Origin of the sequence: Sphingopyxis chilensis (assembly GCF_035930445.1) — a bacterium.
GTDB classification, from domain to species: domain Bacteria; phylum Pseudomonadota; class Alphaproteobacteria; order Sphingomonadales; family Sphingomonadaceae; genus Sphingopyxis; species Sphingopyxis chilensis.
In genome coordinates this window covers 3337590-3393934 of sequence record NZ_CP142394.1, presented here as the reverse complement: position 1 = coordinate 3393934, position 56345 = coordinate 3337590, and the positions used below count along the sequence as shown (strand labels likewise).

Sequence of the window (56345 nt, the reverse complement as noted above, 5' to 3'; positions counted from 1 at the left end):
CCGCGATGGTCAATATGGCGCAGACGAATTGCTATACGCTGCGGCGCGCGCCGGGGGCGGAGAGCTTTCGGCGGGCGTGGGAGGCGGCGCTCGATTTCGGGATCGCGCGGCTGAAGGATGTCGCGTTCGAACGCGCGATCGACGGCTATCTGGAGCCCGTCTTTGTCGCGGGCAAGCTGATGGGGTTCCGGCGGCGGCACAATGACGCGCTGCTGATGTTCTGCCTGCGGCACTATGGGCAGGACGCGGGGGGCAGGCGCACGACGATCAACTATTTCTCGACGCGCGCCAGTGCAGGGGCGGGCGCCGCGGTTGCGGGGAGCGGTGAGGGCGGCGCGGCTGCGGAGGCGTCGACGACGACGGTGCGGACGGTGATCCACGGCGACGGTTCGGGAGCGCCGGGCGCGGCGGGAACGCAGGATGCGGCGGCGGGGCTGATCGAGGGGTTCGAAGGGGTGGCGCTCGACGAACAGGCGAAGGCCGAGATCGACGCGGCGTTGCTCGCGCTCGCCGAGCGGCAGCGCGCGCTGATCGCCGCCGCCGACACGGGCGGGCCCGACGCGATCGACGCGCAGCTCGACGATCCGGGGATCGGGCTGGTGACGGTGCATGGCAAGGGGGTTCCCTTTCGCGGGCCGCTGCAGGCCTTTGAGGGGCCGGCCGATGCCGAGCCGGCGCGGCGTTTCGCGGGCGAGGCCGACTGGGTGGAGGCGGGGGGCGATATTCCCGAGGGTTACCGCGACTGGATCGAGGCGGCCGAGGCGCGCGGCGAGCGGACGTCCGCGGTGCCGCTGACTGCGGCGGCGCAGGACGGCGTGGCGACGGTGAGGAAGCGGCCTTCGTGGCGGCAGGCGCGCAAGGCGAAGGCGGCGGGGGGCGAGACGGGTTGATCCTCCCCACGGCTTTGCCGCGGGGAGGACCGGGCGCGCGTCAGAACTTCAGGCGCGCGCCGACATAGAAGATGCGGCCATTGTCATAGATGGCGCGCGGGCGGTCGCGGGTGCCCGAATATTGCTCGATCTTCTCGTTCGTCAGGTTCACCGCGTCGGCGGTGAGCGCGATATTGTCGGTGACATTGACGCTGACCGAGGCGTCGAGCGACGCGAGCGACGCCTGGTTGAGCGGCGCCGCGCGGTCGATGTCGATGAAGAATTTCGAGCGGTAATTGTACGAGAGGCGCGCGCTGACGAGGTCGTTCTCATAATAGCCCGTGAGGTTCAGCGAATGTTTCGAATTGCCGGGGATGGGGTCGCCATTGTTCGCCTTGGCGTCCGAGTAGGTATAGTTGACCACCGCGCCGAAGCCGCCCCAGATCGGGCGCGACACCTGAAATTCAAAGCCCTGGTTGCGCCCGCCGTCGCCGTTGCTGCGGCGGTTGATCTGATAGGGGCAGTCGAAGAGGTTGGGATTGGTTCCGGGTGCCGCGACGCAGCCCGCGGGCTCCGACCCCGGCACGAAGACGCTCGGCAGGATTTCGGTCGAGGTCGTGTTGACGATATACGACTGGATATCCTTGTAGAAGGCGGCGAGCGCGACGATCGTCTCGCGGTCGGGATAGAATTCGATCGAGAGATCATATTGGTTGGCGCGATAGGGATCGAGGTTCGGATCGCCGCCGCGCCCCGTCAGCAAGGTGCCGTTGAGGTCGACGCCGGGGGTGATGTCGACGAAGTCGGGGCGCGTCACCGTCTTGCCCGCGGCGAAACGCAGCACGACCTGGTCGGAGAGGTCGACCGACAGGTTCGCGCTCGGCAATATGTCGGTGTAGGAGCGTTTCGCGCGCGACGGGGTGAAGCCGCCGAAGGGGTTGGTGAATTCGGGGTTCGCGCCGCCGATGATGAAGCCGTCGGAGGTCTGCTTCGTCTCGATCACGCGCACGCCGACATTGCCGCGCCAGCCCTCGCCGCCGAATTTGGCGAGGCCGTAGCCGCCCCACGCCTTTTCGTTGATCGAATAGGCGTTGCCGGGGACGAGGAAGCGGTCGTTTGCGGGCGAGGTCGATGCGCCATAGATGGCGCGCAGCTTGGCGGAATCGACGCGCCAGTAATCCGTGAGCGTGCCCGGCGCCGCGATATTGTCGAGGAAATCGCCGGGCATCCCGCCGCCGGTCGCGAAATCGGCCGAGGTGCAGGGGGCGCCGTCGCAGGTGAGGCCGGGGGTGAAGACGCCGCCGTTGGTCGCGAAGCGTTCGGCGACGCGGTCGTGATCGGTATATTTCAGCCCGAATTTGAGCGCGGTGAGCGGCCCCCATTCGACCTGTTTTTCGAGGTCGAGATAGACATATTTCTCTTCGTCATCGTTGGTGACCGACTGGATGCGCCCGAAATCGGGGCGGATCCCGGCGGGATTGAGCGGATCGGGGTTCGCAAAGCTGACCTCGGGCCGGCCGCTGGTGAGGTCGTAGCTGAAGGCGCCGGGGCCGGCGAATTCGATGAAATTCTCGTTGCTCGTGTCGCCGTTCGCCTTGGTCCAGCCCGCCTTGAAATGGACCGAGAGGCTGTCGGTGGGGCGGTAGGTGAGGTCGAAATCGGCCGAGACCGTCTTGGCGACCGCCTGCCGGTCGATCGCGTCATAGACGACGCCGAAGCCCGTCGTGCCGCCGTTCGCCGAGGCGATGTCGCCCGAGACCGCGACGCCGTCGCGCACCACCGCATTGCTGATCGTGCCGCCGCCGCCGAGCGCCTGTTCGCCCCACGCGATATAATTCTGGTTGAAATTGTCGGCGTTGAAGCGCGAGTAAAGCCCGGTGATGTTGATCTCGAGCGCGTCCGACGGGCGGAACTGGATGCCGATATTGGCGCCGTAGCGTTCGCGGTCCTGCTCGAACAAGGTCGAGCCGATCAAGGTCGGGACGAGCGCGCTCTGCCCGCCGCCAACGGGGAAGGAGCGGTAGCCGAAGATTTCGAGCCCGTCGCGGCGCGTGCGGCGCTTCTGGTAGATGGCGCCGACGAGGAGGCCGAAGGTCTCGTCGTCATTCTTCCAGCTGACGAGCCCCGACACCTGCGGATCGACCTTGCCCGACAGGTCCGAATAGGCCGCCTGCACCGACGCCGAGAGGGTGAGCGGGTCGAGGTCGAGCGGATTGCGCGTGATGACGTTGATCGTGCCGCCGACCCCGCCTTCCTCGACGTCGGCCTGCGGGCTCTTGTAGACTTCGAGGCGGCCGATGATCTCGGCGGGCAGGGTGAGGTAGTTGAAGCTGCGCGTCGAGGCGACCTGGTCGAGGATGAACCAGTCGGCGGTCGCGACGCTGTGGCCGTTGAGGAGGGTCTTGGTGAGGTTCGGCGCGGTGCCGCGCAGCGAGACGCGCTCGCCCTCGCCGAACTCGCGGTTGACGACGATGCCGGGGACGCGCTGGAGCGCCTCGGCGACATTCTTGTCGGGGAATTTGCCGACATCCTCGGCGGTGACGACGTCGGCGATCACCGACAGGTCGCGCTTCGCGTCGATCGCCTCGCGCAGCGAGCCGCGGATGCCGGTGACGACGATTTCGCTTTCGGCGGCGGCGTCGGCGGCGGGCGCGGCGGTCTGGGCCTGCGCGGCCGAAGCGGCGAAAAGCAGCGTACCAATGCTCACCGAGGCAAGCCAATATCTTGCATTGGTCATATCTAAATCCCTCCTTTTGGATGCCAATCGATTATATCTGTCGATTTGCAGGGGAATTTATACAGACCAATTTATCCGTCAACCTCATTTCATCGCGGTTTCACACCCGTTCACTGGCATATGTGCGGTAAAATGGTATTTTATTGGTATTATTAGAAATCTAACCAAAACCGGCTGTCGGCCCGGCCGGCTCGCGGGACGAAGGGGTCAGAAATCGGGGAGCGACTGGTGCGCGAAGCCCCAGCCCTTGAGGTCGGCGCCGGCCGCGCGTTCGAGCAGTTTGCTGGCGTCCTTGATCGTCCATTGCCCCGCCGTTCGGGCGTCGGCGAGCGCGTCCCAGCCGATCGGGACCGCGACGGGGGCGTTTTCGCGCGCGCGGACAGAGTAAGGCATCACCGCGGTGCTGCCGCGCTGGTTGCGCAGATAATCGATGAAAATCTTGCCCTTGCGTTTCGCCTTGCTCATCGTCGCGACATAGCGGTTGGGCTCGGCGAGGCTCAGCGCCTCGGCGAAGCGTTTGGAGAAATCCTTGTGCGCGTCCCAGCTGTGTCCCGGATCGAGCGGGACGACGACATGCACACCCTTGCCGCCCGACAGCATCGCGAAGCTGACGAGCCCGATGTCGGCAAGCTGGCGGCGGATATCGAGGGCGGCTTTCTTGACGTCGGCGAAGTCGAGCCCCTCGTCGGGGTCGAGGTCGAAGACCATGCGGTCGGGTTTTTCGAGCGTTTCGACATGGCTGCCCCAGCCGTGGAATTCGATCGTTCCCATCTGGACGCAGGCGAGGATGCCGCCCGAGTCCTCGACATACAGATAATCCTCATGGCCGCCGTCCTTCTCCCTGATCGGGACGTGGTGGACATGGTCGCCGAACGAACCCGAATCATGTTTCTGGAAAAAGCATTTCTTGCCGCGCCCCTGCGGACAACGGACGAGGCTGATCGGGCGCCGCGCCATGTGCGGGAGCATCAGCGGGGCGATGGCCTCATAATAGTCGGCCAGGTCGCCCTTGGTCGCCTTGGCTTCGGGGAAGATGACGCGCTCGCGGCTGCTGATCTTGACGTCGCTGGCCGGTTCGGGGGCGGGTTGCTTGACTTCCGGTGCCACGTCCTTTGCCTCCTTGTCTTGGCGCAGGCCGAGAAAGCTCGCGTGGCGCACCGATCCGCTGGCGGTGAATTCGGCGAAGGCGATTTCGGCGACGAGATCGGGCTTCAGCCAATGGACCTTGCGCGCGGAGGCGGCATCGACGTCGAGCGGTGCCGTCTTGCGTTCGAGCCGCGCGAACCGCTTCGCGAGATCGGCCATCGTGTCGGCGTCGAAGCCGGTGCCGACATTGCCCTTATAGACGAGTTCGCCCTTCTCGCGCTGCGCGAGGAGGAGCGAGGCAAAGGGGCGGCCCTTCGCCGATGACGGGTTCCAGCCGACGAGGATGAATTCCTGCCGCCGGGTGCATTTGACCTTCAGCCAATTCTTCGAGCGGCGACCTGAATAGGAGGCGTCGACGCGTTTCGAGATGATGCCTTCCTGCCCCGCGCCGCACATCGCGGCATAGAGCGTCTCGCCCGCCCCGATGACATGGTCGGCGACCGCGATCGGGGGCGCCGCGTCGCGGAGCAAGGCTTCGAGGCGCTCCTTGCGTTCGAGATTGCCGAGCTTCGCCAGCGATTTTCCGTCCAGTTCGATAAGGTCGAAGGCGAAGAAGTGGAGGTCCGTCGCCTCGTCCTGCGCGCCGTGGCCGCGCTTGAGCACGGCCTGGAGCGAAGAGAAGTCGGGATTGCCGTGCTTGCCATAAGCGACGATCTCGCCGTCGATCAGGCAGGGCGGAAGCGCCAGTGCGGCGACGTGGCGGACGAGCGGGGCGAATTTGTCGGTCCAGTCGAGGCCATTGCGGGTGTAGACGCGCACGTCGCTGCCCGTCGCGGCGATCTGGGCGCGGTAGCCGTCGTACTTGATCTCGTGGAACCAGCCGTTGCCCGACGGGACGGCGTCGACGAGCGTCGCGAGCTGGAGCGGGCGGAATGCGGGTGGCTTGCGCTTCGGCCTTGCTTTCGCAACCTTGCGATTATGTTCGGCGGCATCGGCCATCTTCTTCGAGAAGGCCGCGCTCTTGGCGCCCTTCAGCGATTGTTCGCCGCCCGCGTCGCCCGCGATTTCGGCCATCGTGCGGCCGGTGAGCACGCTCGTCAGCTGCCGCCCGACAAGGTCGTCGGTGCCGCCGGCATAGGCATCGTCGACTTTCCGCAGCAGCCAGTTTTCGCGTTTCTCGCCGGGGCGCGGCTTCATGCGGACGAGCAGCCATTCCCCCTTCATCCGCTCGCCGTCGAGGATGAAGTGGAGATGGCCTTCGTCGATGTCCTTCGCGCTCTTGCCCTCGATCGGCGCCCATGTGCCCTTGTCCCACAGCATCACGCTGCCGCCGCCATATTCGCCCTTGGGGATCACGCCCTCGAAATCGGCATAGCTCATCGGATGGTCTTCGGTGCGCACCGCGAGGCGCTTGTCGGCGGGGTCGGCGCTCGGCCCCTTGGTTACCGCCCAGCTTTTGAGCACGCCGTCCGCTTCGAGGCGAAAGTCGTAATGGAGCCGCGTCGCATCGTGTTTCTGGACGATGAAGCGGTTGCCTCCCTTGTCTTTTTTGGCGCCTTTTTCGACCTTGCCCGCGGGCTCGGGGGTCAGTTTGAAGTCGCGCTTGGCGTTATACTGGGCGAGGGGGTCAGTCCGGGCCATCCTGCTTCTCCACGGGCCCGCTCTCGACCTCGGGCAGGCGGCGCTCGACGACGCGGAGCAGGACGAGCAGCACGAGCGCAAGGCCCGCCGCGATGATCACGACGGCGAAATAGCCGGCGCCGCTGGCGATACCGATGGCGGCGGTCAGCCATATATGCGCCGCGGTGGTGAGGTTGCGCACCTCGCCGCCTTTGACGATGATGAGGCCCGCCGCGATGATGCCGATCGCCGCCGCCATGCCCTCGATGACGCGGAGCGGGTCGATCGACGATTCGGCGCCGCCGAGCTGGTGGAACAGTGCAATCGAAACGACGGTCATCAAGGACGAGCTGAGCGCGACGAGGCCATGCGTGCGCAGCCCCGCGTCATAGCCCTTGAGCTCGCGGTCGAGCCCGAGGAGGAGGCCGACGAGGGTCGCGATACCGAGCCGCAGCAGCACCTCGGTATCGATCGTTTCCCACCAGAGGGCGTCATTGAGTTCCATCAGGCGCGCTTGCGTTGGGCGGTCTTTTTGGCCGGCGTCTTTTTCGTCGCGCTTGCCTTCGTTCCGGTGGTCGCGGCCTTCTTCTTGCCCTCGACCGATGCTTTCAAGGCCGCCATCAGGTCGATGACGTTCGAGCCGCCGCCGACCGGACCAGGTTCCTCGACATCCTCGAGTAAGCGCTTGCCCTTGGTTTTCGCCTTCTTCGCGATCACGCGTTTCAAGGCGTCGACATAATGATTGTGATAGTCGCTCGCGTCGAACGCGCCGCTTTTCTTGTCGATCAGCGTTTCGGCAAGGTCGAGCAGGTCGGCGTCGGGTTTCGAATTGCCCACGTCGCGGAAATAATTCGCCGCCTTGTTCACCTCGTCGGCATAGCGCAGCACTTCGAGGACGAGGCCCTTGCCGCAGGGGCGCAGGGCCACGAGCTGTTCCTGCCCGCGCAGCGACAATTGGCCGAGCCCGACCTTCTTCGTGCGCTTCAGCGCCTCGCGCAGGACGATATAGGCTTCCTCGGCCAGCTCGTCGGCGGGCACGACATAATAGGGCTTGGTGTAATAGAGGACGTCGATCGCGTCGGTGTCGACGAACTGGACCAGTTCCAATGTGCGCTTGCTTTCGAGCTTGACCGCTTCGATCTCTTCCTCGTCGAGCAGGACATAATTGCCCTTCGACAGCTCGAAGCCCTTGACGATGTCGTCATGGTCGATCGCGCCGATGCCCGGAACGACCTTCTCATATTTGACCGGCTTGCCGCTTGGTTCGTGAATCTGGCGGAAGGTCACGGCGGCGCCCGATTTGGTTGCCGAATAGATTTCGACCGGGATCGACACCAGCGCGAGCCGGATCTGCCCCTTCCAATATGCGCGCGCGGCCATCGGTTTTTCCCTTCGCTGTTCCGACTCCAAATGATCGGGATGGCGAGCGGTTCCGTCCGGTTAGAGCATATGATCCTCCCTGCGGAGCAGCCGTGGGGAGGGGGAGCAGCGACGTCGCGCTATAGCCCCTCTGTCAGCGCTGCGCGCTGCCACCTCCCCATGGCTGCGCCACGGGGAGGATCGCGAGCATCAGAATTCGATCGAAGCCGATGCCTTGAACGTGCGCGGTCCGCCCTGGAGCAGCCGCGAGCCGAAGGCGCTGAACGCATTATAGGCCGTGGCCCAATAGCGCTTGTCGGCGACATTATCGACATTGAAGCGCAGCGTGAGCGGTGTGTCGCGGACCAGCGCGACATAGCGCGCGCCGAGGTCGAAGCGCGTCCAGCTGTCCAGTTCGAGCGTGTTGGCGGCGTCGACCGCCTGCTTGCCGGTGTAGACGACGCGGCCGACCAGCGTCAGCGCGGGCAGGAAGGGCAGATCCCATTCGAGGTTCGCGTTCGCGAGCACGTCGGGCACGCCGACGGCGTCATTGCCTTCGTTCACGCCGCCTTCGGTGCGGCGCAGCTTGGCGTCGTTGAAGGTCAGGCCCGAAATGATGCGGAGACCATCGACCGGCTCGCCGTCGAGCGTGATCTCGACGCCGCGGTTCCGCTGGGTGCCGTAATTGCCATAGACGAGCGTGAGCGGATCGACGAAGCTGTTGGGCTTGTCGATCTGGAACAGGGCGAGACCGGCGTTGAAGCGGTCGAAGTTCAGCTTGCCGCCGACTTCATATTGCGTCGACTTGACCGGCGGCAGCACCGCGCCGCGATTGACGACGGGGATATCGTTGCCGTTGCCGTCATCGATCGTCAACGGCGCGGTGGAGCCTGCCACCAGACCTTCGATGCGGTTGCCATAGAGCGACAGGCCGGACGCCGGCTTGATGACGAGGCCGAGAACCGGGGTCGCCGCCGATTCCTTGTAGCCGCCGGTGCGCGCGCCGTCGGTATAGGAATAAGAGGTCGTCTTGATCTCCTGCAGGCGCAGGCCGCCGGTGATCAGGATGCGGTCGCCCCACAGCCCGAGCGTGTCCGAGAAAAAGACGCTCGACACGCGGTTGCGGCCGATCGGGAACACATTGTCGAGGTCGCCGCCGACGAAGCCGCCCGGCGCCGGCGCGGGCACGACGATGGGGTCGTAGAGGTTGGCGGGATAGGCGGCCCCGAAGTCATAGGCGTTGCGATTGACCTGCCAGCTCACCGCGGCGCCGGCGTTGATCTCGTGGCTCATGCCGCCGCCTTCCAGCTTGATGCGGATGCCGGCGGTGGCCGATTCATTATTGTCTTCGCGCGGGACGTAGGAGCCGCTGCCCGTCGCGGCGCCGGTGACGGGATCGTTGACGGTTATGCCAGCAGTCGTCTGGTCCTCGCGGCCGTCGCGCGCGCCGACCCTGGCGTAGAGCATGGCCGCTTCGGACACATCATACTCAAGGCTGAAGGTGCCGAAATAATCCTTGGTCAGGATCTGGCTCCACGGCTGCGAATAATTGGTGTCGGCTTCGGGCACGCGCGGAATAACCCCGCCGATGCCGACCTGGCCGCGCCAGTATTTCTGGTTCAGGCGCTGGTAGTTGAGGTTGAGCGCGACTCGCAGCGGGCCATCGTTGTAATCTAGCGTGGCGCCGAGGACGTAACTCGAATGGAACTCGTCATCGATCGCGATGTCGCCGCGGCGGGCCGATCCGTTGATGCGAAGACCCCATTCGTCATTGGCGCCGAAACGGCGTGCCACATCGACCGCGCCCGAGATATGCGAAGCGGAGGTATAGCCCAGCGTCGCGCGGATCATGTCGCGCTCGGCCTTTTTGGGGAGGATGTTGACGCTGCCGCCGATGCCGCTGCCCCCGGGCGCCGCGCCGTTCAGGAAGGCGCTCGCGCCATTGATGACCTGAACCGAGGACACGAGTTCGGGCGCGACAATCTGGCGCGGGGTGATGCCGTAGAGGCCGTCGAAGCCGACGTCGTCCGACGACAGGTCGAAGCCGCGAATGACGAAGACTTCACCGGCGATGCCGAAGCCTAGCGCGGTGCGAACGGTCGGGTCATTTTCCAGCACTTCGCCCAGCGAATCGGGCTGCTGGTTGAGGATCAGCGCCTCGTTATAGCTGCGGATATTGAACGGGACATCCTCGGCCGCCTTGGTGCCGAAGATGCCGACATTGCCGCCCGCGATCACTTCGGTCTGGTTGCCCCGCTGCGCGGTGACGAGGATGTCCTCGCTCGCGGTCGCTTCCTGCGCGACGGCGGGTACGGCAGCCAGCACGGCGGACGCGGCGGAGAGGCCGAGCGCGGTGCGGATGGTCGATCTGGTCACTGATATTCCCCTTGTAAGCGCGGCATGGATCCGCGCGTGACGTGATTCAGGTGCGGCGGGCGCGCATCGCCCAGCCGACGGCTAAAACCGGTATGGCAAGCGCGGCCCACGACGCGGCATCGCGCACCCCGTCGCCGGTAAGTGCGACGACGAGGCCGGCGATGCTGACGAGCGCGAGCAACAGCGGGATGGCGAAGATTGCGCTGAGGCCTTGCTTGTTCATTCGGCAGGCACCAGTTCGCCGCCGCTTTCGACCTCGCGCACCAGCGCGTCGGTGCCGCTGCGGCGCTTGCCGAGCCAGAGATAGAGGCCCGAGCCGAGGACGATCATCGTGAAGAGGGTGAGGATCGCCCAAAGCAGCTTGAGCGGCAGCGCGCCATAGTCGCCGAAGTGCAAAGGTTGCGACAGCGCGAGCGCCTTCACATACCAGGGCATCGGGCGCGCGTCGGTGAACTCGCCCGTCTCGGCATCGATCAGCGCCGAGGTCAGCAGCCGCTCGGTGAGCGGGGTGTCGCCCTGGAAGAAGACCGCATAATGATGCTTGCTGCTGAACGCGCCGCCGGGGAAGGCGATGAACTGCGGATTGTTGCCGGGGATTTCGCGGCGCGCCGCCGCCATCGCCTTGTCGATCGAGCCGTAATCCGCGGGCGCCACCGCGCCCTTGCCGGCATAGGCGCGCGTCATCTCGGCGAGCTCGGTCATCTGCCAATATTGGAAGATCGGGGTCGCGAGCGCGTTGATCACCCCCGTCGCGCCGACGACGGTCATCCACGCGAGCGCGACGATGCCGAGCAGGTTGTGATAGTCGAGCCATTTGACGCGGCGGCTGCGCGAGGTGCGCAGCGTGCCGAAGTCGAGCTTTTTCATGAAGGGCGCGTAGAGCACGACGCCCGAGACGATCGCGACCACGAAAAGCAGCCCCATCAGCCCGAGGAAGAGCATGCCGGGCAGGCCGAGGAACATGTCCGTGTGGAGCTGGAGCAGAAAGTGCATCACGCCGCTTTCATCGACGGTCGCGGTCGCCTGTCCGGTCGAGCGGTCGAGGATCTGGATCGTCATATCCTCGGCGGGGGAGTCGGGCTGCGGCGCGGTGGTGACCGTCATCGACGGCTGTTCATTATCGAACGCCATGAAGACGGGCACCTCGCCGGGACGCGCCGCGAGCGCCTTCGCGAGCATCGCGTCGAGCGGTACGAGGCCCGGCGCCTCGCCCGACGATCCGACCCCGGGCATGCCATAGGCCGGCGCTTCCTCGGTCAGCTCGTCGATTTCATGGTGGAAGATCAGCGGCAGGCCGGTGACGCACAGCATCAGCAGGAACGCCGTACAGACGATGCTCGTCCATTTGTGGATCAGGAACCATGTGCGGATGGTCGCGCGTTGCATGGAGGAAAGCTGCCGCTATTGCGAGGAATAATCAATAGCGCCCTATGGCGTGCGCCCCGGATTGACAACCCGATTCGGGGGCCGGACCCCATCATTCGGGCCAGCTACTCCATCGTTCGGGCCACGCGGCCGGCCGGTCGACGGTGCGCGCGGCGGAAGTGGTTCGCGCCGCCGCCACCCGAAGCGCCACGATGATGAAATGCCAATTCACTTTCTTTTCACGATGCGCTGGCTATGATGGCGACCGAGGGACCGCTCGCACCGCTGGAGCAACTATGCCCTTGGGCCGCGAGATGCAGCGATTGCGCGCCGAACATGCGGCGCTGGTCACGCTGTCGCGCATCATCCTCGGCATGGCAGACCTGCCCGATCCCCCCGTCGCGGACGATCTGGCCAACGCGCGGACGCAGTTGCGCGAAGCACTGGTCCGGCACCTGAAATGCGAGGACTGGATCCTCTATCCGCGGCTGATGTCCACGGGCGATGCCGAGCTGATGCGGATCACGCGCGAATTCGAAATCGAGATGGGCAGCCTTGCGGCCGATTTCGTCGCCTATGACGAAAAATGGACGCGCGAGCGGGTCGCGGCCGATTGGCCCGGTTTCTGCCGCGAGACGAAGATCGTCTTCGACCTGCTCGCCATGCGCGTCGAGCGCGAGGAGCGCGAGCTGTATCCGCTCGCCGAAACGCTCTACGCATCGGGCGCCGCGATTGCTGCGCCGGTCATGGACGAATCGAGAGTTTCCAGCTGAGCGCGACGCGCCAGTCCTGGTCGAAACCCGGCACCGGCTGTTTCCAAGCATCCGCCACTTCCAGGCCGATCGTCGCGTTTTCGGCGTAGGACAGGCACACGCCGCCGCCCCGGCAGCCGAGCACGAACCCGGTGTGCGCGATCGCGGGGCGTTCGAGCAGCGTGACATCGGCATAATCGACGAAGCCCTAGATTTCGCTCTTCGCCCGCCGGGGCAGCTGGTCACCGCGACGGTTGGTTCCGCCTGCTTTGGCGGGCCCGTTGCCGCCGTTCCTTCTTGATTCGGTCATCGCCGCGTCACGCCTTTGCCCCCACGCCGCAATATCACCCGCCTAACCCCCGCGCGATCCGGTGTCATTTCGGCGCCGGGCAAAGGGGATTTCACCAGATGACCACCATGTTCGGGAACCGCCTGCGGGCCGGGGCCGCCTTGATTGCCGTGCTCGCAGCAACACCGGCCCTCGCGGAAGAAACGGTCGAAGCGGCGGCGGAAAGCGCCGACGTCGCCGAGATCGTCGTGCTCGGGCGCGGTGAAGCGCGCCAGGTGCAGGAACTGGGCGCGGCCGACATCGCGCTCGAGGTCGCGGGGGTCAGCCCGCTCAAGGCGATCGACAAGCTGCCGGGGGTCAATTTCACCTCAGCCGACCCGTTCGGCGCCTATGAATGGTCGGCGCGCATCTCGATCCGTGGTTTCAGCCAGAATCAGCTCGGCTTCACGCTCGACGGCATTCCGCTGGGCGACATGAATTACGGCAACCATAACGGCCTCCACATCAGCCGCGCGATCATCGGCGAGAATGTCGGGCGGGTCGAGGTCGCGCAAGGCGCGGGGTCGCTCGGCGCGGCGTCGACGAGCAACCTTGGCGGCACGATCGAATTCTTCTCGCGCGAGCCCGGCGAGGCGTTCGGGGTCGAGGCGTCGGGCACCTATGGCAGCGACGACAACAAGCGGGCCTTTGTCCGGGTCGACAGCGGCGAGCTGTTCGCGGGGGGCACGCGCCTGTCGCTGAGCTATGCGTGGCAGGATGCCGACAAGTGGAAGGGCGAAGGCGTTCAGCGCCAGCATCAGGTCAATGCGCGCCTCGTCCAGCCGGTCGGCGACGGCCGCTTCTTTGGCTTCGTCAATTACTCGGACCGCCGCGAGAACGACTATCAGGATATGAGCGCCGACATGATCGGCCGCCTCGGTTACGACTGGGACAATTATGCGAAGGACTGGGATCTCGCCGTCCGGGTCGCGCAAATCTACCAGAACCAGGTCAGCCAGAGCGGCGCTGCGGGCACGCCCTTGCCCTATCCGGATGCCGGTCTCGTCTTTCCCGCGCCGATCGCGACGGTCGACGACGCCTATTATGACGCGGCGGGCTTGCGCAGGGACTGGCTCGCCGGTGCCGGGGTCGAGGCGCCGCTTGGCGAATATTGGACCTTCAAGGCGACCGGCTATTATCACGGCAACGAGGGGCGCGGCCTGTGGTTCACCCCCTATGTGACGACGCCGGGCGGCGCGCCGATCACGATCCGCACCACCGAATATGAGATCGAGCGGTACGGCATCCTCGCCTCCAGCCTGTTCGAGGTCGGCGCCAACAGCTTCGAAATCGGCATGTGGTACGAGGATAACGACTTCAACCAGGCGCGGCGCTTCTATGGTCTTGCCGACACGGCGGGAGCGCCGAGCCGCAGCAGCCTCGATTTCCCGGCCGACCCGCTCGCGACGCAGTGGGCGTTCGATTTCAACACCCAGACGCTGCAATATCATGTGCAGGACAGGCTCGACCTGGGCAGCTTCCGGCTCAACGCGGGCTGGAAGGGGCTGCGCGTCACCAATAATGCGACGCCGATCGTCAGTGGCGGGCTCGCGTCGGGGCGCACCGAGGCGAAGGACTGGTTCCTGCCGCAGGCGGGCCTGCTCTATCGCCTGAACGACGATAACGAGTTGTTCGCGAGCTACACCGAGAATATGCGCGCCTTTGAAAGCTCGGCGACGGGCGGTCCCTTTGCGACGACGCAGGCGGGGTTCGACGCGCTCGACCTGAAGCCCGAAACCTCGACGACGTGGGAGCTGGGCTTCCGCACCAAATCGCCCCGCTTCCAGGGCGTGATCGCGGGCTATTATGTCGATTTCAAGGACCGCATCATCGCCTTTGCCAACGGATCGGGCATTCAGGGCAATCCCGCGATCCTGCAGAATGTCGGCGATGTGCGATCGTGGGGGGTCGAGGCGGCGGGCACCTTTCGCGTCACGCCCGAACTCGCGCTCTTTGCGTCCTATGCGTATAATGATTCCGAATATCGCGATGACGTCGTGAACGCGGCCGGCGCCGTCGTTGCGGCGACGGCGGGCAAGACGGTGGTCAATTCGCCCAAACATCTCGCCAAGGGCGAAATCACCTGGGACAATGGCGACTTCTTCGCGCGCGTCGGTGCGAACTATACGTCGAAGCGCTATTATTCCTATGAGAATGACGCCGAGGTCGGCGGGTTCCTGATCGTCGATGCGAGCATCGGTTATCGTTTCACCGACCGCATATCGATCCAGGCGAATGCGACCAATCTGTTCGACAAGGCCTATGTGTCGACGATCGGCACCAACGGCTTTGCGAACAGCGGCGACGCCCAGACCTTGCTCGCGGGGGCGCCGCAGCAGTTCTTCGTGACGGTGAAGGCCGGGTTCTGACCGATGCAGGGCGCGCCGGTGCCGCCTCTCAGTGATTGACGATGATGGCGCGGTCCCGCTAGGGCCGCGCCATCATTTTCTGGGAAACATTCAAATGACCGATACGCCCCCCGACCGCCTGTCGACCAACCCCCGCTCGCCGCATTTCGACATGGAGGTGCTGCAGCGCGGCATCGGCATCCGCTTCAAGGGCGTCGAGCGCACCGACGTCGAGGAATATTCGATCTCCGAAGGCTGGATCCGCGTCGCGGCGGGCAAGTCGAAGGACCGGTTCGGCCAGCCGATGACGATCAAGCTGTCGGGCCCGGTCGAAGCCTGGTTCGAGGACGCGGCCGGCGAAGGCGACGCACCCGCCGCGGACTGAATCGAGCGGGCCCCCTGAAGCACCGCGCCCAAAGGAGAAACCACCCGGAGCGGCGGGCCGCCCCGAGTGGCTTCATCGCTCGCCGAGCCCAGGAAGGTGGGGGGGGGGAGGGCTCAGTTGCCGAGCGAGGCGGCGACGACCTCAAGGCCGTTGCCGGGTTTCCAGTCGTTCTGCACCCAGACGGGCGCCTTGAAGCTCGGCGCCTCTTCGCGGGTGCCGTCGGCGTAGATGAAGCCCTGCACCGGATTGGCGCGCAGGCCGAGATCGCCGATCGGGGCATACCAGACGCGCACCATGCTCCAGTCGCCGGCGTCGCTGACATCGACGACGCGAACGTCACGCTCGATCTGGCCGCGGCGGCCGTTGATCGGCGACCAGTTGGCATGGTCGATCAGGATCTCGCGGTCGCTGACGATCTTCTTGACCACCGCGACATGGCCCATCGGCATGCCGCGCGTGCCGGCGAAGGCCATGACGGCCCCCTTCCGCGGCTCTTCGCCGCGCGCATAGGTGCCGGCGGCCTGCGACCACCAGGTCTTGGCATTGCCGCGGATTTCGACGCCCGATTCGGCGCGGGCGAAGGGGACGCATTGCAGATAATCGCGGGCCGCGGCGGGAATGCTCGCGAACAGTCCGGTGACGGTCATCACGGACGCGATGGCGGCAGCCAGGTAACGACGATGGAGCATGGAATGCGACCCCCCAATGCTTGTCTTCAAGCGTTGCAGGATCTTTGCCACGCCCTGCGGCGTCCACCACCCGTCTAGCGACGAATCGCGCCACGGATGCGGTGGGCGGGGGAACCTTTTGTTAAGGCGTTCCATTCGTCGCGAAGGGACTTCGCTTGGTCGCCGTCACGCAGCGACGGTCGCCACGTCGCCCGGACGGCGGAACAGGGTCAGCACGTCGGCGGCGGGCATCGGACGTCCGTAATAATAGCCCTGGATATTGCTGCACCCGAAACTGCGCAGCGTTTCGACCTCGAGCTCGGTTTCGGCCCCCTCGGCGGTCGTCGACATGCCGAGGCTGTCGGCAAGCGCGACGACGGCGCGGATGATCGCGATCGATTCGATGCTCCCCTTGGCGGCGCCGACGACGAAACTGCGGTCGACCTTGATCGTCGAAAATTGCGTCTTGCGCAGATAGCCGAGCGACGAATAGCCGGTGCCGAAATCGTCGAGCGACAGGCGGATGCCGAGCCCGATCAGCTGGTCGAGCAATTGCGCCGCGCCGCCGCCGTCGCGCAGGAAGACGCTTTCGGTGACTTCGATTTCCAGCCGTTGCGGCGGAAGCCCGCTCTGCGCCAGCGCCGAGACGACGACCGAGGCGAAGCTGGGATCGGTGAGCTGGTCGGCGGACACGTTGATCGCGACCTTCAGGTTCGAAGGCCATTTCATCGCCTCGTGACACGCGGTGCGCAAAACCCATTCGCCGATCGGCGAAATCAGGCGCGCATCCTCGGCCAGCGGGATGAAGCGGCCGGGCGAGACGTTGCCGAGCTTCTTGTTGTGCCAGCGGATCAGCGCCTCGAAGCCGTTCAAGGTGCCGTCGGCGGCGGTGACGACGGGCTGGTAATAGAGCTCGAACTCGCCGCGTTCGAGCGCGCCGCGCAGTTCCTGCTCCATCACGCGCCGCTCCTCGGCCTGCGCGTGCAACGATGCGACATAGGCGGCGACGACATTGCCGCCCTTGTCCTTCGACTTGTAGAGCGCGAGGTCGGCGTTGCGGGTCAGCGTTTCGACCGTCGCGCCGTCGGTCGGGCCGATCGCGAAGCCGATGCTGGCGCCGACGAACAATTGATGATTGTCGACCACATAGGGGCGGCTGATCGCGGTGATGATCCGCTGCGCCAGCTCTTCGGCGGCGTCGGCCGAGGGGACATTGTGGAGCACGACGGCGAATTCGTCGCCGCCGAGCCGGCCGCAGGTCATCCCGCGCTCCATCAGCCCCTTGAGCCGCGCCGCGACCTGCGCGAGCAATTTGTCGCCGACGGGGTGGCCCAGCGTATCGTTGACCGCCTTGAAGCGGTCGAGGTCGATCATGAGCAGCGCGCAGCGCGATTTCGCCTCGACCGCGTGGGTCAGCGCGCGGGCGAGATCCTCGTTGAGGCTGAGGCGGTTGGGGAGGCCCGTGAGATTGTCGAATCGCGCCATCTTGGCAATCTGTTCGGCGGTCGCGCGCTTTTCGGTGACGTCCGAGCCGACGCCGCGGAAGCCGAGGAACTTGCCCGTTTCGTCGAGGCGCGGCGAAGCGGACAATTCCCACCAGCGCGGCGCGCCGCCGATCGTCACCGGGACGATCAGGTTCGAGAAACTTTCGCGCCGCTTCATCCGCTCGGCCATGTCGTGCAGGCTTTTCGGGAACAGGCCGGTTTCCCACGCATCACCCGAAAGCGCCTGCAGCAGCGGTATGCCCTCGAGCCCCTCGGTGCTGCTGCCGAGCGCATAGGCGAGGCGCGGCGACACATGGACGAGGCGGCGGCTGTTGTCGGTCTGCCACAGCCAGTCGGCAGAAGTTTCCTCGAATTCGCGCAGGAGCAGGCTGACCGTCTCGGTCTTTTCGTGCAGCGTCTCTTCGGCGCGGCGGAAGCGGATATGGCTCTGCGCGAAGCGGATGCAGAAAGCGGAGAGCAGGAAGCCCGCGACGAGCGCGACGGCGGCGAGCTGCGGCGCGCCGGCCCGCGTCTGCGCGGCGGCGGCCGACAGCGAAACAGGGATGATGAACAGCATACAGGCGAGCGGGACGCTGTGCGCGACGATCGACAGGGTGACCATCATCAGCACCGCGATCGTCCACATCGACAGGACATGGTCGAGCGTCGGAGCGAGCCCCTGCAACCAGAAGGGCGCGCCCCAGAGCAGCGCCGAATAGAGCGCGTGGCGATTGCACAGCCGATATTCGGCCATTCCCGACAATTTGGGATCGCCGAGCGGCAGGCGGTTGAACTTTCCAAACGACCAGAGTGCGAAGGCGAGGGCGCAGGCGAGCCATCCGGCCGCGATTGCAAAGGGCGTGCTGTGGACCATGGTGAAGGCGGCGACGAACGCCATGCCGATGCCCATCAACAGGCGCAGCGAACCGCGGCCGCGAAGCGGCGCGAGCTGGAGCTGGCGGAGGTTGCCGATGTCCTGATTTCGCGGGCCCAGCCCCAACAGGGCCCGCACAGGTATCTCTTCGGCAGCAATAGGGTCGGTCAGCAGGCTTTTCACGCCCGCGGTTCTAGCGCGCGGGTATTACCCGAAGGTAACCATCGCGCTGTTCGGGTGCGAATTTCTGTGCCGGCGAGGGACAGCGCAGGCGGCGGCTGCGAGCGTCGGTTTTGGGGTGGGAAGCGGACGTTGGTGCTTCGCCATGTATAGGGTATGCGTGCGGCAATCGGCGGAGGCGCGAGTGACGACTGAACAAGTGACAGAAGCGAAGAGGCCTGCGCGGCAGCGGGCCGACCAAATCAGGGACTTTCGCTGCAAGAACCTGATCGTGGTGATCGAGGAACCGGAGAACCCCCGTAACATCGGCACCATCATTCGCAACGTGAACGCCTTGGGGGCGGAGAAGGTCTACGTCGTGGACCCGCGTCACGTCTTGTCGGACGATTGGCAGGAATTGCGTTCCGAACCCAAGCTATCGAAGCTCTCAGTCTCTGCCGTTAAATGGACCTTCGTTAAGCGGTTCGACAGCACCGAGGAGTGCCTCGCTCACCTTGAGAAGAACCGTTTCGTCTCCATAGCCACATCGCCACACGTTAAGGGGAAAACGAACAAGTATCTCCATGAAGCTGATTTTGCAGAGCACGCGAAACTTGCAGTTTGGTTCGGTAACGAAGCAAGAGGGCTGAGCGATCTCGCAGTTGCGCGAAGTGATATGTGCGTTAGCATTCCGATGTTTGGAATGATCGAGAGCCTCAATCTCGCGACAAGCTCCGGGATCGTCTTGTATGAGGTAACGAAGCAAAGGCGCGAATATGCCAGCAAGCATCGGCTGCGCGACCACAGGGGCGAGCGCGCCACTCCATTACCAACGATAATGGCGGCCGATCGATAGGAGCTTATGTCCGCAATCGGTCGAAACCGGACGCGCCCGGCGTTATGCTGCCATCGCGAAGGGCTGGATTTCCCCGGCGAGATATTGCGCGCGCGCCTTCGAGCGGCTGAGCTTGCCCGAGCTGGTGCGCGGCAGGGTGCGCGGCGGGATCAGTTCGATCAGGCAGTTCATGCCGGTGATCGCGCGGACGCGGTCGCGGATCGTCTCGCGCAGCGCGAGCCGCTCGGCCTCGTCGCTGGTGCGGCACTGGACGAGCACCGCGGGGGTTTCCTCGCCGCCCGGCGTGGTGATCGCGAAGGCCGCGATATCGCCCGACTTGAAGCCCGGCAGCTGCTCGACCGCCCACTCGATATCCTGCGGCCAATGATTCTTGCCGTTGATGATGATCATGTCCTTGGCGCGGCCGACGATATAGATGTAACCGTCCGACAAATATCCCATATCGCCGGTGTCGAGCCAGCCGTCCTTCATGCAGGCGGCGGTCGATTCGGGGTCGCGATAATAGCCGGTCATCAGCGAGGGGCCGGTGCACCACACCTTGCCGACGGTCTGGTCGGGCAGCGCATTGCCCGCTTCGTCGCGGACCTCGATCACCATGTCGCGCGCGGCGCGGCCGCAGTTGACGATCGCACGGTAGCGCGTCGGACGGCCCGAATCATTCGCGGCGCCCGACAATTCGGTTTCCTCGACCAGTTCGACGACAATGCCTTCGCCCGGCGGCATGATGCTGACCGCGAGCGTCGCTTCGGCGAGGCCATAGCTCGGCAGGAAGGCGCTCGCCTTGAACCCGGCGTCGGCAAAGGCGTCGACGAAGCTCTGCATCACGTCGGGGCGGATCATGTCGGCGCCATTGCCCGCGACGCGCCAGCGCGACAGGTCGAAGCGGTCGGCGACATGCGTCTGGCTCGACACGCGGCGCGCGCAGATGTCGTAGCCGAAGGTCGGCGAGTAGCTGAGCGTCGTGCCGCTGTTGCGGCTGATCAGATCGAGCCAGGCGAGCGGACGGCGAGCGAAATCCTCGGTCTTCAGATAATCGACCGACACCTGGTTGGCGACCGGCGAGAGCAGGCAGCCGACGAGGCCCATGTCGTGATACCAGGGGAGCCACGAAATGCAGCGGTCGCTGTCCTGAAGCTCCATGCCGTGGCTGTGCGCGGCGAGATTGTTGAGCAGCGCGGCGTGGGTCACGGCGACGCCGTGCGGAAAGCGCGTCGAGCCACTGCTGTACTGGAGATAGCAGGTCTCGTCGGTCTTTTGCTCGGGCAGCGCCGCGACGGGGGCGGCGCGCTTTTCGAATTCGCTCCAGTCGACCGGCTGCACATTCTGCTGTTCGGCCGCCTCGATCGCCATCGCGGCGATTTCGGGCGGGAAAAACAGCAGCTTGGGGTCGCAGCTCGTGAGCTGGACGACGAGCTGGCCGACATAGGAATCGCGCCCGCCGAAGCTGGTCGGCAGCGGCAGCGGCACCGGCCACGCGCCGGCGTAGATGGTTCCGAAGAAGAGCGCGGCGAATTCGGCGCCGGTTTCGGCGATCAGCGCGATGCGGTCGTTCGGCTGCACGCCCGCCGCGATCAGGCGGTAAGCGGTGGCCAGCGCGTCGGCCTTGAGTTCGCTGTACGGATAGGGACGCACCAGCTTTCCGCGCGGATCGTGGAAATTGAGCCCGCGCGAACCGCGCGCGGCATAATCGAGTGCCTCGCCCACGGTCGCGAAGTCGGAAAAGCGGCGCGGCTGCGCGCATTCGGTTGGCGTCGGCACGAGCGCATCGGTCGAGTTCATGTCGGTATCGGTCATAGGAGCTGCGACATCCCGCGATACGGGCCGTGCGGCAACAAGCATGTCATCTTTCTGAGCCATGTTGAGGTGCGCGAACCCTGTGTTGTTTGAACAAATCGCCCATTTCCGGGCTTTATCGCCCGATATGGCGGTGTTGATCGTTCTCAATCGGGCCCGACTGTGGCACAAACATGGCATATGGCCAATCGCCGCGCTCCCCCCGACCGATCGAAAAGGCCTCTCGGCGCGGCGAAGCTCGACGAACTGGCGCTCGCCTATGTCGCGCGATTCGCGACGAGCCGCGCGAAACTGATGCGCTATCTTGCCAGAAAAGTCCGCGAATCCGAATGGATAGACGAAAATGACGCCATGACGGCGTGCGAGGCGATCGCCGACCGGATGGAGCGGCTCCATTATCTCGACGACCGCCAATATGCGGCGATGCGCGCCGGCGCGATGACGCGGCGCGGGCTCGGGGTGCGGCGGGTGAAGGCGCAGCTCTATGCCGACGGCATCGCCGAGCAGGACAGCGGCGAGGCGATCGAGGCGGCGGAGGGGGTCGCCCTCGCGGCCGCCGTCGGTTTCGCGCGGCGGCGGCGGTTCGGGCCGTTCGCGATGCGGACGAGCGACGATCCGAAGCAGCGCGAGCGGCAACTCGCCGCCTTCCTGCGCGCCGGGCACAGCCTGGCGATCGCGCGTCGCATCCTTGCCGTCGCGCCGGGGGACGACGCCGCGCTGGCGGCGCTGGACGAGGAAGCGGCGCTCGATTAGGGCGGGGCGGCCCGATAAAGGAACTGCCGATGCGTGCCATATTGACCGCCCTTGCCCTGTCGTTCGCGCTGCCGATGGCGGCGTGCACTCGCGATGCCAGCGAGGCCGAAAGCGCCGCGACGATCCCCGTGACGATCACGATGGCGGGCAAGGCGCACCGGTTCGATGTCGAAGTCGCGCGCACCGACGAGGAGCAGGATCGCGGCCTGATGTTCCGCACCAGCCTGCCCGAGGGCGGCGGGATGCTGTTCCCCTTCGCAAAACCGCGGATCGGCAGCTTCTGGATGAAGAATACGCTGATCCCGCTCGACATGATCTTCATCCGCGCCGACGGCAGCATCGACCGGATCGCCGAAAATACCATCCCCGAATCGCTCGAACCCGTGGTGAGCGGCGGCGAGGTTGGCGCCGTGCTCGAACTCGCGGGCGGGACCGCGGCCCGGCTCGGCATCGACGAGACGGCGACGGTGACGTGGAAAGACAAGAAATAGCGGCGCGCGGCGCGGTTTGACGCTTGCAGACCGCGCGCGCTTGCCTGTAAACGCCACCCCATGAGCATTTTGGGCAAGATTTTCACCTGGTGGGACGGCGCGACCGTCGGCACGCTGCTGAACAGCTGGAGCACGGGCGAGAAGGTCGGCGAGGACAGCCTCGGCAACCGCTATTTCCGCGCGAAGAAGGGCGGCCGCCGCTGGGTGATCTATAATGGGTCGAACGATGCGAGCCGGGTGCCGCCCGAATGGCACGGCTGGCTGCACGGCACGTTCGACGAGTTGCCGACCGATGTCCTTCCCGCGCCGCGCGCATGGGAAAAGGAAGCGAGCGCGAACCTGACCGGCAGCACGGGCGCCTATCGCCCCGCCGGCGCGCTCGAACGGGGTGGCCGCCGCGCCGCCGCGACGGGCGATTACGAGGCCTGGCGGCCCGGCGCCGAGTGACCCCGCGCCGGGTTTCGACCGCGCTGACCGCGCTGCTGGCCGCGACCGCGCTGACGGCGTGCGACCGGTCCCCGCAGGCGGGTGGCAGCGCGACGGTTCCGACAGTCGCGAAATCCGAACGCGTGCCGCAGGAAGTCGGCGGGATCGAGGGCGCGACGCCGATGGCCGAGCGCGTCGCCGTCGTCGGCTTGCTCAACAAGCGCAACGGCCTGGTCCGCGAGCTCGAGATGAAGCCCGGCGACTCGGCGCGCGTCGGCCGCGCGATCGTGCGGCTGCGCGCGTGCGAGATCACCGCGCCGTGGGAGGATCCGCCCGAAACCGGGGCCTTCGTCCAGCTGACGGTGCAGGACCAGCGCGACGATAAATGGTATCGTGTCTTTTCGGGCTGGATTTTCCGCGAGCGGCCCGACCGCAACGTGATCGAGCATCCGATCTACGACGTCTTCGTCAAAAGCTGCGCGATGACATATCCGGGCGGCGAACCCGTCGCGCGAGAGGCGCCCAAGGCCGGCGCCGCGCCCAAGGCATCGAGCGCGCGCCAGTCGCCCGCGACGAACGGCGGCGAAGGAACGGCGACACCGGCCGCACCCGCTGTGCCGGCCCCGGTCGCGCCGCCCAAGGTCGCCGCGCCGTCGCCCCCCGCCAACACCGAATAAAGCCGCGCGAGATAGTCGGCCTGGCGGATCTCGATCGCGCCGAGGCTGGCGAGGTGCGGCGTGAGGAACTGGCAGTCGAGCAGCTTCCACCCGCCCGCGATGAGCCGCGCGACGAGGTGCGCGAGCGCGACCTTTGACGCGTCGCGCGCGCGGCTGACCATCGATTCGCCGAAAAAGGCGCGGCCGAGCGTGACGCCGTAGAGGCCGCCGGCGAGTTCGCCGTCGAGCCAGCATTCGACGCTGTGCGCATGGCCGAGCTGGAACAACCGGTCGTAGCTCGCGCGGATGACGGGGTTGATCCACGTCGTCGGCCGGTCGTCGGCGGGTGCGGCGCAGAGCGCGACCATGTCGGCAAAGACGGTGTCGGTGGTGACGCGGAAGCGGTCCGACACGATGAGTTTTTTCAGGCTGTGCGACAGGTGGAAGCCACCCAGCGGCAGGATCGCGCGCAGGCGCGGTTCGACCCAATGGACCGACGGGTCGTCCGCCCCGTCGGCCATCGGGAAAATGCCCTGCGCATAGGCGCTGAGCAGCAGCGCCGGATCGATGGATTCGATGGGCTTCAGGACGCCGGCTTCACGAATTTCAGCGTCATGCGGTCCGATTCGCCGATCGCGACATATTTGGCGCGGTCGGTCTCGCCTTCGGTCAGGCTCGGCGGAAGGGTCCAGACGCCCTTGGCATAATCCTTGGTGTCCTTGGGGTTGGCGTTGATCTCGCTTTCCCCCGCCAGCTTGAAGCCCGCGGCCTCGGCAAAGGCGACGATCGAGCTTTTCTTCATATAGCCCGACTTTTCTTCCTTCGCGCTGTCGTCGCTTTCATCGAGGCGGTGCTCGACGACGCCGAGCGTGCCGCCGGGCTTGAGCATCGCGAAAATCTGCTTGAAGGCGTCGGTGGTCTTGTCGGCGCCGCCAAAGCGCCAGTTGTGGACGTTGCGGAAGGTCAGCACGACATCGGCGCTGCCGTCGGGAACCTTCGTCCCCGCGCCCGTGGCCGGGAACTCGGCGAGCTTCAGCGCGCCATAGGTGCCCGCATCGGCCGCCTGTTTTTCCTTGATCCGGTTAAGGCCGCGCTCCCACGGCGCCGCGACATAGAGGGTGCCGCCGCCGGACTTCGCCAGCGGGGCGAGGATTTCGGTGTACCAGCCGCCGCCGGGCCACAGCTCGACCACCGTGTCGCCGGGCTTCACGCCGAAGAAGGCGAGCGTTTCGGCGGGATGACGAAACGGGTCGCGCGCGGTGTTGGCGGGCGTGCGCGTGGGCGCGGCGACCGCTGCGGCGATCGCTTCACCGGCCTTTGGCGCAGCGTGGCCGGCATGGTCGTCGTGTTGCATCGCCGATGCGGGAACGGCGATTGCGATGGCGGCACTTGCAACTATCAATAGCGGACGCATATGGGGCACCTCTCTCCAGGGAAGGCTCCTGTTTGCGAAGGGTTGCGCGGTAATGCAAGTGTCGATGCTGTCGGTGGCGATCACGGCTGCGGCGCTGTTCGGCGTTGCCGAGATCGCGAGCTGGCGCCGCAACAACCGGCGCGACGTCGAACAGGTCGGTTTCATGCCATGGCGCGGGATCGCGCTGGCATCGGCCGCGGTCGCGCTGTTCGCGGCGGCGTTCGCGTTGAAGCCATAGGCGCCGTTCACTCTGCGTCATTGCGAGCGGAGCGAAGCAATCTCCAGCTATGGGTCTCGTGCAAGGCCGATAGCTGGAGATTGCTTCGTCGCTACGCTCCTCGCAATGACGTCGAGTTCAGAGGCACGCCTCGAGATAGGGCTGGTCGAAGCCGTATTGGCGGGCCTTTTCGAGCGTATAGGGGCGCAGGCCCATCGAGCGATATTCGCCGACGATCTTGCCGTCCTTGTCCTCGTCGAGATATTCGAACTTGAACAATTCCTGCGTGACGATGACGTCGCCTTCCATGCCGATCACCTCGGTGACGTTGGTGACGCGGCGCGAGCCGTCGCGCAGGCGCTTGATCTGGACGATCAGGTCGACCGAGTCGGCGATCTGCTTCGAGATCGCTTCCTTCGGGATCTTGATGTCGCCCATCAGCACCATGTTTTCCATACGGCCGAGGCATTCGCGCGGGCTGTTGCTGTGAAGCGTACACATCGAGCCGTCGTGACCCGTGTTCATCGCGGCGAGAAGGTCGAAACATTCGGCGCCGCGAACCTCGCCCATGATGATCCGGTCGGGGCGCATACGCAGCGCGTTCTTGACAAGGTCGCCCATGTGGATTGCGCCATTGCCCTCGAGGTTCGCGGGGCGCGTTTCGAGCGGCAGCCAGTGCGGCTGCTGCAGGCGAAGTTCGGCGGCGTCCTCGATGGTGAGCACGCGTTCGCCGGGGTCGATCATCTTCGACAGCGCGTTGAGCATGGTGGTTTTACCCGAGCCCGTGCCGCCCGAGATGACGATGTTGAAGCGGCTGGCGCCCGCGATCTTGAGCGCGGTGCACATCTTCTGGCTCATCGCGCCCCACTGGCAGAGCATGTCGAGCGTGATCGGCTTGGCCGAGAATTTACGAATCGAGATCGCGGTACCGCGCAAGGACAGCGGCGGGACGATCACGTTGACGCGGCTGCCGTCCTTGAGGCGGGCGTCGGCGAGCGGGGTGGTCTGGTCGACGCGGCGGCCTACGAGGTTGCAGATGCGCTGCGCGATCTGGAACAGATGCTGTTCGTCGCGGAACTGAATCGGCGCGATGACGAGCTGGCCCTTGCGCTCGATATAGGTCTGGTACGGACCGTTGACCATGATGTCGCTGATATCGGGATCGGCGAGAAGCTCCTCGAGCGGGCCAAAGCCGAGCAATTCGTCGACGAGCACCTTTTCGAGCGCGAATTGCTCGCGGCGGTTCAATGTGATGCGCAGTTCCGCAAGCACTTCGAGGATGATCGGACGGAATTCCTCGGTCAGCTCGTCCTTGTTGAGCGTTGCCGCCGCCTCCGGATCGACGCGTTCGAGCAGGCGTGGCAGCACCTGTTCCTTGATCTTGTGGACGCTGGCTTCGAAGCCCTGCGCCTTTTCGGGTTCCATCGCCTCGGCGGTCGAACGCTGGTTCAGCCGCTCCATCGCCTCTTCTTCGGGGGTCAGGTTCGACGGCATCGGCGGCGGGGCTTCGGCAGGCACGGTGTCGATCGCGGGGAATTGCGCGCCGCCGGGCACGCCGGGGCCAGTCTGCATCGGTTTCGCCACGCCAAAGGCGGGGCGGCCAGCTGTTCCGGGGCGGCGTCCGAATGCACTCATCCGTTTTATCCTGCTTTCCAAATCCCTTCGGGTATGGCCCGCAGCCGCGGACGCACCCCCATCGGACACGGTGAATAAATCGGAAACTTTGACATTGTCCTAATGCGGCCGAAGGAGAGATGCGGCGCGCATGAAAAAGCCCGCATCCGATGGGGGATGCGGGCTTTTGATCGCCGTGGACGGGCGAAAAATCAGCCGGCGATATGCTCGGCAAGGACGGTGAGGCCCGCTTCGCTCACCTCGGCAAAGCCGCCCTCGACCTCGATCACTTCGGGCTCGGCGCCGGCGGTGGCATAGATGGTCAGCGGGCCGTTGCGCAGCGTCGCCATGAAGGGCGCATGGCCTTCGAGCACCGAGAAATCGCCCTCGGTCCCCGGCACGGTGACCATATGGACGTCGGCGGTCCGCTCGAGGCGGGCGGGGGTGACGAGTTCGAACTTCAGGGCCATGTCTTCATCCTTAAGCCCCTCCCCTGAGGGGGAGGGGGTTAATTACGCGTCTTCGGCGAGCTTCGCGGCCTTGGCGACCGCTTCGTCGATGCCGCCGACCATGTAGAAGGCCGCTTCGGGCAGGTGGTCATATTCGCCGTCGACGACGGCCTTGAACGACTTCACCGTGTCCTCGATCGCGACGAACTTGCCGGGAATGCCGGTGAAGACTTCGGCGACGTGGAAGGGCTGCGACAGGAAGCGCTGGATCTTGCGCGCGCGGGCGACGACCAGCTTATCTTCTTCCGACAGCTCGTCCATGCCGAGGATCGCGATGATGTCCTGCAGCGACTTGTACTTCTGCAGCGTTTCCTGAACGCGGCGGGCGGTTTCATAATGCTCCTGGCCGACGATCGCGGCGGTCAGCACGCGGCTGGTCGAATCGAGCGGATCGACCGCCGGATAGATGCCGAGTTCCGAAATCGCGCGGTTGAGCGTGGTGGTCGCATCCAAGTGAGCGAACGACGTAGCAGGCGCCGGATCGGTCAAATCGTCCGCGGGAACGTAAATGGCCTGCACCGAGGTGATCGAGCCCTTGTTGGTCGAGGTGATGCGTTCCTGCAGCGCGCCCATGTCGGTCGACAGGGTCGGCTGGTAACCCACGGCCGAAGGAATACGGCCGAGCAGCGCCGACACTTCCGAACCCGCCTGCGTGAAGCGGAAGATGTTGTCGACGAAGAAGAGCACGTCCTGCCCTTCCTGGTCGCGGAAATATTCGGCCATGGTGAGGCCCGAGAGCGCGACGCGAGCGCGGGCGCCCGGCGGCTCGTTCATCTGGCCGAACACCAGCGCCACCTTCGACCCGTCGGGGGTCGGGTTGCCGTCGGCGTCCTTGGCGATAACACCGGCGTCGAGGAATTCGTGATAGAGGTCGTTGCCTTCGCGGGTGCGTTCACCGACGCCCGCGAACACCGACACGCCGCCGTGGCCCTTGGCGATGTTGTTGATCAGCTCCTGAATGAGAACGGTCTTGCCGACGCCCGCGCCGCCGAACAGGCCGATCTTGCCGCCCTTTGCGTAAGGCGCGATCAGGTCGATGACCTTGATGCCGGTGACGAGGATCGCGGCTTCGGTCGACTGGTCGACGAATTCGGGGGCCTTGGCGTGGATCGGCGCGCTCATGCCGGCGTTCACCGGGCCGCGCTCGTCGATCGGGTCGCCGATGACGTTGAGGATGCGGCCGAGCGTCTGCGGGCCGACGGGAACCGAGATCTGCGCGCCGGTGTCGGTGACGGGCTGGCCGCGGGTGAGGCCGTCGGTCGCGTCCATCGCGATCGTGCGGACGGTGTTTTCGCCGAGGTGCTGCGCGACTTCGAGGACGAGGCGGTTGCCATTGTTGTCGGTTTCGAGCGCGTTCAGAATCGCGGGCAGCGGGCCGGTGAACTGGACGTCGACGACGGCGCCGATAACCTGCGCGACGCGGCCGGTCGCGATGCCGGTGGCAGCAGCCTTGGGAGCAGCGGCCTTCTTCGGCGCAGCAGCCTTGGGCGCTGCGGCCTTCTTGGCGGGAGCCTTCTTCTCGGGAGCGGTAGCCATTACTTTCTTCCTTGCTTGGATAGCTTAGAGCGCTTCCGCGCCTGCAATGATTTCGATGAGTTCGGTCGTGATCGCCGCCTGACGCGTGCGGTTGTAAACGATGGTCAGCTTGTTGATCAGGTCGCCCGCGTTGCGCGTCGCATTGTCCATTGCGGTCATCGACGCGCCCTGCTCGGATGCGGCGTTTTCCAGCAGGCCCTTGAAGATCTGGATGGTGATGTTGCGCGGCAAGAGGTCGGCGAGGATCGCCTCCTCGTCGGGTTCATATTCGACCGCGGCGCCGCCGGGTGCCGGAACGTCGACCGGCGCGGGAACGGGGATCAGTTGCTGGCCGGTCGCTTCCTGGAGCAGCGCCGAGCGGAACTTCGAATAGAAGAGGTGCGCGACGTCGAAGGCGCCGGCCTCGTAAAGCTCCATCACCTTCGCCGAGATGTCGCTCGCCTGTTCGAAGCCGATGTCGCGGATGCCGGTCGTTTCATATTGTTCGATGATCTGGCCCGGGAACAGACGCGCGATCACCGGACGGCCCTTGCGGCCGACGAGGTAGAAGAGAACCTTCTTGCCTTGCGATTGCAGTTCGAGCGCCTTGTCGCGCGCGGCCTTGACGATGTTCGAGTTGAACGCGCCGGCGAGGCCGCGATCGCTGTTGAGCACGACGAGCAGGTGCGTGTCGCTCTTGCCCGTGCCCGAAAGCAGCTTCGGCGCCGAATCCGACGCGCCGACCTTCGACGCGAGGCTGGCGACGACGCCTTCGAGCCGCTCCGCGTAAGGACGCGCGGCTTCGGCGGCCGCCTGCGCCTTGCGGAGCTTGGCGGCGGCGACCATCTTCTTGGCCTTGGTGATCTTCTGGGTCGATTTGACCGAGACGATGCGCCCTTTGAGTTCCTTCAGACTGGCCATAAGTCCCGTCTTTACCCTTTGTTCGTCACCCCGGCGAAGGCCGGGGCCTCATCGTCGAGATCCCGGCTTTCGCCGGGACGACGACGTGAATGGTTACGCGAAAATCTTGGCGAAGGCGTCGAGCGCCGCGACCAGACCCTTTTTGGCGTCGTCGCCGAGGTCCTTGGTGTCGCGGATCGTCTTCAGCACATCGGCATGATCGCTGCGCAGATAGGCGAGCATCGCCGCTTCGTAACGCGACACGTCGGTCGTCGCGACATTGTCGAGATAGCCGTTGGTGCCGGCGAAGATCGACGCGGTCTGCTCCTCGAACGGCATCGGCTGGAACTGCGGCTGCTTCAAAAGCTGCGTCAGGCGCGCGCCGCGGTTGAGCAGCTTCTGCGTCGAGGCGTCGAGGTCCGAACCGAACTGCGCGAACGCTTCCATCTCGCGATACTGCGCGAGTTCGAGCTTGATCGAGCCCGACACCTTCTTCATCGCCTTGGTCTGCGCGGCCGAGCCGACGCGGCTCACCGACAGGCCGACGTTGATCGCGGGGCGGATACCGGCGTTGAACAGGTTGGTTTCGAGGAAGATCTGGCCGTCGGTGATCGAAATCACGTTGGTCGGGATATAGGCCGACACGTCGCCCGCCTGCGTTTCGATGATCGGCAGCGCGGTGAGCGAACCCGAACCATTGTCGCTGTTCATCTTCGCGGCGCGCTCGAGCAGGCGGCTGTGCAGATAGAAAACGTCGCCGGGATAGGCTTCGCGGCCCGGCGGGCGGCGCAGCAGCAGCGACATCTGGCGGTAAGCGACGGCCTGCTTCGAAAGGTCGTCATAGACGATCACGGCGTGCATGCCGTTATCGCGGAAGAACTCGCCCATCGTGCAGCCGGTGTAGGGCGCGAGGAACTGCAGCGGAGCGGGCTCCGACGCGGTCGCGGCGACGACGATCGAATATTCCATCGCGCCATTTTCTTCGAGCTGGCGGACGATCTGCGCGACGGTCGAGCGCTTCTGGCCGACCGCGACATAGATGCAATAGAGCTTCTTCGACTCATCGTCGCCGGCGTTGGCCTGCTTCTGGTTGATGAAGGTGTCGATCGCGACGGCGGTCTTGCCGGTCTGGCGGTCGCCGATGATCAGCTCGCGCTGGCCGCGGCCGACGGGGACGAGCGCGTCGAGCGCCTTGAGACCGGTCTGGACGGGTTCGTGAACCGAGGTGCGCGGGATGATGCCCGGCGCCTTGACTTCGACGCGCATGCGCTTGTCGGCCTTGATCGGGCCCTTGCCGTCGATCGGATTGCCGAGGCCATCGACGACGCGGCCGAGCAGGCCCTTGCCGACGGGGACGTCGACGATCGTGCCGGTGCGCTTGACCTGGTCGCCTTCCTTGATCTCGGCGTCGCTGCCGAAGATCACGATACCGACGTTATCGGCTTCGAGGTTGAGCGCCATGCCCTGCACGCCATTGGCGAATTCGACCATTTCACCGGCCTGGACGTTGTCGAGGCCGTGGACGCGGGCGATGCCGTCGCCGACCGAGAGCACCGAGCCGATTTCGCTGACCGTGGCGTCGGTCCCGAAATTGGCGATCTGGTCCTTGATGACCTTGCTGATTTCAGCGGCGCGGATTTCCATTATTCAGCCTTTCATCGCAGTCGCGAAGCTATTGAGACGGGTACGGATGCTGCCGTCGATCAGCTGGCTGCCCAGCTGGACGACGAGGCCGCCGAGGATGGCGGGATCGACGGTCGCCGCGACGGTGACGTCGCGCCCGACACGGGATTTGAGGTTCGCGGCCAGCTCTTTCAGCTGCGCCGCGCTGAGCGGGTGCGCGCTGGTGACCTTGGCGGTCACTTCGCCGCGATGGTCGGCGACGATCGCGTCGAAGGCGTCGATCATCCTGGGCAGGTCGGCGAGACGGCGGTTCTCGGCGAGCACGCCGAGGAACTTGGTGGTGAGCGAATCGAGCTTCATCGCCTTGGCGACCGCGGCGATGGCATTCGCGGCGTCGGCGCGGCCGACGACGGGGCTGGCGATCAGCGCCGACAGGTCGGCCGATTCGGCGATGCCTGCGCGCAGGTCGCCGAGGCTCTTGGCGACCGCGTCGATCGCGTTCGATTCGCGCGCCAGATCGAACAAAGCGACCGCATAGCGGCCCGCGAGGCCCGCCGTGATGTTGCCCTGAATGCCGCCGGAATTCTCCACGCGCGAAAGTCCTTTTCTTCGATCCCGAGGGGGATGGCTGCGCGGATTTGCCCGGCATCCGAAAATGCCCCCCGCTGCAAAGTCGGGGCGCGCGTAGCAACGATTTTGCCGCAATGCAAGGATGTGGGGCGATTGCTTTTGGCCCCTCGCGCGATAGGGACGGCAGAACGAAAATTTGTGGGTGAGGAGGAAGGGCGAGCGATGGGCGACATGATCCGGATGATGATGGACGATGGCGCTGAAATTGCCGTCTATCATGCCGAGGCGGAGGGCGAGCGGCGCGGCGGGCTGGTGCTCATCCAGGAGATTTTCGGCGTCACCGACCATATCCGCGAGCTGGCGGACGAATATGCCGCCGACGGCTATGAGGTGCTGAGCCCCGCGCTCTTCGACCGCGAGCATCCGGGGTTCGAGAGCGACTATTCGGGCCCGCAGTTCGAGCGCGCGGTGCAGCTCGCGCGCGAGCTGCACCCGTTCGAGCAGAGCCTCAAGGATGCGCAGACGTGCATCGACGCGCTCAAAGCGAAGGGCCCCGTCTTCATCACCGGCTATTGCTATGGCGGCTCGGTCGCGTGGCGGATGGCGCAGGTCAGCCCCGATCTTGCCGCGGCGTCGGCCTATTACGGCAGCCTTGTCCCCACCATGTTCAGGGACGAGGCGCCGCGCTGCGCGACCATCGCGCATTTCGGCCGCTATGACGCGGGCATCCCGATGGCGGGGGTCGAGGCGCTGATCGCGAAGGATCATCCGACCGCGCAGGTCTTCGTCTATGACGCGAACCACGGCTTCAACAGCGACCGGCGCAAGGATTATCACGAACCGTCGAGCGAATTGGCGCGCGAACGCACGCTGATGCTGTTCAGGGCGTGCGGGGGATGAGGCTGGTCTTCATCCACGGTCCCGCAGCATCGGGAAAGCTGACCGTCGCGCGCGAGCTTGCGGCGCGCACCGGCCTGTCGCTGTTCCACAATCATCTTGTCGTCGATGCGCTGCTCGCGGTGTTTCCGTTCGGCAGCCCAGCCTTTGTCGATCTGCGCGAGCGGATATGGCTCGACGTTTTCGCGGCGGCGGCGGCCGAGGACCGCTCGATGATCTTCACCTTCCACCCCGAAGCGAGCGTCGCGCCCGATTTTCCGGGCCGCGTCGCGGCGCTGGTCGAGGCGGCGGGCGGCCATGTCGATTTCGTCGCGCTCAGCTGCCCGCCCGACGTGATCGAGGCTCGGGTCGAGACCGCATCGCGGCAGGCAAGCGGCAAATTGTCGTCGCTGGCGCTTTACCGCGAACTCGATGCGCAGGGTGCCTTCGCCTATCCGCCGCTGCCCGAGGCGCGGGTCGCGATCGATACGGGCGCGGTGAGCGCCGCCGACGCAGCGGAGCAAATATGCGCCGCGCTCGACCTGGCATAGCGCGCGGGGACGGGGTCGTTGCGGAAGAGCGTCAGCTTTCCTTCGGCTTCGCCGCCGCTCCCGCCGCCGGCTGGCAGCGATAGACGAGCCGCTCGTTCGGGGTGGCGGGCAGCGCGCTGCGGATCGCGTCCTGTTGCGCGGCGAGCCCCGCGAGTTCGTCGGGGTCGGCTGTGCAGCTCTTGATGGTGACCGTCGCGCGCGTCTCGCGCGCCTTGGCCATCGTCTCGGCATCGAGCAGATAGCGGTCGACGCGATAGTCGCGGCCCGCCGAATCGATCGAGGCGACGGTGACGGTCGCTTCCTCGTTGGGAACGAGGATGCGTTGCCAGCGGTCGTCGGCGCCCCTTGTATATTGGGTGCGCCCGTTGACGCAGCCGCCCTTGCCGATCGTGATCGGCACGTCGGTCGTCGCCGATACGGTGATGCGGCTGCGGTCCGGACGGATCGTGCAGAGCAGGCTGCCCTGGGCCAGCTTGGGCGCCGCGGTTGCGGGCGCCTTCGCCGCGTCCGGGGCGAGTTCGGCATGCGCGTCGGGGCGGGTGGCGAACAACAGCGCCGCGCCGATGATCAGCACCGCGCCGGCGCCGCCCGCGATCTTGGCGTTACGCAGATTCTTCTGGCTGTAGAACATCAGCCCGGCACCCGCGGCGAGCGCGCCGATCACGAACAGCACGCCCGCGAGCGCGATGCGATTCTCGCGCGCGGCGAGCGCCTCCTCCCCGGCGCGCGCCAGCTTGAGCTCGCGGTCGAGTTTTGCGGCGGCATTTCTGGCGGCATTGGCCTCGATCTCGGCGCGCGTTTCGGCGTCGAGCGCGGCGCGGTCGCGGGCGTCGGCCTCGGCCATCGACAGGCAAGGGGTGCCGACGCTCGTATATTGCTGTCCCGCGTCGGCGAGGAAGCGCATCAGCTCACGCCCCGAAATGGCGAAGGCGAAGGGCGAATCGCCGTCGTCGGCGCGCGTGATCGCGGTGTTGATGCCGGCGATTCGCCCGCACTGGTCGACGAGGGGACCGCCCGAATTGCCGCGCGAGATTTTCGCGGTGTGGATCAGCATCGTGACGCCGTCGACCGACTGCAGGTTCGACATATTGCCCTCGCTGCGCGTCGGGGTGCGCGGGGTGATATAGTCGTTGGCGCTGCGCGCGGTCGCGAGGTCGACGTTGCCGGGATAGCCGAGGGCAACGACGTCGGCGCCCGATTCGAGCGGGCCGGTGTAGATGGCGGCGACGGGCAGCCGCCCTTCGGTGATTTCGACGAGCGCGAGGTCGCGCGCGGTGTCGATCGCGATCAGCTTGCCGGCATAGCTTTTCTGTCCTTCCGACGGGACGACGCCGAGCGCGACATTGCCGGGGTAGCGCGCCGCCGATTCGACGACATGCGCATTGGTGACGATACGCGTCGGCGAGATGGCGATGCCGCTGCCATGCCCGAAGCCGACGACCTCGCCGTCCATCATCGCGACGGTGACGACGCGCACGACGCTGCGCGAGGCGGCGCTGATGTCGTCGGCGGCGTGCGCCGGAAGGGCGAAAGTGACGAGAGCGAGGAGAAGCGCGATGAGACGGGTCATGCGAGGCACACTAGTCGCCCGAACTTTGAACGCAAGCATCGGGACGCGGTGCGAATCGCGCTGTGGCATTCATGCTCCAACAGCCGAGAAAGGATGTTTTCGATGACCTATCTGATCGAGGGGCTCAGCCCCGATCGCTTTGCGCCGCTCTTCGCGCTCGACGACGCGGGCCTCGCCGCGATCAACGCGCGCCGTGTGACCGCGACCGCCGACCGCGGCTTTCCCTGTCGGATCAGCCTCGAGGATGCGAAGGCCGGCGAGGAGCTGATCCTGATCCATCACACCAGCCACGATGTCGCGACTCCCTATCGCAGCGCCTATGCGATTTACGTCCGGCCTGGAGTGACCGCTGCGGCCTACCGCGACGACGTGCCGCCGGTGTTCGAGGGGCGCTCGCTCGCGCTGCGCGCCTTCGACGCCGAGGGCATGCTGCAAACCGCGCGGCTTGCGGGTCCGGGCGAGGTGGATAGCGCGATCCGCGACCTGTTCGCCGACGCGGCCATTGCCTATATCGATGCGCATAATGCCGCGCATGGCTGTTTCGCCGCGCGCATCGAAAGGGATGGAGCATGAGCGCCGACCTGATGACCGACGACGATCGCTGGGCGGCGGTGCTGCGCCGCGACCGCGCGCTCGACGGACGCTTCGTCACCGGTGTGCTCACCACCGGCATCTATTGCCGGCCGAGCTGCGCCGCGCGGCATCCGCTACGCGAAAATGTGCGTTTCTTCACCGACGGCGCGGCGGCGCGCGAAACCGGGCTGCGCCCGTGCAAGCGTTGCCTGCCCGACGATGTCGCGCGCGACGAGGGCGCGGTGCTCGCGGCGATCGAGGCGATCAAGCAAAGCGAGGAACCGCTCGCGCTCGCCGATCTCGCCGGTCGCACCGGCTATTCGCCGACGCATTTCCAGCGCGTCTTCACGCGTCACACCGGCCTGTCGCCCGCCGCATATGCCCGCGCGCTCCGCGAGGAACGCGCCCGGGCCGCGCTGAGCGAGGCGGGCCGGGTGACCGACGCGATTTACGACGCAGGCTTTTCGGGGCCGTCGCGTTTCTATGACAATATGGAGGGACGCATGGGTATGACGGCTTCGGCCTGGGCAAACGGCGGCAAGGGCGCGACGATCCACTGGGCGGTGGTGCCGACCAGCCTCGGCGACATGCTCGTCGCGGCGACTGGCAAAGGCGTGTGCCGCCTGAGCTTCGCCGAGGGGCGCGAGGCGCTCGAGGAGCGCTTTCCCGCAGCCGCCCTGATCGAGGGCGGCGAAGCGTTCGAAGCGCTGCTGAAGCAGGTCGTCGATGCCGTCGAAGCGCCGGTGAACGGATTCGACCATATCCCGATCGACGTGAAGGGCACCGCCTTTCAGGAAGCCGTGTGGCGCGAGCTGCGCAAGATCCCCGCAGGCGAAACGCGCAGCTATTCGGATATCGCCGCCGCTGTCGGCAAGCCCAATGCGGTGCGCGCGGCGGGGAGCGCCAACGGCGCGAACAATGTCGCGGTGCTGATCCCGTGCCACCGCGTCGTGCGCAGCGACGGGACGCTCGGCGGCTATGCCTATGGCCTGCCGATCAAGGACGAGCTGCTCAGGCGTGAGGGCGCGTCCGGGCAGCGGCGCCTCGACGATTTCTGAAGGCGATGATGACCAGCAAGGAAGCCGCGATAGCGGCCTGGCGCGCCTTCGCCACGCGCGACGCCGCGCAGATATGCGCGGTTCTGGCCGAGGATGCCGAATGGCGGGCACCACCCCGCAACGCCACCGCAATCGCGCTCGGCGTGACCGACCATATGATCGGCGCCGACGCGATTGCCCGTTTTCTCATCGACGATTATCCGCGGCTCTTCAGCAACGGGATGCGCGTCGAGCCGATTTCACTGACCGCCGAGGGGAACCGCGTCATATTCGAGCAGCGTCAGAGCGCGACCCTCGCCAACGGCTGCGACTATGCGCTCGACTATGTTTTCATCTTTGAAATGCATGGCGCGCGCGTTCGGTATATCCGCGAATATATGGACACGAAAAGCGGCTATGATCAGGTTTTCGGCTCGGCGCCCGCCGACCGGATCGCGTGAGCCGCCTGTGCTGGTATCGACAACAACGGAGTTCTTCCATGACCGACAAGATTGCCCGATTTCGCGCGCTGCACGTTCCCGGCGACCCGCTGATCCTCGTCAACATCTGGGACGCGGGGAGCGCGAAGGCGGTTGCCGGAGCGGGCGCGAAGGCGATCGCGACGGGCAGCTTCGGCGTCGCGGGCGCGCAGGGGCGCGCGGACGGCGAGGATTTCCCGCTCGAGGATGTGTTCGCCAACCTCGAACGCATCCTCGCGGTCACCGACCTGCCGGTGACGATCGACATGGAATCGGGCTATGGCGCCGATCCGGCGACGGTCGGCGCATCGGTCGGCCGCGCGAAGGCCGCGGGTGCGGCGGGGATCAACATGGAGGACCGGCTGCCCGGGGCGAGCGAGCTGCTCGCGATCCCCGAGGCGGTGGCGCGCTATCGCGCCGCCGCGGACACCGGGATTTTCGTCAACGCGCGCTGCGACACCTTCCGCGGGGCCGATGCGGCGAAGGATGGCGACGCGCTGGTCGCCGCGACGCTCGAACGCGCGCGCGCCTATGCCGATGCGGGGGCGGGGTCGCTGTTCGTGCCCTTCCTGCTCGACCCGGCGTGTATCGGCGCGATCTGCGACGCGTCGCCGCTGCCGGTGAATATCCTGCGCGGCAAGGGCGGGCCGACGCACAAGGAACTCGCCGCGCTCGGCGTCGCGCGGATCAGCCATGGGCATCAGCCCTGGGCGGCCGCGATGGCGTGGCTGGCGGCGCAGGCGAGCGATGTCATGGGCGGCGCCGAACCCGATTATTGAGGGATCAGTCTGTCCCGCCGCTATCGGCAGCGGCCTTCGTGTCGCCGCCGGTAGCGCCAGCGCGGCGTTCGCGTATGGCCTCCAGCCGTTCGAGCATGGCTTCGCCCCGCCCATTGTCGTGCGGATCGAAGGCGACGGTCTTCGCCAGCCGCACGGCGGGATCAAACTCGCCCTGATTGGCGAGCGCGAAGGCATAGGCGACCCGCATCTCGATATTCTCGGGCGTCAGGACAAAGGCGCGTTCGAGCGCCTTGATCGCCATTTCGCTCGGCCGCTTCCCTTCGGCCAGAAAGCTGTCGAAATAGGCATAGAGCGGCACCGCATCGTTGGGATCGGTGCGGTTGGCGAGCTGGATCGGCTTGCGAGCCTCGCGCCACGCGGCAGGGTCATCTTCGCCCTTTTCGCGCAATTGATCGAGGAGCAGCCGGCCGAGCAGGACATTGGCGCGAACATGGTCCGGCTTCGCCGCCAGCACCTTGTCGAGTGCGGAGCGCATCGCGGCGAGGTCGCGGACATCGCGGTCCATATCCCATTCGGCCGCCGCCAGTTCGAACTGCGCATCGGCGTTGGCGGGCTCGGCGGCGGCGAGTGCGCGCAGCGCGTCGCGCGCCTTGGTGAAGCGCGCCGCGTCGCCGCGTGCATTCAGTCGCTCCAGCCGCGCCATGATCACCGCATCCTCGTCGGACGGCACCGGCGCGATGCGGATGTTTGCTGACACCGGGACCGGCGCGCGGGTCGTCCGATAGCTCAGCTTGCCCTGAATATAGCGGTTGAGATCCTTGTCGAGCAGGGCCAGGTCGCCAAAAGCGTCGGATGCCGCCTGGCGGGCGTCGGTGCCGGCGTTGATGGCATTGGTGTACCGATTGACCTGATCGCCGCGCGTCGGGCTGTGCATCAGCATATGGGTCAAAATCCACGCGCGGCCGTAATAGACGTCGGTCTGCCCGCTGTTTCGCATTGCGCGGGGTTGTTCGAACAGGAGTTTTTCGGCCGGGATTTTCGGCATCTGCAACAGGCCATAAGCGCGGCGATAGACGGGTCGGCCGATCATCGCGTGGCCCTTCTTGTCGAAATCGACCGTCGAATAATATTCGGCGAACCCCTCGATCAGCCAGGCGGGGAAGGCGGCGCGCAAGTGGCGCTTCATGAAATGGTGGCTGTATTCGTGGAACAGCACCTGCTGGGCGGCCGACGTGTCGGCGATGCCGCCGCTGCCGCTATTCTGGCGAAAGGACAGCGCAAAGCTGCCGTCGCGGTCCTGGCGATAAAAGCCCGCGACCGGGGCGCTGCGCGATCCGGTCGCCAGTTCGGCGACATCGTTCGCCGCGGGGACGAGGTAGATGGGAAGCTTGCTTTCCTCGCCCGGCGTTTTGACGTTGAAGAGCAGGCGGAGCGTGGTGTCGAACCGCTGCAAATTTTCCGCGAAGTCGCGCAGCGATTTTTCGTTGCTCTCGCTATAGATGATGAAACTGTCGGTGTCGGCGCGAAGCCATTTCGCCTCGGCCGGCCCGGCAATTGCGACCATCGCGATCCCGGCCAGCAGGCCCAAGCCGATTTTCTTCATTCTGCGCCCCCGCATTCTAACCCCGCAGGGATGCTGCCAGCGCGCGCCGTTACAGTAAAGCCCTGTTACGCTTACACAAAGCTATAGGGGTCGATGTCGATCGCGAGCCGCGCCTTCGTGGACCATTCGACGCTGTTCACCCACGCGCGGATCGTCCCCTGCAGGTCGAAGCTGCGCGGGGCGTGGAGCAAGAGGCGGAAGCGGTGGCGGCCGCGCAGCATCGCGAGCGGGGCCGGCGCGGGGCCATAGACCGCGAGGCCGTCGGCGACGGGCGCCTTTTGCCCCAGCCGCTGCGCCTGCCCGCGCGCGACTTCGATATCCTCGGACGAAATGACGAGCGCGGCGAAGCGGCCATAGGGCGGCGCGCCGGCGAATTTGCGCGCCGCGGCTTCGGCCGAATAAAAACCGTCGCGGTCGTTGGCGACGAGCGCCGCCATGACGGGGGCGTCGGGCACGCGCGTCTGGATCAGCACCTCGCCGGGCTTGACCCCGCGCCCGGCGCGCCCCGCGACCTGCGCGATCTGCTGGAAGGTGCGCTCGGAAGCGCGGAGGTCGCCGCCGTCGAGTCCGAGGTCGGCATCGACGACGCCGACGAGGGTGAGATTCGGGAAATGATAGCCCTTGGTGACGAGCTGGGTGCCGATGATGATGTCGACCAGCCCGCCCTCGACATTGTCGACGAATTCGGCCGCCTTCGCGGGCGACCACAAGGTGTCGGACGTGACGATGGCCGTCCTTGCTTCGGGAAAGCGTAAGGCCACCTCGTCGGCGACGCGCTCGACCCCCGGCCCGCAGGCGACGAGGCTGTCCTCATCCTCGCATTCGGGGCAGAGGCGCGGCGGCGGCATGACATGGCCGCAATGGTGGCAGGCGAGGCGGTGGACGAGGCGGTGCTCGACCATCCACGCGGTGCAGTTCGGGCACTGGATGCGGTGGCCGCAGGTGCGGCAGAGCGTCAGCGGCGCGAAGCCGCGGCGGTTGAGGAAGAGGAGACTCTGCTCGCCCTTTTGCAATCGGTCGGCGAGCGCGTCGACGAGCGGCGGGGCGAGCCAGCGGCCGCGGTCGGGCGGGTCCTGCCGCATGTCGATCGCCGCAAGGTCGGGCAGGGTCGCGCCGCCGAAGCGCGCGGGCAGGACGATATGGCGATAGCGGCCCGCCTCGACCATCGCGAGGCTTTCGAGCGCGGGGGTGGCGCTGGCGAGGACGACGGGAAGGCCCTCGAAATGCCCGCGCATCACCGCGACGTCGCGCGCGTGATAATGGACGCCATCCTCCTGCTTGAAGCTGGTCTCATGCGCCTCGTCGACGACGATGACGCCGAGATTGCCATAGGGCAGGAACAGCGCCGAACGCGCGCCGACGACGATCTTTGCCTCGCCGCTCGCGATTGCATGCCAGGCACGGCGACGCTCGGTCGAACGGAGGCCGGAGTGCCACGCCACCGGCTCGCAGCCGAAGCGCGCGGCGAAGCGGGTGAGCATCGGTTCGGTCAGCGCGATTTCGGGGAGCAGCACCAGCGCCTGCTTGCCCGCATCGATCGCGGCGGCGATCGCCTCCATATAGACTTCGGTCTTGCCCGATCCGGTCACGCCGTCGAGAAGCAGCGTGTCGAACTTCGCTGCGGCGATCGCTTCGCGAAGCTGCGCGGCGGCGGCGGTCTGCTCGTCGGACAGGTCGGGCGGGGCGAAGGCCGGGTCGGGTTCGGGATAGGGCTGGTCGGCCGAGACGGTCACGGCTTCGAGCGCGCCGGTGTTCGCGAGTCCCCGGATTACGGCGTCGCTGACTTCGGCAATCGCGGCGAGTTCGCGCACGATCCCTTGCCGCGCGCCGATCTTTTCGAGCGCGACGGTGCGCTGCGGCGTCATCCGCGTGGGAAGTTCGCCGGTGGCGCGATATTCGACGACCGGGCGCCGCGCGTCGGCAAAGGCGACCCCGGGCAGCACCATGCGCAGCACCGACCCCGGGGGGCTGAGATAATAGTCGCTCGTCCATTCGACGAGGCGGCGGAGCGGCGCGGCGATCGGCGGCACGGGCACGACTTCGTAGAGGTTGCGCAGCCGGTTGTCGCCGACGGGTTCGGGCGCGCCGAAGCTTTCATCCTCCCACACTACCCCGCCCATCCGTCGCGGCCCCAAGGGCGCGATGACGACGCTGCCGAGCGGCGCCTCGTGCTCGCGCGGGACACGATAGTCGAGCGGGCCGAGGGCGGCGGTGAGGAGAAGGACGCGGGCGCGGGTCATGGATGAGGGAGGATATAGGGCGGCGGGTAAAATAGGAAAGCGCCGAGGTCGGCGGCTGGCGACCATTGGGTGCCGATAGAGATGTGTGCCCCGGCGAAAGGCGAGGTCCAGAAAGTCCACGCTTTACCTGGCGTATTTCCGCACCGGGCCCCGGCTTTCGCCGGGGTGCAGGACCGGCCGATAACCAGCCCAGAGCCGACTCTGGAGCCTAGGCCGAAGCCAGCGCCGCCTTAACCGGACGCCGCGCCGCCTTCGGCCGCCTGAACCAGAAGGTCCACACCGCAAGGCTGCCAAGCAGCGTCAGTGAGAGTCCCGAAACCGTCAGCACGCTGCGCCACGCCCAGCCGCCGACCTTCGACGCGTGGATCGGGAAAGCCATGTTGAACGCTTGCGCTCCGGGGGCGAGCGTCAGCGCGTCGCGCGTGGCCAGCACTTCACCCGTTGCGGCATCGAACGCCAGCGTGGTGCGCCCGTTGGGCAGCCATTCGGCGGGCTGCTTCATCCGCAGGCTGATCGGGTCGCCGGGTTTGCGCGGCAGGCTCAGGATGCGGAATTCGGCGTCGGGAAAGCGGCGGCGCGCTTCGGTCAGCATCGCGGTATAGTCGGGCTTTTCGGCGAGCGGGCCGCCCTTGTATTTCGGCGGATCGAGCGCCTTCGCGGTCTCGGCGACCGGGCCGAAGGGCGCGACGACCGCTAAGGCGAAGGGGCGGAAGATCATCATCGTGCCGGTGACGATCGAGATCAGCAGCAACGGCGCGACGACGATGCCGAGGTCGCGGTGGTGCATGACGATCGCGGGGCGGCTCATCCGCTTGGGCCAGAGGCGGAGCTGGAAGGTCTTGCGCGTCCGCCACCAGAGAATGGCGCCGCTGACGACGAAAAAAAGCCCGCTGAGCCCCGCAATTCCGATTGCCCATTCGCCGCTGTCACCAGCGAAGAGATGGTGGTGGAAGTCGAAGATCCAGAGTTCGGGCCGCTCCCACTGGCTCGCCCATCGCGTGACGATCTCGCCCGACTGGCTGGCATAGGCGCCGGCGCCTTCAGTGAAGCGCAGCTGATGCAGCCCGAAGCGTTCGTCGGCATAGATGATGCCTTGCGCGCCCGGTGCCGCCATCAGCCGCTCGGTGGTCGCGGCGACCGTGGCGAGGTCGCCGCGCAGCGGATCGCTGGTTCCCGGCACGCCGATCCATAGATGCTCGTAAAGCAGGATCGTGCCCGACAGGCCGAGTAGCGCGAGCACGAGGCCGATCAGGCCCCCCGTCCAGCGGTGCAGCGTGTCGAGCAGCTTGATCATGGGATCGCCGTTTCAGAACCGTCGTCATTGCGAGCGGAGCGAAGCAATCCAGGGCGGTTTTGCGCCGCTCTGGATTGCCACGGGCCTTTGGCCCTCGCAATGACGGGTTCGGACGGCAAGGCCATAGTCAGAAACGGTAGTCCCACCCCAGCGTGAAGCTGCGCCCGCGGCCCGCGAAGTTGAAGAAATTGTCGGTCGGGCGCTGGGTGTCGCTCGCGTAGCTGATATATTGTTTGTCGAACAGGTTCGACACCGCGAGGCTGACCCCGCCGAGGCCGGTCTGGTAGCGGACGATCGCGTCGGTCAGATTATAGCCCTCGAAATCGTTGCGCGCGTCGCGGTTCGGGCCGCGGAAGGTTCGCGCCAGATAGAATTGCGTCTGCACCCGCGCCGAGAAAGGACCGTTGGCATAGGCCGCGGCAAGGTTCAGCCGGTCGGGCGAGATATTCGCGCCGTCGAGGTCGGTTTCGACCACGCCGTCCTCGTCCTCGTCGAACTGGCCGATGATATGCGCATAGCCCGCCGACAGCGTCAGTCCGTCGACCGGCATCCTGACCGCAAGGTTGATTTCGAGCCCCTCGATCTCGACGCGCTGGCGCAGCACCTCGAAAATGCCGTCGGGCCGCGCGATGAGCAGCTGGCCCTTCTTGCTCGACGACCAGAAATAGGTCGCGCTGGCATCGAGCGGGCCGCGCTTCACCTCGACCCCCAGTTCGCGATTGTTCGAGACGATCGGCGAGATGTCGAGGAAATTGTCGATGTCGGTCCCCGCCGTGCGCACCGCGCGCGTGATGCGGCCGACGTCGGGGACGGTGTAGCCTTCGGCATAGCTCGCATAGGCGCGGATGCCGGGGACGGGCTCGACGATGACGCCGCCGTTGAGCAACACATCGTCGAAGGTCGGGCTGCCGCCCGACACAAAGGTGCTGCCCGACGAGGCGAGCGTCGTATAATCGTCGATCGTGATCTTTACATTTTCATAGCGCACGCCGCCCGCGAGCCGGACGAGACCGCCCGCCAGCTCGAGGTTCGCCTGGCCGAAGGGCGCGAGGCTGCGAAAATCGGTCGGCGGCACCCAGACGCGGTCGGTGGCGATCAGCCGCTGCTCGGTCGAATCCCACAGCGCGTCGAAACCCGCGATCAGCGTCAGCGCCTCCAGCCCCGGCACCGCGCGTTCGTAGCTGAGCTTGCCGCCATATTTGCGGCTGCGGTTCTGCGACTGGTCGAACAGCGTGCCGACGGGTGCGATCGATGCGTCCTGAAAGGTCGCGATCGGGTTGGGTTCGCCGCCGAAGGTGTCGCGGCTGCGGTTCCAGAAGATCTGGCTGATGAAATTGCCGCCGCCGAGGTCGGTGTCGGTCAGCGATAGCGCGAGACTTTCGGTGCGTCCCGTCGCGGGGACGCCCGGCGGGGTGCCGGGCTCGGCGCTCGTCGGCAGGCCGCCGAGCTTGTCGCCCGCGACCGCGGCATAATCGCCGTCGCCTTCGAGCTCGAAGCGGCTGGCGATCAGGTCGAGCCGCATCGTGTCGGTGACGGCGTAACCGAAGCGGCCGAACAGCGAGAGCGTCTCCGAATCCTGCGTTTCGCCCTGCGTCAGATTGATCCCGACGCGCCGGCCCTCGCCGTCGAAAAAGACGCCGCGGCGTTCCCATGCCGCGCCGACCGACGCGTCGAAGCGCCCCGCCTTATACTGGACGAGGCCCGCGACCTTGCCGCCCATGCCTTCGTCGGAAAGATCATTGTCGGCGGTCGCCTGCAGCAGCGCGCGGCCCGACACGCCCTCTTCGGTGGGCGCGCCGACGGTCACCTGGTTGACGATGCCGCCGGTGCCGCCGATCCCTTGCAAGGCGTTCGACCCGAAGATCAGCTCGACACGATCGACGAAAAAACCGTCGATCGTGAAGCCGTCGCGGCTGCCGTCGCGCAGCGGGGTCGATTGCGGGATGCCGTTGATCGCATAGAGCGGCGAGCGCCCGCGCAGCGTCTCGCCCGCGCCCGAGAGTTTCTGCCGCGTCGGCGAAAAGCTGGGCGAGAGCGTCGCGACCGCATCGGTGACCGATCCCGAAATCGCGATCTGCTGGTCGAGCGCATCCTTGTCGATAATATCGATCGTCAGCGGCAGCGCATTCGGCGGCAATATGGTGCGCGCGGCGGTGACGATGATCGTCTCACCGCCTCCGGTCCCGTCGGCGGCGGGCGCACCGTCCTGCGCAAGGGCGGGGGTGGACAGCGCGGTGCAGGCGAGCGCGGCGACGGTCATTTTGCGGTTCATTCGGGACTCCTGTTTCGGAGCGCGCGCTAGTGCGACACATTCTCAAAAGCAAGAAGAAAGACCGCTGCTATCGAACATGGGAGAGGGGACAGGCTCGCCAAAGCGCGCTATCATCTTCGCGATGCGGGAAAAGGAACTACGCTTCGCCCTGATTTGCTACGGCGGCATCAGCCTTGCCGTCTATATGCACGGCATCACCAAGGAGATCTGGCGGCTCGCCGCCGCATCGCGCGCCTTTCACGACCGCGAGGCGATTGCGGGGTCGGGCGGCGTCTATCGCGACCTGCTCGCCGCGATCGCCGACCGGGCCAATATCAAGCTGCGCGTCCTTCCCGACATTGTCGCGGGGGCGAGCGCGGGCGGGATCAACGGCATCTTTCTGGCGCGCGGGCTGGTGACGGGCAAATCGCTCGATCCGCTGACCGAACTCTGGCTGAAGGATGCCGACGTCGACAGCCTGCTCGATCCCGATGCGCGGCCCTTGTCGGCGATGACGAAATTCTGGGCGGTGCCGCTCGCCGGCTGGGCGATGAAACGCCGCGGCAACGCCATCGACCGCACGGTGGGAGAAGGTGCGCAGGACGAGGTGCGGGCGAAGCTGTCGCGTTTCGTGCGCGCGCGCTGGTTCGAGCCGCCCTTCGGCGGGGAGACCTTCACCAACCTGCTCCTCGACGCCTTCGACGCGATGGATGCGGGGGCCCATGGCCCGCCACTGGTCCCCGCCGCGCAGCCGGTCGACCTGATCGTATCGGTGACCGACTTCGCCGGGCACAAGGAGCAGCTGACGCTCAACAGCCCGCCGCGCGTGACCGAACAGGAGCATCGGCTGGTCATGCAATTCCGGCAGGATGGCCGCGCGGGCAAGCGGCTCGACGATGTGCCCGGCCTCGTCGCCGCAGCGCGCGCGACCGCGAGCTTTCCGGGCGCCTTTCCGCCCTTCACGCTGCGCGAGCTCGATTCGGCGCTCGAAAAGCGTGGCTCCGGCTGGCCCGGCCGCGACGCCTTCATGCGCGCGCAGTTGCCGCGCGTACCCGACAGCGACCCCGCCGACCGCGTGCTGATCGATGGCTCGGTGCTGGCGAACGCGCCCTTTCGCCCGGCGATCGCCGCCTTGAAACAGCGCCCGGCGCGGCGCGAGATCGACCGCCGCTTCATCTATATCGACCCCAAGCCCGATTATAAGTCGATCAGCATTGGCAAGCCGGGCGAGCCCGGCGAGGACGGGCAACTGCCGGGCTTCCTGCCGACGATCCTGGGTTCGCTGTCGGCGATCCCGCGCGAACAGCCGATCCGCGAGAGCATCGAGATGATCGAGGGCATGTCGCGGCGCATCCGCCGCATGCAGCACATCATCGACGCGATGAAGGTCGAGGTCGAGGAACAGGTCGCGGCGCTGTTCGGCACGACCTTCTTCCTCGACACGCCGACCCCGGTGCGGCTCGCGAAATGGAGGGCCAAGGCGCAGGACCAGGCGGCGGCGCGCGCGGGCTTCGCCTTTGCGCCCTATGGGCATCTCAAGCTGTCGGCGGTGATCGACGAGATAGCGAACATCGTCGACCGGCTCGTCCCGCCCGAGGGGCCGGTGCATGTGATCAACCGCCGCATCGCGATGTGGACCGAGGCGCGCGCGCGCGGGCTCGACCGGATTTCGGGCAAGAAGGGCGCGGGCGCGAGCAGCGATGCGATCGAGTTTTTCCGCACCCACGACCTCGGATTCCGCATTCGCCGCCTGCGCTTCCTCGCGCGCGAACTCGATGCGTCGGTCGAGGCGACGCGCGAGCGGCGCGACCCGGTGTGCGAGGAAATGCGCGAGACGATCTTCGCCGCGCTCGGCCAGTATCTCGAGCGCGAAGGCGACGCGTGGCTCGCCGACCTCGACGTGCCCGCCGACACTGCGCCGGGCGAATGGATCGACGCGATCGCCGCGCGCCGCGACCTTGTCGCGCTCGATGCGGCGACCGACGAGGTGATCGCGGCGGCGCTCGCGAAGCTTCCCAAGGACGACCGGCGCACGATGCTGTTCGCCTATCTGGGCTATCCCTTTTACGACATCGCGACCTTGCCGCTGCTCCAGGGCGAGGGGTTCGACGAATTCGACCCGATCAAGATCGACCGCATCTCGCCGTCGGACGCGACCGCGATCCGCACCGGCGGCGCGGCGGCGATGCTCAAGGGCGTCGAGTTCAACAGCTTCGGCGCCTTTTTCAGCCGCGCCTACCGCGAGAATGACTATCTGTGGGGGCGTCTCCACGGCGCCGACCGGCTGATCGACATCGTCGCAAGCAGCGTGACGGGCGACGGTGCGATGGCGGCGGAAGAGCTGAAGGCGATCAAGCGCCGCGCCTTCCATGCGATCCTCGACGAGGAGGAAGGGCGGTTGCCGAAGGTGAGGGCGCTGATCGACGAGCTGCGGATGGAGATCGGGGCATCGGGAACCGAATCCCGCGAACGAAATTCAGATCGATGACCAAGATTTCATTGCTATGTACCGCGCCCTGTTTGGCTTTGCTGTCGGGTTGCAGTGAAGCCGACCAATGCAGCGGCTTTCCAACAAAACTCGACGAACCCGTTGCCAGAATATATGCGCTTCCAAACGCCGAGCAGAACATTTCCGCCGTGTCGTATGCGGAAAATCTGATAGAATCCTGCTATCCAAAATCGTCTTACGCCATTCGGGGTTACCGGATGATCCAGCGCGATACGAAAAAGCTGAACGACGACGAGTATATTCTGACTTACGCGTTTGACGGTATTTCCGACATACGGATTGCATTCCGGATAAACGGCAAAGGCCGCATCGCCAGCGTGTTTGAGGTCAGCACTCTCTAGTGATCGCAAGGACGGCCGATCAATCGGTCAGATCGTCCCACATTTCCTTGATGCGGCCGAAAAAGCCCTGGCTCGCGGGGCATTCCTCGCCCGTCTCGGTCTCGCGGAATTCGCAGAGCAATTCCTTCTGCCGTGCGGACAGCCGGGTCGGTGTCTCGACGTCGATCTGGACGACGAGGTCGCCGTGCCCGCGGCCGTTCAATACCGGCATGCCGGCGCCGCGCTGGCGCAGCTGCTTGCCCGACTGGATCCCGGCGGGGATGGCGATGTCGTGCATCCGGCCGTCGAGGCCGGGGATGCCGATCTCGCCGCCAAGCGCCGCGGTGGTGAAGCTGATCGGCGCGCGCGTGAAAAGCGTCGTGCCCTCGCGCTCGAACACCTTGTGCCGCGCCATGTGGAGGAAGATGTAGAGGTCGCCCGGCGCCGCGCCGCGCGCGCCGCTTTCGCCTTCGCCCGACAGGCGGATGCGCGTGCCATCGTCGACCCCGGCGGGGATGTTGACGGTCAGCGTCTTGCGGCGATCGACGCGGCCTTCGCCGTGGCATGAATTGCACGGGTCGGCGATGACCTCGCCCGCGCCCTGACAGGTCGGGCAGGTACGCTCGACCATGAAGAATCCCTGCTGCGCGCGCACCTTGCCGTGGCCGGCGCAGGTCGAGCAGCGGTTGGTATGGGTGCCGGGCTTCGCGCCCGATCCGTCGCACGTTTCGCAGCGCGCCGCGACGTCGACCTGGATCTCGCGCGTCACGCCGGTGAAGGCGTCCTCGAGCCGGATTTCCATGTCGTAGCGCAGGTCGGCGCCGCGCGCGGGGCCGCGCTGCTGGCGGCCGCCACCAAAGGCCGAGCCGAAGATCGATTCGAAAATATCGCCGATGTCGCCGAAGTCGGCGCCATTGCCGCCGCCGAAGCCGCCCGCGCCGCCGTTGACGCCCGCCTTGCCGAAGCGGTCGTAAGCGGCGCGCTTCTGGGGGTCCTTCAGGCAGTCATAGGCTTCGCTGATCGCCTTGAAGCGCGCTTCGCTGTCGCCGCACCCCGGATTCTTGTCGGGGTGATATTTCATCGCGAGCTTGCGATAGCTCGCCTTCAGCGCCGCATCGTCGGCGGTGCGTTCGACTTCCAGCAGTTCGTAATAATCGATGTCGAGTGACATAGGTATCGGCCCCTAGCCTCGCTTCCCATATCCGCCCGCCCTGAGCCTGTCGAAGGGCCGTTCTTCCTTGAAAGAAGAAGGGCGGTGCTTCGACAAGCTCAGCACGAGCGGCATGAGAGGTCGGCCCCTTACTTCTTGTCGTCTTCGACTTCCGAGAATTCGGCATCGACGACATCTTCGTCGGTCTTCGCCGTATCGGCTTCGTCGGCGCCGGGGGACGCGGCCGACTGCTGCTCCTTCTCGTAGATCGCCTGGCCGAGCTTCATCGCGACCTGCGCGAGCGCGCCGGCCTTTTCGGTCATCGCGGCGGCGTCGCCGCCTTCGACCGCGGTCTTGGCTTCGGCGATCGCGGCTTCGATCTCGGACTTCAGCGCCGCATCGACCTTGTCGCCATGTTCGGCGATCTGGCGTTCGGTCGAGTGGATCAGGCTTTCGGCGTTGTTCTTCGCCTCGGCCGCCTCGCGGCGCGTCTTGTCCTCTTCGGCGAACTGCTCGGCGTCCTTGACCATCTGGTCGATGTCCGCGTCGCTGAGGCCGCCCGAGGCCTGGATCTTGATCTGCTGTTCCTTGCCGGTGCCCTTGTCCTTGGCGTGGACCGACACGATGCCGTTGGCGTCGATGTCGAAGGTCACCTCGATCTGCGGCACGCCGCGCGGCGCCGGCGGGATGCCGACCAGGTCGAACTGGCCGAGGATCTTGTTGTCCTGCGCCATTTCGCGCTCGCCCTGGAACACGCGGATCGTCACCGCCGACTGATTGTCGTCAGCGGTCGAATAGACCTGCGACTTCTTGGTCGGGATCGTCGTGTTGCGGTCGATCATCTTGGTCATGATGCCGCCCAGCGTCTCGATGCCCAGCGAGAGCGGGGTCACGTCGAGCAGCAGCACGTCCTTGACGTCGCCCTGCAGCACGCCCGCCTGGATCGCGGCGCCGATCGCGACGACTTCGTCGGGGTTCACGCCGGTGTGCGGTTCCTTGCCGAAGAAATCCTTCACGACCTCGCGCACGCGCGGCATGCGCGTCATGCCGCCGACCAGCACGACTTCGTCGATTTCGCTCGCCGAGACGCCGGCGTCCTTGATCGCCTTCTTGCACGGTTCAAGCGTACGCTTGACCAGCTCTTCGACAAGGCGTTCGAGGTCCGAGCGGGTGATCGTCTTGACGAGGTGCTTCGGTCCGTTGGCGTCGGCGGTGATGAAGGGCAGGTTGACCTCGGTCGTCGCGGCCGACGACAGCTCGATCTTCGCCTTTTCGGCGGCTTCCTTCAGCCGCTGGAGCGCGAGCTTGTCGCTGCGCAGGTCGATGCCTTCGTCCTTCTTGAAGCCGTCGGCGAGATATTCGACGATCTTGCTGTCGAAATCCTCGCCGCCGAGGAAGGTGTCGCCGTTGGTCGACTTCACCTCGAACACGCCGTCGCCCACCTCGAGGATCGAGATGTCGAAAGTACCGCCGCCAAGGTCATAGACGGCGATCGTCTTGTTCTCGGTCTTGTCGAGGCCATAGGCGAGCGCGGCCGCGGTCGGCTCGTTGATGATGCGCAGCACTTCGAGGCCCGCGATCTTGCCGGCGTCCTTGGTCGCCTGGCGCTGCGCGTCGTTGAAGTAGGCGGGAACGGTGATCACCGCCTGCGTCACGGTTTCGCCCAGGTAGCTCTCGGCGGTTTCCTTCATCTTCTGCAGGATGAAGGCGCTGATCTGCGACGGCGAATAATCCTCGCCGCCCGCCTTGACCCACGCGTCGCCGTTGCTGCCCTTGACGATGGTGTAGGGGACGAGTTCCATGTCCTTCTTGGTCATGGGATCGTCGAAGCGGCGGCCGATCAGGCGCTTCACCGCAAAGATCGTGTTTTCGGGGTTGGTGACGGCCTGGCGCTTCGCCGGCTGGCCGATCAGGCGCTCGCCATCCTTTGCAAAGGCGACGATCGACGGGGTCGTGCGCGTGCCTTCGACATTTTCGATAACCTTGGGTTTTCCGCCTTCCATCACCGCGACACAGCTGTTCGTGGTGCCGAGGTCGATCCCGATCACTTTGGCCATTGGTATTACGTCCTTGTTGCTTCTTCCGGCGCCCTGAAAAGGCACGCCGTCCATGGGTTACATGGGCGCGATATAGGTGCGCTAATCCTTGGCACAAGGGCTTTCAGGGCTTATCGAGGATGCGAATTTGTCGCGCTTTTACGGAGTCCTCCCAAAATGAAACCCTTCGCCTCGAGTCTCTTTGGCGCCGCCCTTGCCGCCGCCGCGCTCAGCCTGACCGGCTGCGGCGAAAATCTGGGTGCGGGGCAGCCGCTCAATGTGGTCAGCGGCCATATCGTGATGGGAGCGACGCCCGACCGGCCCGCGGTCGGCTATTTCCGCGTCGAGGGCGGCCCGCGCGACGTCGAGCTGGTCGCGGTGACCAGCGACCTCGCGCAGCGCGTCGAGATGCACGAGTCGGTGCGCGAGAACAATGTCACGACGATGAAGCCGCTTCTGCGCGCTCCGGTCCCCGCCAAGGGCGAGCTGGTGTTCAAGCAGGGCGGCAAGCATCTGATGATATGGGGCATCAACGGCGCCGCGGTGCGCGCGGGCAAGCTGCCGATGGCGTTCGTCTTCACCAACAACAACAATGAACGCATCCTTTTCGACATGGTGATCAAGCCGGCGGAAGGCGGCGCTGAAGCGGCCGGTCATGGCGCGATGGACCATGGCACCGAAAAGGCGGCACCAGGCACGAAGAAATAAGGTGCTGTCCAGCACTTCGTCATTGCGAGCGGAGCGAAGCAATCCAGAGCGGCTTGCGCCACGCTGGATTGCCGCGTCGCTGCGCTCCTCGCAATGACGGGGTTTTGATGCCGCGTCCGTCGCGCCCCCTGACCCCCGGCGAAATCGCGCTCGCCCGGACGGTATTCGGCGATGCGATCGCCTATGACCGGGTGCGGGTGAACCACCATAAGTGGATATTCTTCCAGCCGCGCCACATCGTCATGGCGCCGATGGGCAGCCTGCATTTCAACCCGCATGGCGAGCTTTATTGCGACGATTTCAGCGCCGCGTCGCAGCGACTGCAGGGCCTGTTCATCCACGAAATGACGCATGTGTGGCAGGCGCAGACGCGCGGCCGCTGGTATCTCGTGCTGATGCGCCATCCGTTCGCGACCTACAGCTACAGCCTGAAACCCGGCTGGCTGCTCGAACGCTATGGGCTGGAGCAGCAAGCCGAGATCGTGCGTCATTACTGGCTGCTGACGCGGGGCATGGTCGTCGGCGGCGCGCCGGGGGTCGAGGCGTATCGGGCGATATTGCCGGCTTCGTGGCGCGCGGCGCGATAGTCCGCAATAAATAGCGGCTAGCCAGACGGGTCGCGTTCGTCCTATGTTCCTTTCATGGATGGAAGCTCGCTCGTCGTCGCCCTTGTTGCCCTCGCCATCGGCGCGCTGATCGGCTGGCTTTTCGCCGGTCGGCAGTCGGGCGGGCTGAAGGCCGAGCGCGATGGCCTCGCCGAGCGGTTCAGGAGCGCGGTCACCGACCTCGCGGCCGAGGCCGAGGCGCGCAAGGCGGCCGATATCCAGCTCGCCGCGCTCCTCAGCGAACAGAAGGCGCGCGATGCGGCGCATGACGCGCAGATCGCGCAGCTCAAGGACGCGCAGGCCGCGCTCACCGCACAATTCCGCGAGGTCGGGCAGGTGATGCTCGACGGCGCGCAAAAGGCGTTCCTCGAACGCGCGGAGCAGCGCTTCAAGCAGAGCGAAGAGACAGCGGGGCAAAAGCTTTCTGCGCTGCTCAATCCGGTCCACGAGCGATTGCAAAAATATGAGGAAGCGGTCGGCAAGGTCGAGGCCGAGCGCCGCGATGCCTTCGGCCTGCTCCACGGCCAGATCGCCGCGATGCGCGAGGGGACCGAGCGCGTGTCGAGCGAGGCGGCGAAGCTCGTCAATGCGCTGCGCAACGCGCCCAAGGCGCGCGGGCGCTGGGGCGAACAGCAGCTTAAAAATGTCCTCGAAAGCTGCGGATTGTCCGAACATGCCGATTTTCAGACAGAGGTGAGCGTGACCGACGGCGACGGCGGGCGGCTGCGTCCCGACGTCGTCGTGAAGGTGCCGGGCGGACAGAGTCTCGTCATCGATGCGAAAGTGTCGCTCAACGCCTATCAGGATGCGTTCGGCGCGGTCGACGAAAACGAGAAGGTCGCGCATCTCGCCGCGCATGCCGCGGCGATGCGCGCGCACGTCAACACGCTCGGCGCCAAAAGCTATTGGAACCAGTTCGAGGACACGCCCGACTTCGTGGTGATGTTCGTCCCCGGCGAGCATTTCCTCGCCGCCGCGCTCGATCAGGATCATGAGCTTTGGGACTATGCGTTCGAGCGCAAGGTGTTGCTCGCGACCCCGACGAACCTGATCGCGATCGCGCGCACGGTCGCGGCGGTGTGGCGGCAGGAAAAGCTCGCGGGGCAGGCGCGCGAGATCGCGGCGCTGGGCAAGGAGCTTTATGCGCGTATGTCGGTGATGGGCTCGCACATCGCGCGCGTCGGCAAGAATCTCGATCAGGCGACGGGCGCCTATAACGCCTTCGTCGGCAGCTTCGAATCGCAGGTGTTGACGCAGGCCAAGCGTTTCGAGGCGCTCGATATCGAGACCGGCGGCAAGGAAATTCCCGCGCTTCCCGTCGCCGAACAGGCGGCGCGCCCGCTCGCGAAGCTGGCTCCGGCGGCGCCCGCGGCGGTGAACGACGGCGAATAGGCCCTATCGAGTTCGGGGCTCTGCGAGTTTTATATCACCCGCTTCAGCACGGCGGTCTGCCCGTCGATCCCCGTCAGGATCAGCGTCCCATCGGTCGGGAAGGCCAGGCTCACGGGGCCGCGCATCAGCGCGAAGAAGGCGCTTTCCTGCGTCATGCCCGCGCCGGGGCACGCCATCCTGGTCGCCATCAGCGACCCTGCGGTCAGCGTGCGGTCGGCGACCGAATAGCCGCCCGAAAAGCGGTTGCAGCCCGCGCTGCCGCTCAGCCGCTCGGCTTCGAAGGTGAGCGCGGTCGGGCGATCGGCGGCGACGGGCGCCCCGCCGATCGACACGAAGGTCCAGTTGGTCCCCGCGAGCTCGGTCGGCGGCAATATCCCGCCGCCGCATCCTTTCACCGTCTTGCCGTCGGCGGTCACCGTCACCGTGTCGGCGTAACGGCGATCGCTCATCCCGTCGCTGCATTCGCCGCGCATGACTTCGACCTTCAGCCGATCGGTCACATAATGTTCGCCGTTCGTGACGGCGCGTGCGCCGGGGTTGGGGGCCATGATCTTGGTCTCGCCATAGTCGCCGTCGTAATTGAGCCGCGACGGCGTGATCTCGAGCGTCCAGCCGGGCTCGGTGCCAAGCGCCATATAGGCAGCAGGTTGCGCGCCGGGGCCTTGCGGCGGCGTTTCGGCGGCGGGTGCGCAGGCGGCGAGGGCGACAAGCACAACCAAGGGCAGAAAGCGGATCATCGAACGGCCTTTCTTCATCGTCATCCCGGACTTGATCCGGGATCCATTCGGCGTCTGCTTGTCAGCCGAAGGAAGAATGGATGCTGAATCAAGTTCAGCATGACGAAGCCTATACCGTTTCGGCGGTGGAAACTACCGCCTCCGCTGGTTCAGCACCTCATAGGCCATCACCGCGGTCGCGACCGCGGCGTTGAGGCTGTCGGCCTTGCCCAGCATCGGCATCTTGACGCGGACGTCGGCCGCCGCGGCATATTCGGACGGCAGGCCCTGTGATTCATTGCCGGTGAGGATGAAGGTCGGCGCGGCATAGCGCACCGACTGATAGTCCTGCGTATCCTCGCCGAGCCAGGTCGCGACGAGCTGGCCGGGGCCTTGGCGGAGCCAGGGGAGGAATTCTTCCCAGCGCGCGACCACCAGCTTCTGCGTGAAGATCGCGCCCATGCTCGCGCGCACCGCCTCGACCGCATAGGGGTCGGTGCTGTCATCGAGCAGAATCAGCCCGCCCGCGCCGACCGCGTCGCCGGTGCGCAGCATCGTGCCGAGATTGCCCGGATCGCGCAGCCGCTCGGCGACCAGCCAGATCGGCGCGGCATCGCGGTCGAGATCGGCGAGGGTCGTTTCGGGTTCGGCGTAGATGCCGACAACCGTCTGCGGATTATCCTTGCCCGACAATTTGGAGAGGATCGCCGGCGACGTATCGACCACCTCGCCGCCCGCCGCCATCGTATCGGCAGCGAGCGCCTTCGCAAGCGGATGCGCGTCGCCATCGGGGCCGAGGAACAGCCAGCGCGGCAGCACGCCCGCCTCGCGCGCCTCTGTGGCGATGCGCAGTCCTTCGGCGAGGAACAGGCCCTCGGCGCGGCGATGGCGCTTCTCGCGCAGCAGCCGCATCCGCTTGACCAGCGGGTTCGACAGGCTTTCGATTTGGGAACGGCGACCGCTCGCCATGGGCTCAATCCTCGCCGAAGCTGTCCTTGACGAGCCCGACCAGCTTCAGCAGCGCGGCGTCGGCGCCGTCGCCCCTGGTATGGATGGTGATCGAATCGCCCTTCGCGGCGCCGAGCATCATCAGCCCCATGATCGACGTGCCGTTGACGCGGCTGCCGCCCTTTTCGACCTCGACCGACACGCTTTCGGGCAGGCGGCTGACAAAGGTCACGAATTTGGCGCTCGCGCGCGCATGCAGGCCGCGCTGGTTGGTGATTTCGACGGTTTCGGAAATCTCGCTCATGGTCCCACTCCCAGCATTTCCGACGCGACCGAAATATATTTCTGGCCGGCTTCTTTCGCCGCGATCACCGCGGCGCGCAATTCCATCGTCTTGCGCGCGCTTTCGAGGCGGATCAGCATCGGCAGGTTGACGCCCGCGATCACTTCGGTGCGACCCGATTCGAGCAGGCTGATCGCGAGGTTCGAGGGCGTGCCGCCGAACAGGTCGGTCAGTATCACGACGCCGCGGCCCTCATCGACGTTGCGAATCGCATCGGCGATTTCCTTGCGCCGCATCTCCATATTGTCGTTGGGGCCGATGCACACGGTGGCGATGGCGCGCTGCGGACCGACGACATGCTCCATCGCGCGCACCATTTCCTCGGCGAGACGGCCGTGGGTGACGAGCACCATTCCCAGGAGCGGCAGAGCCTTATCGTTCGGCATGCAGTCGTCGACCCTTATATGTTGCCGCCGGATGCGGGAGAAGCGGGCGGGGGCTTGCCCTCAAGCCCATCTTGCGGGGCGGAGTCAAGATTGCGGTGGGTCAGCGTTGGCTCATATCCGGACTCGCGTAGCCTTCGGGCAACACGCGCCGCGACATGGACCGAGCGGTGGCGCCCGCCGGTGCAGCCAAAGGCAATGGTGACATAGCTTTTGCCCTCGGCGCGGTAGCGCGGCAGCAGCGTCAGGATCAGCCGCTCGATCTGCGATACG

The 56345-nt window shown here is 66.1% G+C and carries 50 protein-coding genes and 1 pseudogene (2 of these 51 cut by a window edge); 21 read left to right on the top strand and 30 right to left on the bottom strand.

The features are described 5' to 3' along the window. Window positions 1–890 carry the 3' portion of a hypothetical protein gene (locus tag VSX79_RS15875; protein WP_326913834.1) on the top strand. 154 nt of this gene lie to the left of the window's left edge, so only the last 890 of its 1044 coding nucleotides appear in the window; its start codon lies beyond the left edge, outside the window; it ends in the stop codon at window positions 888–890. Window positions 891–930: 40 nt separating this feature from the next. On the opposite strand, the gene VSX79_RS15870 is transcribed toward VSX79_RS15875, so the two are convergent. The 7 genes from VSX79_RS15870 to VSX79_RS15840 form a co-directional block, all read right to left on the bottom strand. Then, entirely contained in the window at window positions 931–3606 is a 2676-nt protein-coding gene (locus tag VSX79_RS15870) for a TonB-dependent receptor (RefSeq protein WP_326913833.1), read from the bottom strand. 207 nt (window positions 3607–3813) lie between these two features. Beyond that, window positions 3814–6333 carry a DNA ligase D gene (gene ligD, locus VSX79_RS15865; protein WP_326913832.1) on the bottom strand — a complete coding sequence of 840 codons (2520 nt, stop codon included), beginning with the start codon at window positions 6331–6333 and terminating at the stop codon, window positions 3814–3816. After that, window positions 6320–6817: an MgtC/SapB family protein gene (locus tag VSX79_RS15860; RefSeq protein WP_326913831.1), complete on the bottom strand. Its 498-nt coding sequence runs from the start codon at window positions 6815–6817 to the stop codon at window positions 6320–6322. The genes ligD and VSX79_RS15860 overlap by 14 nt, the downstream gene beginning before the upstream one ends. Beyond that, the gene (gene ku / locus VSX79_RS15855; protein ID WP_326913830.1) at window positions 6817–7692 is read right to left on the bottom strand and encodes a non-homologous end joining protein Ku; all 876 of its coding nucleotides are present in this window, start codon (window positions 7690–7692) and stop codon (window positions 6817–6819) included. The genes VSX79_RS15860 and ku overlap by 1 nt, the downstream gene beginning before the upstream one ends. Window positions 7693–7881: 189 nt before the next feature. Further along, on the bottom strand, window positions 7882–10047 hold the full coding sequence (locus tag VSX79_RS15850; RefSeq protein ID WP_326913829.1) for a TonB-dependent receptor: 2166 nt from the start codon (window positions 10045–10047) through the stop codon (window positions 7882–7884). A gap of 46 nt (window positions 10048–10093) precedes the next feature. Next, a complete protein-coding gene (locus VSX79_RS15845; RefSeq protein WP_326913828.1) occupies window positions 10094–10270 on the bottom strand; it encodes a hypothetical protein in 177 nt (58 codons plus the stop codon). Further along, complete coding sequence (locus tag VSX79_RS15840) at window positions 10267–11433, bottom strand: PepSY-associated TM helix domain-containing protein (RefSeq protein WP_326913827.1); 1167 nt, start codon at window positions 11431–11433, stop codon at window positions 10267–10269. The genes VSX79_RS15845 and VSX79_RS15840 overlap by 4 nt, the downstream gene beginning before the upstream one ends. Window positions 11434–11708: 275 nt before the next feature. Between VSX79_RS15840 and VSX79_RS15835 the strand changes: the two genes are divergently transcribed. The 3 genes from VSX79_RS15835 to VSX79_RS15825 all read left to right on the top strand — a co-directional run bounded on the left by VSX79_RS15835 (window position 11709) and on the right by VSX79_RS15825 (window position 15225). Beyond that, window positions 11709–12185 (top strand): hemerythrin domain-containing protein, encoded by a 477-nt coding sequence (locus tag VSX79_RS15835; RefSeq protein ID WP_179493734.1) that lies wholly within the window; start codon window positions 11709–11711, stop codon window positions 12183–12185. A gap of 387 nt (window positions 12186–12572) precedes the next feature. After that, a complete protein-coding gene (locus VSX79_RS15830) occupies window positions 12573–14861 on the top strand; it encodes a TonB-dependent receptor (RefSeq protein ID WP_326913826.1) in 2289 nt (762 codons plus the stop codon). 94 nt (window positions 14862–14955) lie between these two features. Continuing rightward, window positions 14956–15225 carry a DUF3297 family protein gene (locus VSX79_RS15825; protein ID WP_179493736.1) on the top strand — a complete coding sequence of 90 codons (270 nt, stop codon included), beginning with the start codon at window positions 14956–14958 and terminating at the stop codon, window positions 15223–15225. Between the two features lie 113 nt (window positions 15226–15338). Here the strand turns inward: VSX79_RS15825 and VSX79_RS15820 are convergent, their stop codons facing one another. Together VSX79_RS15820 and VSX79_RS15815 are read right to left on the bottom strand one after the other, a co-directional pair. Next, window positions 15339–15914 (bottom strand): CHAP domain-containing protein, encoded by a 576-nt coding sequence (locus VSX79_RS15820; protein WP_179493738.1) that lies wholly within the window; start codon window positions 15912–15914, stop codon window positions 15339–15341. A gap of 165 nt (window positions 15915–16079) precedes the next feature. Further along, on the bottom strand, window positions 16080–18434 hold the full coding sequence (locus tag VSX79_RS15815) for a putative bifunctional diguanylate cyclase/phosphodiesterase (RefSeq protein ID WP_326913825.1): 2355 nt from the start codon (window positions 18432–18434) through the stop codon (window positions 16080–16082). A gap of 181 nt (window positions 18435–18615) precedes the next feature. On the opposite strand from VSX79_RS15815, the gene VSX79_RS15810 reads away from it, so the two are divergent. After that, complete coding sequence (locus VSX79_RS15810; protein WP_326913824.1) at window positions 18616–19266, top strand: TrmH family RNA methyltransferase; 651 nt, start codon at window positions 18616–18618, stop codon at window positions 19264–19266. A 42-nt stretch (window positions 19267–19308) separates the two neighbouring features. Here VSX79_RS15810 and VSX79_RS15805 read toward each other — a convergent pair whose 3' ends face one another. Beyond that, on the bottom strand, window positions 19309–21060 hold the full coding sequence (locus VSX79_RS15805) for a fatty acyl-AMP ligase (RefSeq protein WP_326913823.1): 1752 nt from the start codon (window positions 21058–21060) through the stop codon (window positions 19309–19311). Window positions 21061–21240: 180 nt separating this feature from the next. Between VSX79_RS15805 and VSX79_RS15800 the strand changes: the two genes are divergently transcribed. From VSX79_RS15800 to VSX79_RS15785, 4 genes and pseudogenes are all read left to right on the top strand, one after another. Then, window positions 21241–21813, top strand: a complete 573-nt coding sequence (locus VSX79_RS15800; RefSeq protein WP_326913822.1) for a regulatory protein RecX — start codon at window positions 21241–21243, stop codon at window positions 21811–21813. 29 nt (window positions 21814–21842) lie between these two features. Further along, on the top strand, window positions 21843–22304 hold the full coding sequence (locus tag VSX79_RS15795) for a DUF192 domain-containing protein (protein ID WP_326913821.1): 462 nt from the start codon (window positions 21843–21845) through the stop codon (window positions 22302–22304). A gap of 60 nt (window positions 22305–22364) precedes the next feature. Next, entirely contained in the window at window positions 22365–22751 is a 387-nt protein-coding gene (locus tag VSX79_RS15790; RefSeq protein WP_179493750.1) for an NADH:ubiquinone oxidoreductase subunit NDUFA12, read from the top strand. Between the two features lie 161 nt (window positions 22752–22912). After that, window positions 22913–23149: pseudogene (locus VSX79_RS15785) on the top strand (DUF2155 domain-containing protein); the annotation flags it as partial. 35 nt (window positions 23150–23184) lie between these two features. Here VSX79_RS15785 and aat read toward each other — a convergent pair. Both aat and VSX79_RS15775 read right to left on the bottom strand, forming a co-directional pair. Next, a complete protein-coding gene (aat, locus tag VSX79_RS15780; RefSeq protein ID WP_326913820.1) occupies window positions 23185–23907 on the bottom strand; it encodes a leucyl/phenylalanyl-tRNA--protein transferase in 723 nt (240 codons plus the stop codon). 62 nt (window positions 23908–23969) lie between these two features. After that, entirely contained in the window at window positions 23970–24800 is an 831-nt protein-coding gene (locus tag VSX79_RS15775; RefSeq protein WP_326913819.1) for a class I SAM-dependent methyltransferase, read from the bottom strand. Between the two features lie 52 nt (window positions 24801–24852). Here VSX79_RS15775 and VSX79_RS15770 point away from each other — a divergent pair, with 52 nt between their 5' ends. Then, complete coding sequence (locus VSX79_RS15770; protein ID WP_326913818.1) at window positions 24853–25038, top strand: hypothetical protein; 186 nt, start codon at window positions 24853–24855, stop codon at window positions 25036–25038. A 117-nt stretch (window positions 25039–25155) separates the two neighbouring features. On the opposite strand, the gene VSX79_RS15765 is transcribed toward VSX79_RS15770, so the two are convergent. From VSX79_RS15765 to VSX79_RS15740, 6 genes are all read right to left on the bottom strand, one after another. Beyond that, window positions 25156–26652, bottom strand: a complete 1497-nt coding sequence (locus VSX79_RS15765; protein WP_179493756.1) for a CpaF family protein — start codon at window positions 26650–26652, stop codon at window positions 25156–25158. Between the two features lie 191 nt (window positions 26653–26843). Continuing rightward, on the bottom strand, window positions 26844–27101 hold the full coding sequence (locus VSX79_RS15760) for an ATP synthase F1 subunit epsilon (RefSeq protein WP_179493758.1): 258 nt from the start codon (window positions 27099–27101) through the stop codon (window positions 26844–26846). Between the two features lie 42 nt (window positions 27102–27143). Beyond that, a complete protein-coding gene (gene atpD / locus VSX79_RS15755) occupies window positions 27144–28676 on the bottom strand; it encodes a F0F1 ATP synthase subunit beta (RefSeq protein WP_218844278.1) in 1533 nt (510 codons plus the stop codon). 24 nt (window positions 28677–28700) lie between these two features. Beyond that, the gene (locus VSX79_RS15750) at window positions 28701–29576 is read right to left on the bottom strand and encodes a F0F1 ATP synthase subunit gamma (RefSeq protein WP_179493760.1); all 876 of its coding nucleotides are present in this window, start codon (window positions 29574–29576) and stop codon (window positions 28701–28703) included. Window positions 29577–29669: 93 nt separating this feature from the next. Beyond that, window positions 29670–31199, bottom strand: coding sequence for a F0F1 ATP synthase subunit alpha (gene atpA / locus VSX79_RS15745; RefSeq protein WP_179493762.1), 1530 nt, complete (start codon window positions 31197–31199; stop codon window positions 29670–29672). Window positions 31200–31202: 3 nt separating this feature from the next. Then, window positions 31203–31769 carry a F0F1 ATP synthase subunit delta gene (locus VSX79_RS15740; RefSeq protein WP_179493764.1) on the bottom strand — a complete coding sequence of 189 codons (567 nt, stop codon included), beginning with the start codon at window positions 31767–31769 and terminating at the stop codon, window positions 31203–31205. 201 nt (window positions 31770–31970) lie between these two features. Between VSX79_RS15740 and VSX79_RS15735 the strand changes: the two genes are divergently transcribed. Next, a complete protein-coding gene (locus VSX79_RS15735; RefSeq protein ID WP_326913817.1) occupies window positions 31971–32648 on the top strand; it encodes a dienelactone hydrolase family protein in 678 nt (225 codons plus the stop codon). Further along, window positions 32645–33175, top strand: coding sequence for an AAA family ATPase (locus tag VSX79_RS15730; RefSeq protein WP_326913816.1), 531 nt, complete (start codon window positions 32645–32647; stop codon window positions 33173–33175). Before VSX79_RS15735 ends, VSX79_RS15730 begins: the two co-directional genes overlap by 4 nt. A gap of 31 nt (window positions 33176–33206) precedes the next feature. Here the strand turns inward: VSX79_RS15730 and VSX79_RS15725 are convergent, their stop codons facing one another. Beyond that, entirely contained in the window at window positions 33207–34745 is a 1539-nt protein-coding gene (locus VSX79_RS15725; protein ID WP_326913815.1) for a S1C family serine protease, read from the bottom strand. Between the two features lie 102 nt (window positions 34746–34847). On the opposite strand from VSX79_RS15725, the gene VSX79_RS15720 reads away from it, so the two are divergent. Genes VSX79_RS15720 through VSX79_RS15705 form a run of 4 tightly spaced genes read left to right on the top strand, consistent with a single transcriptional unit; the run spans window position 34848 to window position 37613 of the window. Next, window positions 34848–35318: a DUF1203 domain-containing protein gene (locus VSX79_RS15720; RefSeq protein WP_179493773.1), complete on the top strand. Its 471-nt coding sequence runs from the start codon at window positions 34848–34850 to the stop codon at window positions 35316–35318. Continuing rightward, entirely contained in the window at window positions 35315–36376 is a 1062-nt protein-coding gene (gene ada, locus VSX79_RS15715) for a bifunctional DNA-binding transcriptional regulator/O6-methylguanine-DNA methyltransferase Ada (RefSeq protein ID WP_326913814.1), read from the top strand. The genes VSX79_RS15720 and ada overlap by 4 nt, the downstream gene beginning before the upstream one ends. Window positions 36377–36384: 8 nt before the next feature. Beyond that, window positions 36385–36816, top strand: a complete 432-nt coding sequence (locus VSX79_RS15710; protein WP_326913813.1) for a nuclear transport factor 2 family protein — start codon at window positions 36385–36387, stop codon at window positions 36814–36816. 38 nt (window positions 36817–36854) lie between these two features. Then, complete coding sequence (locus tag VSX79_RS15705; protein ID WP_326913812.1) at window positions 36855–37613, top strand: isocitrate lyase/PEP mutase family protein; 759 nt, start codon at window positions 36855–36857, stop codon at window positions 37611–37613. 4 nt (window positions 37614–37617) lie between these two features. Here VSX79_RS15705 and VSX79_RS15700 read toward each other — a convergent pair whose 3' ends face one another. From VSX79_RS15700 to VSX79_RS15685, 4 genes are all read right to left on the bottom strand, one after another. Beyond that, window positions 37618–39177 carry a hypothetical protein gene (locus tag VSX79_RS15700; protein ID WP_326913811.1) on the bottom strand — a complete coding sequence of 520 codons (1560 nt, stop codon included), beginning with the start codon at window positions 39175–39177 and terminating at the stop codon, window positions 37618–37620. Window positions 39178–39248: 71 nt separating this feature from the next. Further along, a complete protein-coding gene (locus VSX79_RS15695; RefSeq protein WP_326913810.1) occupies window positions 39249–41417 on the bottom strand; it encodes a primosomal protein N' in 2169 nt (722 codons plus the stop codon). Between the two features lie 208 nt (window positions 41418–41625). Next, complete coding sequence (locus tag VSX79_RS15690) at window positions 41626–42708, bottom strand: PepSY-associated TM helix domain-containing protein (protein ID WP_326915262.1); 1083 nt, start codon at window positions 42706–42708, stop codon at window positions 41626–41628. 130 nt (window positions 42709–42838) lie between these two features. Next, the gene (locus VSX79_RS15685; protein ID WP_326913809.1) at window positions 42839–44983 is read right to left on the bottom strand and encodes a TonB-dependent receptor; all 2145 of its coding nucleotides are present in this window, start codon (window positions 44981–44983) and stop codon (window positions 42839–42841) included. Between the two features lie 121 nt (window positions 44984–45104). Here VSX79_RS15685 and VSX79_RS15680 point away from each other — a divergent pair, with 121 nt between their 5' ends. Then, a complete protein-coding gene (locus VSX79_RS15680) occupies window positions 45105–47450 on the top strand; it encodes a patatin-like protein (protein WP_326913808.1) in 2346 nt (781 codons plus the stop codon). Next, window positions 47447–47812 (top strand): hypothetical protein, encoded by a 366-nt coding sequence (locus tag VSX79_RS15675; RefSeq protein ID WP_179493789.1) that lies wholly within the window; start codon window positions 47447–47449, stop codon window positions 47810–47812. Before VSX79_RS15680 ends, VSX79_RS15675 begins: the two co-directional genes overlap by 4 nt. Before the next feature lie 19 nt (window positions 47813–47831). Here VSX79_RS15675 and dnaJ read toward each other — a convergent pair whose 3' ends face one another. Together dnaJ and dnaK are read right to left on the bottom strand one after the other, a co-directional pair. Continuing rightward, entirely contained in the window at window positions 47832–48962 is a 1131-nt protein-coding gene (gene dnaJ, locus VSX79_RS15670; protein WP_326913807.1) for a molecular chaperone DnaJ, read from the bottom strand. Window positions 48963–49090: 128 nt separating this feature from the next. Beyond that, complete coding sequence (gene dnaK, locus VSX79_RS15665) at window positions 49091–50998, bottom strand: molecular chaperone DnaK (protein WP_179493793.1); 1908 nt, start codon at window positions 50996–50998, stop codon at window positions 49091–49093. 156 nt (window positions 50999–51154) lie between these two features. Here dnaK and VSX79_RS15660 point away from each other — a divergent pair, with 156 nt between their 5' ends. The 3 genes from VSX79_RS15660 to VSX79_RS15650 all read left to right on the top strand — a co-directional run bounded on the left by VSX79_RS15660 (window position 51155) and on the right by VSX79_RS15650 (window position 53682). After that, entirely contained in the window at window positions 51155–51685 is a 531-nt protein-coding gene (locus VSX79_RS15660) for a copper chaperone PCu(A)C (RefSeq protein ID WP_179493795.1), read from the top strand. 107 nt (window positions 51686–51792) lie between these two features. Then, window positions 51793–52272 carry a vgr related protein gene (locus tag VSX79_RS15655; RefSeq protein ID WP_326913806.1) on the top strand — a complete coding sequence of 160 codons (480 nt, stop codon included), beginning with the start codon at window positions 51793–51795 and terminating at the stop codon, window positions 52270–52272. Between the two features lie 54 nt (window positions 52273–52326). Next, on the top strand, window positions 52327–53682 hold the full coding sequence (locus tag VSX79_RS15650) for a DNA recombination protein RmuC (RefSeq protein WP_179493800.1): 1356 nt from the start codon (window positions 52327–52329) through the stop codon (window positions 53680–53682). Between the two features lie 29 nt (window positions 53683–53711). Here VSX79_RS15650 and VSX79_RS15645 read toward each other — a convergent pair whose 3' ends face one another. The 5 genes from VSX79_RS15645 to rapZ form a co-directional block, all read right to left on the bottom strand. Continuing rightward, a complete protein-coding gene (locus VSX79_RS15645; RefSeq protein WP_326913805.1) occupies window positions 53712–54443 on the bottom strand; it encodes an META domain-containing protein in 732 nt (243 codons plus the stop codon). 108 nt (window positions 54444–54551) lie between these two features. After that, window positions 54552–55367 carry a TrmH family RNA methyltransferase gene (locus VSX79_RS15640; protein ID WP_179493802.1) on the bottom strand — a complete coding sequence of 272 codons (816 nt, stop codon included), beginning with the start codon at window positions 55365–55367 and terminating at the stop codon, window positions 54552–54554. 4 nt (window positions 55368–55371) lie between these two features. Then, window positions 55372–55650: an HPr family phosphocarrier protein gene (locus VSX79_RS15635; protein ID WP_179493804.1), complete on the bottom strand. Its 279-nt coding sequence runs from the start codon at window positions 55648–55650 to the stop codon at window positions 55372–55374. Continuing rightward, window positions 55647–56075: a PTS sugar transporter subunit IIA gene (locus tag VSX79_RS15630; protein ID WP_179493807.1), complete on the bottom strand. Its 429-nt coding sequence runs from the start codon at window positions 56073–56075 to the stop codon at window positions 55647–55649. Before VSX79_RS15630 ends, VSX79_RS15635 begins: the two co-directional genes overlap by 4 nt. Window positions 56076–56089: 14 nt before the next feature. Further along, window positions 56090–56345, bottom strand: partial view of an RNase adapter RapZ gene (rapZ, locus tag VSX79_RS15625; RefSeq protein WP_179493808.1) — the 3' portion only. It continues 683 nt past the right edge of the window; only the last 256 of its 939 coding nucleotides appear in the window; its start codon lies off the right edge, out of view — the gene reads right to left on this strand; it ends in the stop codon at window positions 56090–56092.

Excerpts from the sequence above, each read along its gene's own strand:
- VSX79_RS15870 (WP_326913833.1), bottom strand. The coding sequence starts at position 3,606 with ATGACCAATGCAAGATATTGGCTTGCCTCGGTGAGCATTGGTACGCTG.
- ligD (WP_326913832.1), bottom strand. The coding sequence starts at position 6,333 with ATGGCCCGGACTGACCCCCTCGCCCAGTATAACGCCAAGCGCGACTTC.
- VSX79_RS15860 (WP_326913831.1), bottom strand. The coding sequence starts at position 6,817 with ATGGAACTCAATGACGCCCTCTGGTGGGAAACGATCGATACCGAGGTG.
- ku (WP_326913830.1), bottom strand. The coding sequence starts at position 7,692 with ATGGCCGCGCGCGCATATTGGAAGGGGCAGATCCGGCTCGCGCTGGTG.
- VSX79_RS15845 (WP_326913828.1), bottom strand. The coding sequence starts at position 10,270 with ATGAACAAGCAAGGCCTCAGCGCAATCTTCGCCATCCCGCTGTTGCTC.
- VSX79_RS15840 (WP_326913827.1), bottom strand. The coding sequence starts at position 11,433 with ATGCAACGCGCGACCATCCGCACATGGTTCCTGATCCACAAATGGACG.
- VSX79_RS15835 (WP_179493734.1), top strand. The coding sequence starts at position 11,709 with ATGCCCTTGGGCCGCGAGATGCAGCGATTGCGCGCCGAACATGCGGCG.
- VSX79_RS15830 (WP_326913826.1), top strand. The coding sequence starts at position 12,573 with ATGACCACCATGTTCGGGAACCGCCTGCGGGCCGGGGCCGCCTTGATT.
- VSX79_RS15825 (WP_179493736.1), top strand. The coding sequence starts at position 14,956 with ATGACCGATACGCCCCCCGACCGCCTGTCGACCAACCCCCGCTCGCCG.
- VSX79_RS15820 (WP_179493738.1), bottom strand. The coding sequence starts at position 15,914 with ATGCTCCATCGTCGTTACCTGGCTGCCGCCATCGCGTCCGTGATGACC.
- VSX79_RS15805 (WP_326913823.1), bottom strand. The coding sequence starts at position 21,060 with ATGACCGATACCGACATGAACTCGACCGATGCGCTCGTGCCGACGCCA.
- VSX79_RS15800 (WP_326913822.1), top strand. The coding sequence starts at position 21,241 with ATGGCCAATCGCCGCGCTCCCCCCGACCGATCGAAAAGGCCTCTCGGC.
- VSX79_RS15795 (WP_326913821.1), top strand. The coding sequence starts at position 21,843 with ATGCGTGCCATATTGACCGCCCTTGCCCTGTCGTTCGCGCTGCCGATG.
- VSX79_RS15790 (WP_179493750.1), top strand. The coding sequence starts at position 22,365 with ATGAGCATTTTGGGCAAGATTTTCACCTGGTGGGACGGCGCGACCGTC.
- aat (WP_326913820.1), bottom strand. The coding sequence starts at position 23,907 with ATGGCCGACGGGGCGGACGACCCGTCGGTCCATTGGGTCGAACCGCGC.
- VSX79_RS15775 (WP_326913819.1), bottom strand. The coding sequence starts at position 24,800 with ATGCGTCCGCTATTGATAGTTGCAAGTGCCGCCATCGCAATCGCCGTT.
- VSX79_RS15770 (WP_326913818.1), top strand. The coding sequence starts at position 24,853 with ATGCAAGTGTCGATGCTGTCGGTGGCGATCACGGCTGCGGCGCTGTTC.
- VSX79_RS15765 (WP_179493756.1), bottom strand. The coding sequence starts at position 26,652 with ATGAGTGCATTCGGACGCCGCCCCGGAACAGCTGGCCGCCCCGCCTTT.
- VSX79_RS15760 (WP_179493758.1), bottom strand. The coding sequence starts at position 27,101 with ATGGCCCTGAAGTTCGAACTCGTCACCCCCGCCCGCCTCGAGCGGACC.
- atpD (WP_218844278.1), bottom strand. The coding sequence starts at position 28,676 with ATGGCTACCGCTCCCGAGAAGAAGGCTCCCGCCAAGAAGGCCGCAGCG.
- VSX79_RS15750 (WP_179493760.1), bottom strand. The coding sequence starts at position 29,576 with ATGGCCAGTCTGAAGGAACTCAAAGGGCGCATCGTCTCGGTCAAATCG.
- atpA (WP_179493762.1), bottom strand. The coding sequence starts at position 31,199 with ATGGAAATCCGCGCCGCTGAAATCAGCAAGGTCATCAAGGACCAGATC.
- VSX79_RS15735 (WP_326913817.1), top strand. The coding sequence starts at position 31,971 with ATGGGCGACATGATCCGGATGATGATGGACGATGGCGCTGAAATTGCC.
- VSX79_RS15730 (WP_326913816.1), top strand. The coding sequence starts at position 32,645 with ATGAGGCTGGTCTTCATCCACGGTCCCGCAGCATCGGGAAAGCTGACC.
- VSX79_RS15725 (WP_326913815.1), bottom strand. The coding sequence starts at position 34,745 with ATGACCCGTCTCATCGCGCTTCTCCTCGCTCTCGTCACTTTCGCCCTT.
- VSX79_RS15720 (WP_179493773.1), top strand. The coding sequence starts at position 34,848 with ATGACCTATCTGATCGAGGGGCTCAGCCCCGATCGCTTTGCGCCGCTC.
- ada (WP_326913814.1), top strand. The coding sequence starts at position 35,315 with ATGAGCGCCGACCTGATGACCGACGACGATCGCTGGGCGGCGGTGCTG.
- VSX79_RS15710 (WP_326913813.1), top strand. The coding sequence starts at position 36,385 with ATGACCAGCAAGGAAGCCGCGATAGCGGCCTGGCGCGCCTTCGCCACG.
- VSX79_RS15705 (WP_326913812.1), top strand. The coding sequence starts at position 36,855 with ATGACCGACAAGATTGCCCGATTTCGCGCGCTGCACGTTCCCGGCGAC.
- VSX79_RS15700 (WP_326913811.1), bottom strand. The coding sequence starts at position 39,177 with ATGAAGAAAATCGGCTTGGGCCTGCTGGCCGGGATCGCGATGGTCGCA.
- VSX79_RS15695 (WP_326913810.1), bottom strand. The coding sequence starts at position 41,417 with ATGACCCGCGCCCGCGTCCTTCTCCTCACCGCCGCCCTCGGCCCGCTC.
- VSX79_RS15685 (WP_326913809.1), bottom strand. The coding sequence starts at position 44,983 with ATGAACCGCAAAATGACCGTCGCCGCGCTCGCCTGCACCGCGCTGTCC.
- VSX79_RS15680 (WP_326913808.1), top strand. The coding sequence starts at position 45,105 with ATGCGGGAAAAGGAACTACGCTTCGCCCTGATTTGCTACGGCGGCATC.
- VSX79_RS15675 (WP_179493789.1), top strand. The coding sequence starts at position 47,447 with ATGACCAAGATTTCATTGCTATGTACCGCGCCCTGTTTGGCTTTGCTG.
- dnaJ (WP_326913807.1), bottom strand. The coding sequence starts at position 48,962 with ATGTCACTCGACATCGATTATTACGAACTGCTGGAAGTCGAACGCACC.
- dnaK (WP_179493793.1), bottom strand. The coding sequence starts at position 50,998 with ATGGCCAAAGTGATCGGGATCGACCTCGGCACCACGAACAGCTGTGTC.
- VSX79_RS15660 (WP_179493795.1), top strand. The coding sequence starts at position 51,155 with ATGAAACCCTTCGCCTCGAGTCTCTTTGGCGCCGCCCTTGCCGCCGCC.
- VSX79_RS15655 (WP_326913806.1), top strand. The coding sequence starts at position 51,793 with ATGCCGCGTCCGTCGCGCCCCCTGACCCCCGGCGAAATCGCGCTCGCC.
- VSX79_RS15650 (WP_179493800.1), top strand. The coding sequence starts at position 52,327 with ATGGATGGAAGCTCGCTCGTCGTCGCCCTTGTTGCCCTCGCCATCGGC.
- VSX79_RS15645 (WP_326913805.1), bottom strand. The coding sequence starts at position 54,443 with ATGACGATGAAGAAAGGCCGTTCGATGATCCGCTTTCTGCCCTTGGTT.
- VSX79_RS15640 (WP_179493802.1), bottom strand. The coding sequence starts at position 55,367 with ATGGCGAGCGGTCGCCGTTCCCAAATCGAAAGCCTGTCGAACCCGCTG.
- VSX79_RS15635 (WP_179493804.1), bottom strand. The coding sequence starts at position 55,650 with ATGAGCGAGATTTCCGAAACCGTCGAAATCACCAACCAGCGCGGCCTG.
- VSX79_RS15630 (WP_179493807.1), bottom strand. The coding sequence starts at position 56,075 with ATGCCGAACGATAAGGCTCTGCCGCTCCTGGGAATGGTGCTCGTCACC.